This is a genomic window from Spirosoma areae (genome assembly GCF_054781775.1).
The window spans coordinates 57672-115342 of sequence record NZ_BAAGTT010000045.1 but is presented as its reverse complement, the minus strand read 5'-3'; the positions used below and the strand labels follow the sequence as shown (position 1 = coordinate 115342).

General features: G+C 51.4%; 48 protein-coding genes and 1 tRNA gene (2 of these 49 cut by a window edge). 16 read left to right on the top strand and 33 right to left on the bottom strand.

The window, feature by feature from the left end; all coding sequences use genetic code 11:
* Nucleotides 1–5053: the 3' portion of an alpha-2-macroglobulin family protein gene (locus ACYVI1_RS27740; protein ID WP_460914522.1), read on the top strand. Its footprint begins 1076 nt before the window's first position; only the last 5053 of its 6129 coding nucleotides appear in the window; the start codon falls outside the window, past its left edge; its stop codon occupies nucleotides 5051–5053.
* Between the two features lie 69 nt (nucleotides 5054–5122).
* On the opposite strand, the gene ACYVI1_RS27735 is transcribed toward ACYVI1_RS27740, so the two are convergent.
* The 20 genes from ACYVI1_RS27735 to ACYVI1_RS27640 form a co-directional block, all read right to left on the bottom strand.
* Nucleotides 5123–5497 carry a RidA family protein gene (locus ACYVI1_RS27735; protein WP_460914520.1) on the bottom strand — a complete coding sequence of 125 codons (375 nt, stop codon included), beginning with the start codon at nucleotides 5495–5497 and terminating at the stop codon, nucleotides 5123–5125.
* Between the two features lie 77 nt (nucleotides 5498–5574).
* Entirely contained in the window at nucleotides 5575–5910 is a 336-nt protein-coding gene (locus tag ACYVI1_RS27730) for a phage holin family protein (protein WP_460914518.1), read from the bottom strand.
* A gap of 122 nt (nucleotides 5911–6032) precedes the next feature.
* Complete coding sequence (gene hisIE / locus ACYVI1_RS27725; protein ID WP_460914516.1) at nucleotides 6033–6641, bottom strand: bifunctional phosphoribosyl-AMP cyclohydrolase/phosphoribosyl-ATP diphosphatase HisIE; 609 nt, start codon at nucleotides 6639–6641, stop codon at nucleotides 6033–6035.
* 17 nt (nucleotides 6642–6658) lie between these two features.
* Nucleotides 6659–7459 carry a tryptophan synthase subunit alpha gene (trpA, locus tag ACYVI1_RS27720; protein WP_460914514.1) on the bottom strand — a complete coding sequence of 267 codons (801 nt, stop codon included), beginning with the start codon at nucleotides 7457–7459 and terminating at the stop codon, nucleotides 6659–6661.
* Complete coding sequence (trpB, locus tag ACYVI1_RS27715) at nucleotides 7456–8658, bottom strand: tryptophan synthase subunit beta (RefSeq protein ID WP_460914512.1); 1203 nt, start codon at nucleotides 8656–8658, stop codon at nucleotides 7456–7458. The genes trpA and trpB overlap by 4 nt, the downstream gene beginning before the upstream one ends.
* A 43-nt stretch (nucleotides 8659–8701) precedes the next feature.
* Nucleotides 8702–8935 carry a hypothetical protein gene (locus ACYVI1_RS27710; protein WP_460914510.1) on the bottom strand — a complete coding sequence of 78 codons (234 nt, stop codon included), beginning with the start codon at nucleotides 8933–8935 and terminating at the stop codon, nucleotides 8702–8704.
* Between the two features lie 105 nt (nucleotides 8936–9040).
* Complete coding sequence (locus tag ACYVI1_RS27705; protein ID WP_460914508.1) at nucleotides 9041–9409, bottom strand: DUF6932 family protein; 369 nt, start codon at nucleotides 9407–9409, stop codon at nucleotides 9041–9043.
* Complete coding sequence (locus tag ACYVI1_RS27700) at nucleotides 9409–10053, bottom strand: phosphoribosylanthranilate isomerase (RefSeq protein ID WP_460914506.1); 645 nt, start codon at nucleotides 10051–10053, stop codon at nucleotides 9409–9411. The genes ACYVI1_RS27705 and ACYVI1_RS27700 overlap by 1 nt, the downstream gene beginning before the upstream one ends.
* 3 nt (nucleotides 10054–10056) lie before the next feature.
* Entirely contained in the window at nucleotides 10057–10872 is an 816-nt protein-coding gene (gene trpC, locus ACYVI1_RS27695; protein ID WP_460914504.1) for an indole-3-glycerol phosphate synthase TrpC, read from the bottom strand.
* Complete coding sequence (gene trpD / locus ACYVI1_RS27690; RefSeq protein WP_460914502.1) at nucleotides 10869–11855, bottom strand: anthranilate phosphoribosyltransferase; 987 nt, start codon at nucleotides 11853–11855, stop codon at nucleotides 10869–10871. The genes trpC and trpD overlap by 4 nt, the downstream gene beginning before the upstream one ends.
* A 25-nt stretch (nucleotides 11856–11880) precedes the next feature.
* A complete protein-coding gene (locus ACYVI1_RS27685) occupies nucleotides 11881–12558 on the bottom strand; it encodes an SAM-dependent methyltransferase (RefSeq protein WP_460914500.1) in 678 nt (225 codons plus the stop codon).
* Complete coding sequence (locus ACYVI1_RS27680) at nucleotides 12555–13121, bottom strand: anthranilate synthase component II (protein WP_460914498.1); 567 nt, start codon at nucleotides 13119–13121, stop codon at nucleotides 12555–12557. Before ACYVI1_RS27680 ends, ACYVI1_RS27685 begins: the two co-directional genes overlap by 4 nt.
* A 70-nt stretch (nucleotides 13122–13191) precedes the next feature.
* Nucleotides 13192–14625, bottom strand: a complete 1434-nt coding sequence (locus ACYVI1_RS27675) for an anthranilate synthase component I family protein (RefSeq protein WP_460914496.1) — start codon at nucleotides 14623–14625, stop codon at nucleotides 13192–13194.
* Between the two features lie 300 nt (nucleotides 14626–14925).
* Nucleotides 14926–14999: transfer RNA gene (locus ACYVI1_RS27670), tRNA-Pro, on the bottom strand.
* A gap of 38 nt (nucleotides 15000–15037) precedes the next feature.
* Complete coding sequence (locus ACYVI1_RS27665; RefSeq protein WP_460914494.1) at nucleotides 15038–15811, bottom strand: alpha/beta fold hydrolase; 774 nt, start codon at nucleotides 15809–15811, stop codon at nucleotides 15038–15040.
* A complete protein-coding gene (locus tag ACYVI1_RS27660) occupies nucleotides 15811–17142 on the bottom strand; it encodes a family 1 glycosylhydrolase (protein ID WP_460914492.1) in 1332 nt (443 codons plus the stop codon). Before ACYVI1_RS27660 ends, ACYVI1_RS27665 begins: the two co-directional genes overlap by 1 nt.
* A 51-nt stretch (nucleotides 17143–17193) precedes the next feature.
* Nucleotides 17194–18789 (bottom strand): GMC family oxidoreductase, encoded by a 1596-nt coding sequence (locus tag ACYVI1_RS27655; RefSeq protein ID WP_460914490.1) that lies wholly within the window; start codon nucleotides 18787–18789, stop codon nucleotides 17194–17196.
* A 97-nt stretch (nucleotides 18790–18886) separates the two neighbouring features.
* Nucleotides 18887–19486: a gluconate 2-dehydrogenase subunit 3 family protein gene (locus tag ACYVI1_RS27650; RefSeq protein WP_460914488.1), complete on the bottom strand. Its 600-nt coding sequence runs from the start codon at nucleotides 19484–19486 to the stop codon at nucleotides 18887–18889.
* A gap of 117 nt (nucleotides 19487–19603) precedes the next feature.
* Nucleotides 19604–20470, bottom strand: coding sequence for a glucose 1-dehydrogenase (locus tag ACYVI1_RS27645; RefSeq protein ID WP_460914486.1), 867 nt, complete (start codon nucleotides 20468–20470; stop codon nucleotides 19604–19606).
* Nucleotides 20471–20661: 191 nt separating this feature from the next.
* Nucleotides 20662–22617 (bottom strand): RecQ family ATP-dependent DNA helicase, encoded by a 1956-nt coding sequence (locus tag ACYVI1_RS27640; protein ID WP_460914484.1) that lies wholly within the window; start codon nucleotides 22615–22617, stop codon nucleotides 20662–20664.
* 301 nt (nucleotides 22618–22918) lie between these two features.
* Between ACYVI1_RS27640 and msrB the strand changes: the two genes are divergently transcribed.
* The 5 genes from msrB to ACYVI1_RS27615 all read left to right on the top strand — a co-directional run bounded on the left by msrB (nucleotide 22919) and on the right by ACYVI1_RS27615 (nucleotide 28497).
* Nucleotides 22919–23326, top strand: coding sequence for a peptide-methionine (R)-S-oxide reductase MsrB (gene msrB / locus ACYVI1_RS27635; RefSeq protein WP_460914482.1), 408 nt, complete (start codon nucleotides 22919–22921; stop codon nucleotides 23324–23326).
* A gap of 194 nt (nucleotides 23327–23520) precedes the next feature.
* Nucleotides 23521–26160, top strand: coding sequence for a T9SS type A sorting domain-containing protein (locus ACYVI1_RS27630; RefSeq protein ID WP_460914480.1), 2640 nt, complete (start codon nucleotides 23521–23523; stop codon nucleotides 26158–26160).
* 164 nt (nucleotides 26161–26324) lie between these two features.
* Nucleotides 26325–27602, top strand: coding sequence for a D-alanyl-D-alanine carboxypeptidase/D-alanyl-D-alanine-endopeptidase (locus ACYVI1_RS27625; RefSeq protein ID WP_460914478.1), 1278 nt, complete (start codon nucleotides 26325–26327; stop codon nucleotides 27600–27602).
* Between the two features lie 132 nt (nucleotides 27603–27734).
* Nucleotides 27735–27923, top strand: a complete 189-nt coding sequence (locus tag ACYVI1_RS27620) for a hypothetical protein (RefSeq protein WP_460914476.1) — start codon at nucleotides 27735–27737, stop codon at nucleotides 27921–27923.
* 79 nt (nucleotides 27924–28002) lie between these two features.
* Complete coding sequence (locus ACYVI1_RS27615; RefSeq protein ID WP_460914474.1) at nucleotides 28003–28497, top strand: hypothetical protein; 495 nt, start codon at nucleotides 28003–28005, stop codon at nucleotides 28495–28497.
* A gap of 98 nt (nucleotides 28498–28595) precedes the next feature.
* Here the strand turns inward: ACYVI1_RS27615 and ACYVI1_RS27610 are convergent, their stop codons facing one another.
* Together ACYVI1_RS27610 and ACYVI1_RS27605 are read right to left on the bottom strand one after the other, a co-directional pair.
* Complete coding sequence (locus ACYVI1_RS27610; protein ID WP_460914472.1) at nucleotides 28596–29018, bottom strand: hypothetical protein; 423 nt, start codon at nucleotides 29016–29018, stop codon at nucleotides 28596–28598.
* Between the two features lie 187 nt (nucleotides 29019–29205).
* Nucleotides 29206–30510: an APC family permease gene (locus tag ACYVI1_RS27605; RefSeq protein ID WP_460914470.1), complete on the bottom strand. Its 1305-nt coding sequence runs from the start codon at nucleotides 30508–30510 to the stop codon at nucleotides 29206–29208.
* 126 nt (nucleotides 30511–30636) lie between these two features.
* Between ACYVI1_RS27605 and crcB the strand changes: the two genes are divergently transcribed.
* From crcB to ACYVI1_RS27580, 5 genes are all read left to right on the top strand, one after another.
* Complete coding sequence (gene crcB / locus ACYVI1_RS27600; RefSeq protein WP_460914468.1) at nucleotides 30637–31026, top strand: fluoride efflux transporter CrcB; 390 nt, start codon at nucleotides 30637–30639, stop codon at nucleotides 31024–31026.
* 288 nt (nucleotides 31027–31314) lie between these two features.
* The gene (locus ACYVI1_RS27595; RefSeq protein ID WP_460914466.1) at nucleotides 31315–32733 is read left to right on the top strand and encodes a M14 family zinc carboxypeptidase; all 1419 of its coding nucleotides are present in this window, start codon (nucleotides 31315–31317) and stop codon (nucleotides 32731–32733) included.
* Nucleotides 32734–32954: 221 nt separating this feature from the next.
* On the top strand, nucleotides 32955–35828 hold the full coding sequence (locus ACYVI1_RS27590; protein WP_460914464.1) for a TonB-dependent receptor: 2874 nt from the start codon (nucleotides 32955–32957) through the stop codon (nucleotides 35826–35828).
* 48 nt (nucleotides 35829–35876) lie between these two features.
* The gene (locus ACYVI1_RS27585) at nucleotides 35877–37577 is read left to right on the top strand and encodes an IPT/TIG domain-containing protein (protein WP_460914462.1); all 1701 of its coding nucleotides are present in this window, start codon (nucleotides 35877–35879) and stop codon (nucleotides 37575–37577) included.
* Between the two features lie 402 nt (nucleotides 37578–37979).
* Nucleotides 37980–38474, top strand: a complete 495-nt coding sequence (locus ACYVI1_RS27580) for an RrF2 family transcriptional regulator (protein WP_460914459.1) — start codon at nucleotides 37980–37982, stop codon at nucleotides 38472–38474.
* Nucleotides 38475–38545: 71 nt separating this feature from the next.
* Here the strand turns inward: ACYVI1_RS27580 and ACYVI1_RS27575 are convergent, their stop codons facing one another.
* Complete coding sequence (locus tag ACYVI1_RS27575; protein ID WP_460914457.1) at nucleotides 38546–40072, bottom strand: DUF4301 family protein; 1527 nt, start codon at nucleotides 40070–40072, stop codon at nucleotides 38546–38548.
* A 156-nt stretch (nucleotides 40073–40228) separates the two neighbouring features.
* Here ACYVI1_RS27575 and ACYVI1_RS27570 point away from each other — a divergent pair, with 156 nt between their 5' ends.
* Nucleotides 40229–40930 carry an HAD family hydrolase gene (locus ACYVI1_RS27570; RefSeq protein ID WP_460914455.1) on the top strand — a complete coding sequence of 234 codons (702 nt, stop codon included), beginning with the start codon at nucleotides 40229–40231 and terminating at the stop codon, nucleotides 40928–40930.
* Here ACYVI1_RS27570 and ACYVI1_RS27565 read toward each other — a convergent pair.
* From ACYVI1_RS27565 to ACYVI1_RS27540, 6 genes are all read right to left on the bottom strand, one after another.
* Nucleotides 40914–41699 carry an amidohydrolase gene (locus ACYVI1_RS27565; protein WP_460914453.1) on the bottom strand — a complete coding sequence of 262 codons (786 nt, stop codon included), beginning with the start codon at nucleotides 41697–41699 and terminating at the stop codon, nucleotides 40914–40916. The genes ACYVI1_RS27570 and ACYVI1_RS27565 overlap by 17 nt on opposite strands.
* 61 nt (nucleotides 41700–41760) lie before the next feature.
* Nucleotides 41761–42333, bottom strand: a complete 573-nt coding sequence (def, locus tag ACYVI1_RS27560; RefSeq protein ID WP_460914451.1) for a peptide deformylase — start codon at nucleotides 42331–42333, stop codon at nucleotides 41761–41763.
* Nucleotides 42334–42412: 79 nt separating this feature from the next.
* Nucleotides 42413–42826, bottom strand: a complete 414-nt coding sequence (gene ruvX / locus ACYVI1_RS27555; protein WP_460914449.1) for a Holliday junction resolvase RuvX — start codon at nucleotides 42824–42826, stop codon at nucleotides 42413–42415.
* A gap of 117 nt (nucleotides 42827–42943) precedes the next feature.
* The gene (locus tag ACYVI1_RS27550; RefSeq protein WP_460914447.1) at nucleotides 42944–43543 is read right to left on the bottom strand and encodes a nucleotidyltransferase family protein; all 600 of its coding nucleotides are present in this window, start codon (nucleotides 43541–43543) and stop codon (nucleotides 42944–42946) included.
* A gap of 13 nt (nucleotides 43544–43556) precedes the next feature.
* Nucleotides 43557–45755 carry a molybdopterin cofactor-binding domain-containing protein gene (locus ACYVI1_RS27545; RefSeq protein ID WP_460914446.1) on the bottom strand — a complete coding sequence of 733 codons (2199 nt, stop codon included), beginning with the start codon at nucleotides 45753–45755 and terminating at the stop codon, nucleotides 43557–43559.
* Nucleotides 45752–46258, bottom strand: a complete 507-nt coding sequence (locus tag ACYVI1_RS27540; protein WP_460914444.1) for a (2Fe-2S)-binding protein — start codon at nucleotides 46256–46258, stop codon at nucleotides 45752–45754. Before ACYVI1_RS27540 ends, ACYVI1_RS27545 begins: the two co-directional genes overlap by 4 nt.
* 172 nt (nucleotides 46259–46430) lie before the next feature.
* Between ACYVI1_RS27540 and ACYVI1_RS27535 the strand changes: the two genes are divergently transcribed.
* The 4 genes from ACYVI1_RS27535 to ACYVI1_RS27520 all read left to right on the top strand — a co-directional run bounded on the left by ACYVI1_RS27535 (nucleotide 46431) and on the right by ACYVI1_RS27520 (nucleotide 51868).
* Nucleotides 46431–47624 (top strand): Gfo/Idh/MocA family protein, encoded by a 1194-nt coding sequence (locus tag ACYVI1_RS27535; RefSeq protein WP_460914443.1) that lies wholly within the window; start codon nucleotides 46431–46433, stop codon nucleotides 47622–47624.
* 91 nt (nucleotides 47625–47715) lie between these two features.
* On the top strand, nucleotides 47716–49716 hold the full coding sequence (locus tag ACYVI1_RS27530; RefSeq protein WP_460914442.1) for a glucosamine-6-phosphate deaminase: 2001 nt from the start codon (nucleotides 47716–47718) through the stop codon (nucleotides 49714–49716).
* Between the two features lie 150 nt (nucleotides 49717–49866).
* Nucleotides 49867–50640 (top strand): hypothetical protein, encoded by a 774-nt coding sequence (locus ACYVI1_RS27525; RefSeq protein ID WP_460914441.1) that lies wholly within the window; start codon nucleotides 49867–49869, stop codon nucleotides 50638–50640.
* A gap of 46 nt (nucleotides 50641–50686) precedes the next feature.
* Nucleotides 50687–51868 carry an acyltransferase family protein gene (locus ACYVI1_RS27520; RefSeq protein ID WP_460914440.1) on the top strand — a complete coding sequence of 394 codons (1182 nt, stop codon included), beginning with the start codon at nucleotides 50687–50689 and terminating at the stop codon, nucleotides 51866–51868.
* Nucleotides 51869–51908: 40 nt separating this feature from the next.
* Here ACYVI1_RS27520 and ACYVI1_RS27515 read toward each other — a convergent pair whose 3' ends face one another.
* From ACYVI1_RS27515 to nirD, 4 genes are all read right to left on the bottom strand, one after another.
* Nucleotides 51909–55028, bottom strand: coding sequence for a fibronectin type III domain-containing protein (locus ACYVI1_RS27515; RefSeq protein ID WP_460914438.1), 3120 nt, complete (start codon nucleotides 55026–55028; stop codon nucleotides 51909–51911).
* A 152-nt stretch (nucleotides 55029–55180) separates the two neighbouring features.
* Nucleotides 55181–55855 carry a response regulator transcription factor gene (locus ACYVI1_RS27510; protein ID WP_460914437.1) on the bottom strand — a complete coding sequence of 225 codons (675 nt, stop codon included), beginning with the start codon at nucleotides 55853–55855 and terminating at the stop codon, nucleotides 55181–55183.
* A 2-nt stretch (nucleotides 55856–55857) separates the two neighbouring features.
* Entirely contained in the window at nucleotides 55858–57342 is a 1485-nt protein-coding gene (locus ACYVI1_RS27505; protein WP_460914570.1) for an ATP-binding protein, read from the bottom strand.
* Nucleotides 57342–57671: the 3' portion of a nitrite reductase small subunit NirD gene (gene nirD / locus ACYVI1_RS27500; RefSeq protein WP_460914436.1), read on the bottom strand. 24 nt of this gene lie beyond the right edge of the window; the window shows 330 of its 354 coding nt (coding positions 25–354); its start codon lies beyond the right edge, outside the window; the stop codon is at nucleotides 57342–57344. Before nirD ends, ACYVI1_RS27505 begins: the two co-directional genes overlap by 1 nt.

The window sequence follows — 57671 nt, the reverse complement described above, 5'->3', positions numbered from 1 at the left end:
GACTCCGCCCGGCCCGTCGCGCTGGAACCGCAAACAGGCCGCCGACATTTGCCGGGATTTGATGAAACGCTTTGCGAAAACGCTGGCTGGTAAGCAGGCCAATCAGTTGTTAAACCGATTACTGTTGCCATCGTATTCGGTACAGGTTGAGCAGGTCAATGCGCCGGGGCAACCGTTTCGGGCATTGGTGAATTATCAGAATGTCAATGCGTTGCAGTACCGGCTTGTTCGGCTGAGCACATCGGAGATGCAATCCTATCGCGATGAACTCGGCAACGACGACCAGCGGAAACGGCTGTTTAGTCGATGGCTGAAGCGGGAGAAACAGGCTGAGAACAACAGCACCCTCCCCGACGATGGGGATTTGAACAATCATTCGGTCGAGATACCACTCTCAGGATTACCCGTTGGCCACTATGTTTTGCTGGCGACACGAGAAGGTAAATTTGGGGAATCAACCGAATCGGTTCAATATGCAGCTTTTACCGTATCGGCGCTGGGCTACATGGTCCTGCCTGCCAATGGTACGGAGACAACCTCAACAGTTTTGGTCGTGAATCGTCAAACAGGTGAACCACTGAAAAATGCACAGGTCGCGCTGGGGAGTACTACGTCACTATCGTGGCTTACGAGATACAAGCCGTTGAAAACTGACGGTAACGGCTGGGCTAAAATACCAGTAAGCGATATGCCTCAGCAAACCGCATTTTACTACCTGATAACTTCGGGGAATGATACACTCCTAACTGACCAGCAGTATTATTATAAGTACAACCAGAACCGTTACGAAGAGCAAACGCAAATAATGGCAAAGCTCTTCACCGACCGGGCCATCTACCGACCCGGCCAGCCAATTTACGTGAAAGGGCTTCTGTATGAGGGTAAAGCCAATCAGTTTGGCGTTGTCACCGACCGGGAAGTTGCTGTCGAACTGCTCGACCAGAACGGCGAACGCGTTGCCCAGCAAACCCTGAAAACAAATGAGTTTGGCACGTTCACCGCCAATTTTACGGCTCCCGCAGGGCGATTGACCGGCCAGATGACCCTGCAAACACCGTTTGGCAGCACCAGCATCCGAATGGAGGAATACAAACGCCCAACGTTTGAGGTCAAGACTAAACCCATAAAGCAGGCGTTCAAATTAAGCCAGACTGTTGCGCTGACTGCCGAAGCCAAAACCTTTGCCGGTGCGGTCGTCGATGGGGCCGACGTTCGGTATCGGGTCACGCGCCGACTCCGCCCCCGGTGGGATTATTGGTGGTACAGGCCGCGCAATACGAACCAGGCCGAAATCGCCAGCGGAACAACCCAAACCGATGCAAAAGGTGCTCTAAGCCTTTCATTTACCGCCGTTCCCGACCGCGAACAGGCCCGGCAGGATAATCCGATTTTTGATTTTGAGGTAACGATTGACGTAACCGACCGGGCGGGCGAAACACGCAGCGCCACGCAAACCCTTCGCATTGGCTACTCCGCGCTGCAAGCCAACCTGAGCATTCCGGCGCAGGTGCCGACCGATAAACCGGCAACGTTTCCGCTACGGATTACAAACCAGTCTGGGGAGAAAGTAGCCGCCAAAGGCCAGTTGACTATCTCCAGACTGCAGCCGCAAAAACGCCCCTTGCGGAATCGATTATGGAATCGGCCAGACCGCCAGTTCCTGAGTCGGGCCGAATTTGAAAAGCTGTTCCCGAACGATTTATATGCCAACGAAAATGACCCGCGTTCGTGGCCCAAAGGCGAACAGGTGCAGCAGCAGGCCATTAGTGGAGCCGACTCATTAATCAACGTTGACGTAACTCGTTACACCCCCGGAGAATACGTTGCTGAACTAACCGTTACCGATTCGACCGGCGTCGCGTCGCCCGGCGAAACGGCGAAAGAACGCGTGTTTTTTGCCGTTGTCAATGATAAACAGCCAACAGCCTCGGCCCGGCCCGACAACTGGATGCAGGTCCGCAAGGCATCCGCTGAACCCGGCGGGGAAGCCGTTTTCTGGGTTGGGAATAGTCTGCCTGGCTGGGTGCTGATGACGGTGGAGCAAACCCACAACATCGTTCGGCAGGAGTGGCTGAAAACCGACGGTCGTCCCCGGCGGGTGGCCTTACCCGTTTCCGAGAAACAGCGGGGCGGCTTTGCCGTGCACTTCGCGATGGTGCAAAACGGTCGGCTCTACCAGAAGTCTCAGCCGATTACGGTGCCGTTCACGAACAAGCAACTCACCATCGAAACAAAGACGTTTCGCACCAAACTCAAACCCGGCGAGCGCGAAGAATGGACGCTGACAGTCAACGGTTTAGGTAAACAACCTGCCGAACTGGTAGCTACGCTCTACGATGCATCGTTAGACGTTTTCGACAAGCTCGACTGGCCAACTGAATTTTATCAACCTTATTCACCGTCTTTTTACGGCTGGCAAACGCGCAGTTTCAGCGCCCAGTTGAGCAATTCTCTATTGTATCGGTACCGCCCCGAAGCCGCTGTGCCGATACGAAAGTATGACCAGTTAACAGGCGGCCAGAGAGGGTCAATCGTGCGGATACGTGGCAGACGCGATATGACCGGGTCAGTAGCTAAAATGAGTATGAGCCGGTCAGCGGCTGCCCCCATGCAGGATGCTGCCGGTGGAGCTGCCGTAGTTGAACTACAGGAAGCTGTTGCTTCCGAAGAACGGGTAGGCTATGGCAAAAGCGAGAAAGCCGTTGAGGCCGACAAACCGAAACCAACGCAAGCCCTATTAATCAACCCCCGCCGAAATTTTAACGAAACGGCATTTTTCCTGCCGCAACTCAAAACCGATGAGCAGGGGAGGGTGGTGCTTAACTTTACGATGCCGGAAGCCCTAACACGCTGGCGACTGCTCACCTTCGCGCACACAAAAGACCTGAAAATTGGCACGCTTGAGCGCGAAATTGTTACGCAGAAAGAATTGATGATAACGGCCAACGCGCCCCGTTTCCTGCGCGAAGGCGACACAATTCGGCTCACGGCCCGCGTTAACAACCTCACCGAAAAGTCGCTTTCGGCAACGGCCAGTCTTGCCCTGCTCGATGCCCTCACCGGCGAACCCATCAATCAGAAACTGACAACTGCCGGTTTACAATCGTCCGTAACCATCGCGCCCGGTCAGAGCCAGACTGTTGGCTGGACGCTTATTGTTCCGGCGGGTCTCGAAACCGTAACCTGCCGCCTGACCGCTCAATCCGGCAACTTTACGGATGGAGAAGAATTTACCGTTCCCGTGCTACCAAACCGGATGCTTGTCACCGACACGCGCCCATTTTGGGTTAACGGCCGCGAAACGAAAGAATTCAGGCTGAAAGAACTCACGAATCTAAACCCTGAATTGCCCGTTCAACACGAGCGGCTAACGGTTGAGGTGACGGGTAATCCGGCCTGGTATGCACTGCAATCGTTGCCGTACCTGATGGAGTACCGCTACGAATGCGCCGAGCAATTATTTAGCCGCCTGTATGCCAACAGCTTAGCCGCTCATATTGTGGGCAGCAAACCCGCGTTTAAGCAGGTAATTGCCGAATGGCAGAAAAACCCGCCCAAAAGCCCGCTTCAGACGAACGAAGAACTGAAAGCCGTTGCGTTGGAAAATTCACCCTGGTTAGCCGATGCCCGCTCCGAAAATGAGCGTCAGGCCAAATTAGGCCAATTGCTCGATGCCAACCGGATGGAATCTGAACAACTTCGGGCGTTTCAGAAATTAGAGCAGTTGCAAACAGCCAATGGCGGTTTTCGGTGGTTTGGCGGGATGGAGCCGAACTTGTCGATGACGTTGCATATTCTGAGCGGATTTGGGCATTTGCAGAAGTTAGGCGTTCATTTCCCGGCAGAGATACAAGCCAATTTGGGCGACATGCAAACCAACTCCATTCGTTATGTCGATGCCGAAATGAAGCGATGGATTGACGAAGAAAAGCAGAGGAAAACAAAAAGTGTCTGGTATTTTTCGGCGACGCAATACCTCTACGCCCGCAGTTTTTACCTTAATAAGCCAGTTGATCAAGCCGTACTGACCTATCTGAAACAGCGCGTTGCCGACGAATGGACTAAACAAAGCTTACAGGGACAGGCATTGTCGGCAATGGCACTCAGCCGGTTTGGCGATGCGAAAACAGCGAAAGGCATCGTGAATTCCATGCGCGAACGGTCGCGAAAATCCGAAGAGTTGGGTATGTACTGGCCTGATAACCAAAGTGGCTTGTACTGGTATCAAACACCCATTGAAACGCAGGCGTATCTGATTGAAGCCTTTGGTGAAATCAATCCGGTTTCGGCAGAAGTCGACGATATGAAGCGCTGGCTCCTGCGGCAGAAACAAACCCAATCCTGGTCATCGACCAAAGCCACGACCGAAGCCATTTATGCCTTGCTCCTGCGCGGCAGCGATTGGTTAAGCACGGGCGTAACGACGCAGGTGAGCTTGGGCGGTCAGTCCATCGAGAGCCGCGTGACAAAAACAGAGACCATCACGGGCTACCAGAAAGTGACCTATGCCGCTGCCGAAATCAAGCTGGAGATGGGTGTTATCCAAATCACGAAAAAGGTCGATGGACCGGCCTGGGGCGCATTATACTGGCAGCACTTCGAGCCGCTGGACCGGGTCATGCCGGGTAGTGCGGGGCTATCCGTTCAGAAATCCCTGTATGTGCAGCGCGATTCACCAAGCGGCCCTGTCATTACGCCTGTTGCCTCCCAAACGTCTCTTAAACCCGGCGACCTCATCAAAGTTCGATTGGTGCTGAAAACCGACCGGGCAATGGAGTACGTTCACCTGAAAGACAGCCGGGCATCGGGTTTCGAGCCAGTAGCGGCTTTGTCGGGCTACAAGTATCAGAACGGGCTGGGTTATTATGAATCGCCCCGCGATGCCAGTACCGATTTCTTTATGAGTTACCTGCCCGTTGGTACGCATGTGTTCGAGTATGACCTGCGCGTAGCCCAAACCGGCGATTTCTCGGCGGGCGTTGCTACCGTACAATGTTTCTACGCGCCGGAGTTTTCAGCCCACTCGGCCGGTGAGCGGGTGAAAGTGAAGTAAGATAAACGTGTGTCGGCAGCGTGGTGTCAGCTTTGAGAACCTGACACCACGCTGCCGACACACGTTTATCTAAACAACGGCAATTGCTTCTAACTCAATATTCAGCCCATAATGCAGTGTTGAGCAGGGCACAACCGACCGGGCCGGACGATGGTCGCCAAAAAACCGGGCGTACACCCGATTGACTTCGCCCCATGTACTAATGTCTGACACGAAAACCGTAACTTTCAACACATGTTCGCGGGTGCTTCCGGCGGCTTGCAGAATAGCGTCGAGATTCGCCAAAATCTGCTCGGTTTGCTCCGTAATGGTGGCATCAGTAAGCTTTTCGCCGGTGGGTGTAATCGGTAAAATGCCGGAAACAAATACCAGTTCGTTATGCACAAGCGCCTGCGAATAGTGCCCTCCCGGTGCGGGCGCATTTGTCGTGTCAATGAATGTCATGGTATTTTTATAGCTAATGTCCAAAAGCGGCAAACGCCACATCTTCGGGACATGGCGTTTGTTAGTTAAAAGCAGGTTTAAACAATGGCGTCGATAAGAGCGGTCACTATCGACACAAGAAAACTAAACAGCAGGGCGGCAATGAAGCCTGATACATGAAAACCACTAACTAAATAATCGGTAAGGTAGACCATCAACACATTGATAATCAACAGAAATAGACCAAGTGTGATGATTGTAATTGGAATCGTCAGAATTGTCAAAATCGGCTTAATAAATGCGTTTAGCAAACCCAGCACAACAGCAACGATAAGGTAAGTGGCAGGCCCGCCCGTAACGCTGATACCCGGAATAAACATACTGGCTACGTAAACGGCCACAGCACTAATAAGAATGCGAATGATGATACCCATATAGTGAAGGAGTTAAATTTTTTTGTCATTCCGAGGCACGAGGAATCTTAAAGCTGACCTAACGAATAAATAAGATAGTTTAAGATTCCTCGTGCCTCGGAATGACAAACTCAGTAGCGAAGTTATTGTTTGACGTGTCGGCTTTGCAAGACAGCCACAATAGCATCTAAATCCATATTTTTTTGCTCCAGCAATACCAGAAAGTGGAAGAGCAGGTCGGCGGCTTCGCCTTTGAAGAGGTCGTCGTTATCGTCTTTAGCTTCGATAACTAACTCAACGGCTTCTTCGCCTACCTTCTGGGCGATTTTATTGATGCCCCGGTTGAATAGCGTTGTCGTATATGACTTTTCGGACGGGTTAATCTTCCGGTCGTGAATAATAGCCTGTAAGTAGTTGAGAAACTGGGCGCGGCCCTGATTGACTTCATCAAAACATGTATCGGCTCCGGTATGGCAAACCGGCCCGGCGGGGTTCGCTTTAATGAGCAGCGTGTCGCCATCGCAGTCCACTGAGATTTCCTGGACGTGGAGGAAGTTGTTTGAGGTTTCGCCTTTTGTCCACAGCCGCTGTTTGCTCCGGCTAAAAAACGTGACGATGTTCTCGGAAACGGTTTTTTCGTAAGCCTCGCGGTTCATGTAGCCGAGCATCAGGACTTTACCCGTTTCGGCATCCTGAATTACAGCCGGAAGGAGACCATCAGGCGATTTGTCGAAATTTAGTTCGGAATTCATGCTGCAAAGGTAAGCCGCTACGCCCGAATCGTCTGCACAAAGGCCCGAATGCCTTCGGGCGAGGTGCCCTTTTCAGCCAGATGCCGGATGAACGCGCTACCCACGAGGGCGCCATTAGCATATTGACTGGCGGTATCGAAGGTCTCGTGGTCCTTGATACCGAACCCAATCAGGCGGGGGTTGCGAAGACGCATGGCTTCAATACGCTCAAAATAAGCCTGCATCGTGTCGCTAATGCCCGTTACCGAGCCGGTAATGCTCGCCGACGAAACCATATAAATAAAACCATCTGATTCCGCGTCGATGTGCCGAATACGGCCTTCCGCCGTTTGGGGCGTAATCATGTTGACATTTACAAGGCCATATTCGCGGAAGACAGGCGCGTAATCGGTTAAGAATAAATCCAGCGGCAGGTCAGGCAGGATAACCCCATCGACGCCTACTTCCTGGCACTTGCGGCAGAAATTTTCCACTCCGAATTGCAATACCGGATTAATATAGCCCATCAGCAGAATGGGAAAGGTAACCGGAGTGCCAGCCGTATCGTTCCGGCAGTTGGCTAATTGGGCAAACAGCGTTTTCAGCGACATGCCATTATCCAGCGCCTTGCCATTACTCTGCTGAATGGTTTCGCCATCGGCAACCGGGTCGGAGTAGGGCATTCCGATTTCAACAAAATCAACGCCAGCCGCCTGCAAGCCTCGTAATATGGGCACGGTGTCATTAAGATTGGGAAATCCGGCTGTAAAATAGACACTCAGCAACCGTTCGCGTTGGCGGGTGAAGAGGTCGGTGATGCGGTTTTGGGTAAGTGTCATTGAAGGTGCTTTGAATACGTACTTAAATCTTTATCACCCCGTCCCGACAGGCAAACCACGACGACATCTTTGGGCTGAAGGTTCATTTTGGGTAGTGCCGCCAGCGCGTGAGCGGTTTCGAGAGCGGGAATGATGCCTTCGAGTTTGCTCAACTCAAAACCGGCTTGCAACGCTTCGTCGTCGGTGATGGCGTAGAAATCGCCCCGGCCCGACTCGAACAGGTGTGCGTGGAGCGGACCGATGCCGGGATAATCCAGACCCGCCGAAATCGAGTACGGTTCAGTTACCTGACCGTCTTCGGTTTGCATCAGGATGGTGCGGCTTCCGTGCAACACACCCGGCTTACCCAGGGCCGTTGTTGCCGCCGAATGCCCCGATGTGATTCCCTGTCCGGCCGCTTCAGCCGCGACTAAGCGAACCGATGGCTCGTTGAGGTAATGATAGAACGCTCCGGCGGCATTGCTTCCACCACCCACACAAGCTACCACATAATCTGGGTTTTCGTGGCCGGTTTTGGTGAAAAGCTGCTTTTTGATTTCTTCGGAAATAACCGACTGAAACCGCGCAACCATATCCGGGTAGGGGTGAGGGCCAACGACCGAGCCAATGATGTAATGCGTATCGACCGGGTTGCTAATCCAGTGGCGCATGGCTTCGTTCGTGGCATCTTTGAGCGTTTTGCTACCCGACGTTGCCGGAATAACCGTTGCACCAAGCATGTGCATCCGGGCTACGTTTGGCTGCTGACGTTCCATGTCGATACTGCCCATGTACACGATGCACTCCAACCCCATCAGGGCGCAGACCGTTGCCGTTGCCACGCCATGCTGACCCGCTCCGGTTTCGGCCACGATTCGTTTTTTGCCGAGCCGCTGCGCCACCAGAATCTGCCCAATGGTGTTGTTGACTTTATGCGCTCCGGTATGGCACAAATCCTCGCGCTTGAGATACACCGTTGCGCCGACCTGCGCCGATAATCGTTTCGCCAGAAACAAGGGCGTCGGCCGCCCAACGTAATCTTCGAGCAACTGCCAGAACTCAGCCTGAAACGCCGGGTCAGCTATAATCTGAAGGTAATTTTGGCGTAATTCTTCGACGTTTGGATAGAGCATTTCGGGGATGAACGCTCCACCAAAATGGCCGTAAAATCCTTTATCGGAGACCTCAAAAGAGGTTTGTGGTTCGAGGGTGGTTTGCATAATAATCAGTGGTACTGGCAATCAGTAGCTATTAGACAGCCAATCAAGCCGCCTGCTGTTGGTCTGTCGGTAGTTGAACAATCACCCCAACGTCTTTTAGTAATTCGGCTAATTCTTTAATATATTGATTGCGCCGGTCTGAAAATTCACGGATTTCAACCAAGTCCTTTTTAGGGAAAGACTGATGATAGGCAAGCGTTTCATTAATATGCCGAATTCGGTCGACCAAGCCCGCAATTCGGTCGTCTTGTTCTTCAGAAGTCAGGCTTTCTTTCATCGCTCAGATAGTCAATTCAATGAATCCTTTAGGGTATTTTTTACGTCCTATACTGGTGCCAAAATCATAAAGCCACTGAATCCGGCTGTATTTGTACCGAATTCGCTAGGAATGTGCCTCAGGATAAACAATTAACAAATACCCGTGAATCCCTTTTGTGTGGTCGTAGCGTGAACGACTAATTTCGTCAAACTCCTTCTCAAATTGTTCATGAATCTGATTGGGTATGAATGTTAACACATCGAAATCATTCGGATCAACTTTTCGAGTAACAAAACTGCCATCAATCCACTGCTTAAATCCTGCTGGTAGTAGCTCAGTTAAACGAGCATTATAGGCCAAATAAGTATCAAATAAACGCCGACGAGTCGTAGATGGTGAGAAGTTTTGTACAAATTCTTCTTCAAATAGATTGATGCTCAGCGGAATAGGGTCATATGGTTTAAGGTAACCATTTAAATCATACTCCAGCATCACACCGCTTCTTCCTCCCCAACAGGCCGCAACCGGGCAATTAACTCTTTCACTTTCGCGATATCTTTCACGCCGGGTGCGGTCTCGACCTGGCTATTCACGTCCACGCCGTAGAGTTTCATGCCTTTCAGCGCTTCCAACTGGTTGAGGTTATCCAAACCAATGCCGCCACTGATGAAAAACGGTTTCTCATTGTCGTAGCGATTCAGGATACTCCAGTCGAAGGTAACGCCGTTGCCGCCGGGCTGATCGCCTTTGGCATCGAACAGGAAAAAGTCGCACTGGGCTTTAAAGTTGTTCAGCATCGAGAAGTTAAATGACTCATCGACCCGAAACGCCTTGATGATGTTAATACCCCGGTTTCGCAAACTCCGGCAATACTCCGGTGTTTCGTTCCCGTGTAGCTGCACATACTGAAAATCGTATTTTTTGACACTCCGCAGAATCAAATCCGGGCTGGCGTTCACAAACACACCCACCTTCCGAATCGGCCGGGGTAAGGATTTTACGGCAGCTTCGTCTAAGTCTTCACCCACAAAGCGGGGCGACTGGTCGTAGAAAATAAACCCAACAAAATCGGGATTCAGGGCGGCAATCTCTTTCAGATTTTCGGCGTCGCGTAGACCGCACACTTTGATTTTCATGAGTCAGGCAAGTTTAAAGGTGGGCATTCTTGATTGAAAGTCGGTTACTAATGTTTGTAAAGCCGCAGCCGGGTCGTCGGTTTTCATGAAGGCTTCGCCAATCAGAAACCCATCGAAACCGGCCCGGAATAAGGTTACCATCGTATCGGCATCGTGCAGACCGCTTTCGGTAATCTTAGCGAAACTGTCGGGAATACGCTCCACCAACCGCAGCGACGTGTCAATGGATGTCGTGAAGGTTTTCAGATTTCGGTTGTTAACACCCACTAAATCAACGCTGTGCGTCAGGCTTTGGTCTAACTCGTCTTCGTCGTGGACTTCGAGCAGCACCTGCAAACTCAGATCATGAGCCTGTACGCTCAGTTCGGCGACTTCGGCGGGGGTCAGGCAGGCGGCAATGAGCAGCACAACATCGGCCCCCCAGGCTTTGGCTTCGAGGAGTTGATACCGGTCGATGATAAAATCTTTACGCAGAATGGGCGTTTCGGGGTTCGCCAGCCTCGCAGCCAGCAAATCGGCGGGCGTTCCGCCAAAAAACGGCTCGTCGGTCAGCACCGACAGCACAGCCGCGCCCGCCCGCACGTAGCCCTGGGTGGTTTCGGACACATCGGCCCGGTCGTTAATAATACCTTTGGAGGGCGACTTGCGTTTGAACTCCGCGATTATACCCGTCGAACGAAAATCCTGAACCGCGTCGCGGGCTGACAGGCACTGGCGCCTGAAGTCGGGCATTTGTTCCAGCACCGATACCGGGGTGGCCTCTCTTCTCCGGGCTACTTCAAGTCGCTTTTGGGCAATAATTTCGTCAAGAATTGTCATGCTATCAACTTCTTAAAACACGCCAGCGCCCGGCCGCTTTCTAACGATTCACGAGCCAGGGCAACAGCCTCTTCACGTGTTTGAGCCTTCTCAGCAGCCAAAAGGGCCATGGCGGAATTGGCTAAAACAGCCTGTTTCTGGGCAGGGGTTGCTTCGTCGTTCAGCACATCCATGAATATCTGTGCAGACTCGTCCAAGTTATGTCCACCTGCCAGCGATTCAGGAGTTAGCCTACTCATTCCCAACTGTTCCGGCTCCAGAACCTGCTCCGTCTGATTCGTGATGACTTTAAACGGACCCGTTAGCGAAATCTCGTCGTACCCATCCAGCGCGTGCAGAATCATAAACTGCTTATCGGTTTGCTGATAAAGGTACGCATATAATCGGGCCAATTCAAGACTGAACACGCCAACAAGCTGTTTAGCGGGCTTTGCTGGGTTAATCATTGGACCGAGCACGTTGAAAAAGGTTTTCACGCCGAGGTCTTTTCGGATGGGCGCAACGTTCTTCATGGCAGGGTGAAACAGGGGTGCGTGCAGAAAACAAATTCCCGCCGTTTCCATCTTTCGCTGCAACTCGCCTACGTCGCTGGTGAACTGATAACCAAGTCGTTCCATCACCGTCGATGACCCCACCAGCGACGAAACGCCATGATTGCCGTGCTTGGCCACGCATTGCCCCGCTCCGGCCACCACAAACGACGACAGCGTTGAGATGTTGAAGGTGTCTTTGCCGTCGCCCCCGGTGCCGCAAAGGTCCATTGGGTCGTAGGCAGCGAGGTCAACGGGCAGGCAGAGTTCGAGCATCGCATCGCGGAAGCCTTCCAGTTCTTCGAGCCGAAGACTCCGCATCATGTAAACTGTTAAGAACGAGGCAATTTGGGCGGGGTTATACTCGCCCCGACCAATACCCAGCAGCACTTCACGCGCCTGCTCTTTGGTGAGGTATTTGTATTCAAAAAGATGATTTAAGATTGCTTTCATCCTGAAATGTGAAAAAACGCATGGTTTATAATTGACGAAGGCGCATCATTTGGTTGGCCCCTTTTTGAAAATGATAATCGACATTAAGTACCTCTACCCGAATCCCCTCTGTCTCACAAACATGCCTGACAGTTTGCAGGTAAGGCGATGGCTGGCCGTTTAGCGAGAGCAGCGGGAAAATACGAACTTCCTTGGCTACCCGGCTTAGCTCCCGAATGGATGCCAGATGAAACGATTCCGACAATTGCTCAGAATACAGAAAAAGCAGATGTGAACAGAGTGCCAGGTCAAACGACTGGTTGGCGTAAGGCAATTTGGGCAATGCATACGCCTGATAACGACCTTGTTGCTGACCAGTTTCGTAATCGTCCAGAAACCGATTCATAGCCTTCATACGTTCCTGTCCCAGTTGGTCGGGGTTCTGAAAGGTTGTCCAGTTATAGCGGTCTTTATTGTTGTGTACTTGTGCAATTACCGTTTGGTAGGTATCGTTAATGCATTTTGTCAACGACTGCCTTGAAAATTGATAAATAGGGTCAACAGACACAACAGAATGACCAGACGCTATCATTTCGGCGTTAAAGCTGGCCGGACCATCCCCTACGCCCAGTATCTGTTTCGTCATATCAGCGTCAGTGAGGACGAACATGTGCCCATATTCGTCCAGCGTCCGGCCCCAGGGAACCACTTCGTTTAACATCATAACGACAACCAGTTTTGAATCATCTTCACGCCATTTTCGGTCAATACCGACTCAGGGTGGAATTGCAGACCCCGCACGTCATGGCGCGTGTGCGACAGTCCCATTATGCGCCCATGATCGTCTACTGCCGTAATGCGGAGGTCGGCGGGGATTGAGTCAGGAATGACCGTCCAGGAATGGTAGCGGCCAACGGTCAGTTCGTCGGGAATGTCGGTGAAGAGCTGTTCGGAGCGGTCGATGATGGTGGCCCGGTGCGCCACGCCATGCAGCACATCGCCGAGGTTTTCGAGAGTGGCTCCGTATACTTCGCCAATGCCCTGATGACCGAGGCAGATGCCCAAAATACTTTTCGTGGGGCCGTACTCGCGCACTACCTCCTGCATAATACCCGCTTCGGATGGGATGCCCGGCCCCGGCGACAGCATGATTTTGTCATACTGCCCAACAGCGTCGAGCGCAATTTTGTCGTTCCGAATGACATCCGGTTTCTGTCCCAGCTCCCGCAGTATATAGACGAGGTTGTAGGTGAACGAGTCGTAGTTATCTAAGACTAAGAGTTTCATAATAAATGCAGAATGGATAATGGTTCGCAATGCCTGGATGAATTATAGATTGAGCATTATACATTATTCATTAAATTTCTTTTGCCTGTTCAATCGCCATCCGAAGGGCGGCTAATTTGTTGTGAACTTCCTGCACTTCGCTTTCTACCACCGATTTGGCAACCACCCCGGCCCCGGCCTGATAGTAGAGCGTGTTGTCTTTGCTCATAAACGTCCGAATCATAATGGCATGGTTAAACTCGCCATCGAAGCCCATATAGCCAATGCTGCCCGAATAAAAGCTGCGGCTTAGGTTCTCATAGCGGTCGATGAGCTGCATGGCCATGTGCTTGGGCGCACCCGAAAGTGTACCCGCCGGGAACGTTTCGGCTACGATTTGCAGCGGGTCGGCGGTTTCGGTCAGGTCGCCAACGACTTTCGAGACGAGGTGAATCACGTGGGAGTAATATTGTACTTCCTTAAAGGTCTCGACGTTCACGACGTTGCAGTTGCGGCTGAGGTCGTTGCGGGCGAGGTCGACCAGCATCACGTGCTCCGCTGATTCTTTGGGGTCGTCGTAGAGTTTCTGGGCCAGTTCGGCATCGTGGATATCGTCGCCGGTACGCCGGAACGTGCCCGCAATCGGGTAAATCGTGGCTTTGCGGTCTTTCACGACAATCTGCGATTCGGGCGAGGAACCGAAGAGTTTATAATTACCGTAATCGAAATAGAACAGATAGGGGGAAGGGTTCAGCGACCGTAATGCCCGGTAAACATTGAATTCATCACCCACGAATGGAGTTGAAAACCGGCGCGACAGCACAATCTGAAACACGTCGCCCCGGTGGCAGTGGTCTATGCCCTTTTGAATAACCGCACTGAAGGCATCATCTGTGAAGTTCGATTGTTCCGGCCCCGCTGTGCTGAACGTATACGTAGGATAGTTCCGGCTGGTAATCAGGTCGCTAATATAGTCGAGGCTGCTTTCCGGTTCGGCGTCGCCATTGCGGAGGTAGTTGTGCTCGAATAAGTGCAGTTCATCTTTGAAGTGGTTGATGGCCAGCACGTAGCGATACACCGTGAAAACGGCCGCCGGTATCTGGTTTTCGGTTGGCACCGGGGCGTGGAGGGTAATATCCTCGAAACTCTGGACGGCGGGGTAGGCAAAATAGCCGAATAACCCATTGGTAATAAACGGAAACAGGGCTTTCTCGTGCTGAAAACTGTCTTTGAACTGTTGTAAAGCACCCTGCATGTCGTGGACGGGCAGTTGGCTGGTTTGCTCATCGCCCCCCGGCATCTTTATCGTCAATTGCCCATTTGCATACGAGAACCGCGAAACGGGGTCGAAGGCGATGTAGGAAAAACTGTTGTCGTTGCCGTGATAATCGGAACTTTCGAGCAGAATGCTGTTCAGAAAACGGTCGCGGATACGCAGGTAAATGCTCACCGGCGTGATGATGTCGGCCAGCATTCGTTTGTGGCGGCTGACGACGCGGTAGGTGGTTGGTGTAAGGGTTGGCATAGTATTTTTGTCCTGCTGACGAAGGAAGCATCTTCGGTAGTGGCTAACTAACTAATGCCGTGCGAGAAGATGCTTCCTTCGTCAGCAGGACAAAAACAAAAAAATAAGGCTCACCGGGATGACGGTGAGCCTTTTATCGTGTTGGTATAAACACAAAGCGGCAACCTCATCCCTGTTGGGAGAAGTGCCACCACCAAATGTTGTTTGTTACTGTATTATTCATCGTTTCAGAAATTCTTGTAGCGGGGAGCGGGATCAAATTTCAAACGTAGACCACTACCACACTGATAATTCTTGTTGTCGGGGTGGCGGGATTCGAACCCACGACCTCTACGTCCCGAACGTAGCACGCTACCAGGCTGCGCTACACCCCGAATCAGGGCACAAAGATAAACTGTTTGTTTTAGTTTGGTCAACCTCCCCCTACTTTTTTCTGAATGAAATCGGTGAGCGCATCCGGCACTTCCCACGGTAACAGATGGCCGGCTCCTTCAATAACGTCAAGTGTCGAGTTTTTTAGGTAGGGCAGGACCAGGCGGGTTTGTACATTGGGGGGCAATGCACGGTCCCCGGAGCCAGCGACAATCGCGATTGGAACGTTAATCGTTGCCAGTCGCGCTGAAATGTCTTCTCTGCTGCCTGAGAGTAACCAGGCATCCCAGGCTGATTTTGAAGTCCGTACATCATCGGTAATAATTTGCTCTTTTATCTCCGCAGAGACGGGTTTCACCACAATTTTTTCAAAGGTCTGTTCGGCGGCCGACCACTGCCCAAACCCTTGCAGCAACTTCTGTCGCTCATCGTCCGGAATGGGTTCGGGAACGGGGGGAGAGGGTGATACCAGTAGTAACGATTGGAGACCAACCGGTTGGCGGGATGCCAGTGCCAAAGCAACTTTGCCGCTCATCGAATGGCCAATTAGTACAAAGGCCTGAATGGGTAGGACACGAATCAGGTCCGCGATGTCATCGGCCATGTCGTCCACAGAATAGCCTGTTTCCGGTGCACCCGAATCGCCATGCCCGCGTAAATCGACGGCGATGCAATGATATTGACTGGCGAGTTGACCCATAACCCCTTGCCACTCTAAGGCTGAACCGCCAAAATAATGCAGAAACACCAGTGTCAGCGGGCCGCTGCCTTGTTCCAGTATATTCAGGTTGATGCCGTTTGCGGTGTATTTCATCAAACCTGAACTTTTAGCTGGGCCGGGCGGTCGGTTAGTTCGAGCATTTCACCGTGTGGGACGATGGTTATCTGCCCAAATTCCTTCAAAATATTCTTGTAAGCTTCGGCTACGAGTCGGGGTTTACGGTCGAGGTCGTACAAACCACAGGCATTAACGTTGTTGTTTAGCTCACCTAATTGCGAATCCCAGTCAATCTGGTCAATCAGGCTGTACCACGTAAAGCCCAGGACCGGCACTCCATCCCGGCGCATTTTCATAACCCCAACCCACTGTTTATAAAGCCAGATGGGCGCCTGGTCAGCCTCAAATACGTTGGTTTCTGTGTGCATGACCGGCACCCGGTAACGTTCGTAATACTCTTTAGTGATTTCGTACCAGCCCAGCACGTCCATCGAGGTCTGAAGGGAGCCATCGGCCAGCTTGATGCGTTCATTGCGACCGTAATAATCATTGCCCATGATCTGGTAGCCGGGGGGCTTGCCCTTCATAAACCAGCCGTATTCTTCACGGCTCATGCCATTGTCTAACAAGTACATGCCAACCGTTGCCGACGGGGGATTGGCATATAACAAGTCCAGCGACAAAAACCGCAGTTCATTTTCTAAAGCCACTTGTGGCGAGGGCGTAGCATAAAGTTCATGCGTAAACTCGGCACTCTCACTTTGCACAATCACGCAGTCGTTCCGGTATTTGGCAATTTGCTGCGTACCCATAATACTGGCTGCCACGCAGTGTTTCAGGGCCGTTACAAACCCTTTGTCGGTTTTTAGCTGCTCGTTCCAGACGCCATCTTTGGCGCTGATTCGGGCGGTTACGTAGATCTCATTGACGGGCGTGTAGAACCGAACCCAGGGGTATCGTTTGGCGACAGCTTCGGCATAGTCGGCAAAGTGAATTGGTAGTTCAGGGTTCTGAAAGTTCTCAATCCAGTCGGGCACGCCGAAGTGCATCAGGTCCAGAATGGGCGTGATGCCCAGCCGCTTGATTTCGGCCATGGCTTCGTCGGCGAAACTCCAGTCGAATTTACCTGGTGCCTTATGAATACTGTAATAGGGCAGTCCATACCGCAATACATTCAGACCCAATTCTTTTACAAGCCCGAGGTCTTCTTTATATCGGTCATAATGATTGCACTCACGCAGCAAATCCCGCCGAACTTTACCTTTCTGAATGGTTGGATACGAGCATTCGATGCCCGTTGCAAACATGAAGTTGCCCGGATTTTTCTCGGGTAGACCGCTGCCGTCGTGGCCACCCGCTCCGCCGAACTGGTCGCCTTCGTAGTTACCATCGCCGAACTTTTTTTTGATGAGATTGAGGAAGTTCATAGGTCTTAAAGAGTGAAAGAGCGAAAGAGTGAAAGAGTGAAATGAGGCATGTCAACCGGAATGCCGGACCACACTCTTTCGCTCTTTCACTCTTTCGCTCTTTAGAAATTGGTCGGCGGTGCGGAGCGAGAGGGCCATAATAGTTAAGGCCGGATTAACGCTTAGCGCACTCGGAAACGTTGAATTATCACTGATGTATAAATTCGGAATGTCGAATGACTGCCCATCGGGGTTCACAACGGCGGTGCTGGCATTGGTTCCCATTCGGCAGGTGCCAATAACGTGAGCATTACGCGGAAAGGCCCAGACGTTTTTGGCACCGGCTGCAACCCAGATGTCGCGCATGAGTGTGTCGGCATGAGCCGTCATTCGGTTTTCATTATAACCGTTTGAGAAATAAATACGGGGTTTAGGCAGGCCCCGGTTGTCTTTTTCGTCCGACAATTCCAGGTAATTATGGCTGTAAGGCAGGCAGTCGCCCAGAATGTTTATACCGGCAACATGATTGTAAGCTAAAGCCGCCTGTTTCAACGCCTGCCCCCACAGTCCCCGTCCCCGCGCCATCTGACTCAGGTACGTTACGGGCATGACTCCAATGGACTGAAGCAAATAGCCACCGGCAAAATCAGCCTGTCGGATGGCCGCGCCCGTGCCGGGCCGGTGTGTGTCTTCCGAAATCAGAGCGCCGGGAATGCCTTTGTAGGGCCGAACGTCTTCATCAAATTCACCCCAGATTTGCAGGGCAGTATGCGCCATTAAATTTTGCCCAACCTGACCGCTACTATTGGCTAAGTCATTCAGCAGCAATAAGCGGGCTGTTTCAATGGTTCCGGCACAGAGAAATACATACCGACACCGTTGCCGCTCTTCCTGCCCATTTCGGATGTAAACAACCTCGCTGATTTTCCCCGAAGCGTTTTTGACCAACTGGGTAACGAAACTTTCCGGGCGAACTTCGGCTCCGTAGCGCATTGCCAGCGGAATATAGGTAACGTCCATACTGGCTTTGGCGCCAGTGCTGCAACCCGCCTGGCAAAATCCCCGATTGGTACAGGCTAACCGGTGCCCAACGCCCTCCTGATAATAGTTTGCCGACAGAGCCGCGTTAGCCGCCGGAGATGTTTTTATACCCAATTCTCTACAGCCTCGTTCCATCAATTGCCCCGCCCCATTGATAGGAAGTGGCCCCAGCGCATACGCCTGTTTACGGGATGGTCCCCACGGGTAAAACGCCGGGCCGGAAACACCCAAAAACTGCTCAACTTCATCGTAATACGGCTCAATCTGCTCAAAACCAAATGGCCAGTCTTCACCGACGCCGAATTCGGTTCGGATGCGAAGGTCGTCGGGCTGTGCGCGGGGAGTATAGGCTGTATAATGCAGGGTTGAGCCGCCAACGCCTATCCCGGAATTGTTGTTGCCAAAAGGTAGTGGGTCCTTACCCGCGCTCAGACGTTCATCGTTCCAGAAAAGTTTGTCCTGCGCTTTCTCATCGGTCGCAAAATCACGAATCGGATTCCAGTGCTTACCCGCTTCGAGGGCGACTACACGCAGCCCCGCCCGCGCCAGCCGTGCCAGCAACGGCGCACCACCCGCACCCGTGCCGATTATAACAGCGTCAACGATTTCTGTAGTTGAGTAGGGCATTTTATTAATGAATAATGAATAATGTAGAATGGGTAATAAGAGGGGAGTGGGTACGGGTTAGTATAGCGCATTCATTGCATTGTTCATTATCCATTATTCATTCCGTATCGCTCTTTGGTTCGCGGTCTTCTACTTGATTTAAACCTATTCGTTGCCAGCCGGGGGCGTCGGCCATACCGACGTAGCCGATTTCTTCCTGCGCCAACGGATGGCTGTAGTAATTTTCAACGGCTTCGGCCAGCAATTCGCCAAAAAAGCGGTCGGCGGGAAGTTTCAGCCACGTCTGACCCGGTGCCTTCTGTTGTTGAATGGCTGCTAAAACCATATCCTGCTGTTCGCTAATAAGGTTTTGAAAGGGTTGTTGACACATCAATTGAGCGCTTTCATTGATGCCCTGCAGTCCCAGTTTATAGGCTTCTCCGTCGGCGGGCATGGTATCGTACCGCCAGCCGTTTGTCTTGTTTTGGGAAAGCCGTTCGTCAATGCCTCCCGCAATATCAATTCGTTGCGGGCGGTTGTCCTGCGGAATCAGGCGGTCGCAAATGGCTTGTAACAACATAAATTCATCTGCCGAGAGAAATGTCGGTTGGCGGGCTGACGAGTTTAATCGTTCGTTCAGGACCTGCCGGGTGACTTCGGTAACCTGGTCCGTATTGAGTAAGGCACGGACGGTGTTGGGGGGATACTTTTTGTGCATACGTTTTTTTGTCATGCTGACGAAGGAAGCATCTTAAAGTAGCCCGACTGACTCGTAAGGACGCCTAAAGATGCTTCCTTCGTCAGCATGACAAAAACTATATTATAAATCAAAAATCTACCCCAATTTTCCACCCGTCACTTCCACGATGCTGCCGGTCATAAAGCTGCCTTCGTTTGAAGCCAGCAGCACATAAGCGGGGGCGAGTTCTTCGGGTTGGCCGGGTCGGGCGAGGGCCACTTCATGCCCAAAGTTTTTGACTTCTTCTTCGGGCATAGTGGCTGGAATATTGGGTGTCCAGACGGGGCCGGGGGCTACGCAATTGACGCGGATGTTGCGTTTGCCCAACTGAATCGCCAGTGATTTCGTGAAGGAATGAATGGCTCCTTTCGTGGCGGTGTAGTCTACCAAAATCGGGTTGCCGACAATGCCGACGATGCTCCCTGTATTGACAATGGCATCCCCTTCGTGCAGATGCGGCAGGGCGGCCTGGGCCATGAAAAAATAAGCCAGAATATTGGTGTCGAAAGTTCGCCGGAGTTGTTCTTCGGTAATGTCTTCCAGGTTTTCCTGCGCCATCTGGTAGGCCGCATTGTTAACCAGAATATTCAGCTTGCCGTACTTCGCCACTGTTTGCTGAACAGCCTCCTGACAAGCCGCTGAACTTCGCACATCGGCCTGAATAACTAAGCACGACCGGCCTTTCGATTCCACCATTCGCTTTGTGTATTTGGCGTCGTCGGTGTTTTCGTTGTACACAATGGCCACGTCGGCTCCTTCCATCGCGAAAGCAATAGCAACGGCCCGGCCAATGCCCGAATCTGCGCCCGTAATGATGGCCACTTTGTCGGTGAGTTTACCCGCCGGTTTGTAGTTCGACAGGTCGCTGTCGGGGGCGGGGTCCATGTCGGACTGACGGGCGGGGTAGGGGAGTTTCTGGCCGGGGATTTCCCCGGATGTTGGTCTAAATTCAGTTTGACTCATAACGCTGATGATTGAAAAACAGCAGATTAGCTAAGAAGGTAAACCGTCTGTTTTCACTTTTGTTACGTCATAACCCTGAGAGGCATAATACCTTTTGAGTTGGAGGACGCATTGACAAAAACTGACTCATCACTCGAAAAGTTATCACAAAAGTCTAACCATTCTAAGGGGCTTATCCCGGTAGAAGAGGCTTATTGGTTCAGCGTCAGGTTGCCGCTTTTGGTGTAGCGAATCTCTTCTTCGGCCAGCATTTGCTTTAGGGTCTGGGCAAGGGCGTCGGCATCGGTTTGGGCGAAATAATGAGCAAGTTGCTTTGGCGATACGCCCGGCCCGTTAGCCAGCGCCACATAATCGCGCACCTGTTCCCGTACCGCTAACGACGCTTCCTGTGATTTTCTCTTCTTTTTCAGGCAGTTGTCACAAATGCCGCAGGCGTCGCCCGGTTTTTCGCCGAAATAAGCCTGCAGAAGCCGGGTGCGGCACTGGGTTGGGTGTTCGGTATAGATAGAAGCCGCCTGCACTTTCCGCATGGCCAACTCTTTCCGCCGATTCAGTTCCTGAGTATTGACCGGCAGCGAAGGGGCGTCATAGCGCGGGGTTAGAAACGTGAGTTGGGGTTTATCTTTCTGCTTTTCGTAGATGACCACATTGCGCTGGTGGAGTTGCTCCAGAAGGTTCACAATCTCCCCCTGGTTCAGCGAAAACGCTCGCGCCAGGGTTGATTCTGAAATAGTAAGGAAGTCCGTAAACAATTCACCACCGTATAGCCGCAGCAGCAATTTTAGAAATGAATCGAAACGCGGGTTTAGTACCTGAAATTCATATAACTGCCGGTTGTCCAGGGCAATGGCCAGCCGAGACGGGTGAAAATAGTTCTCGTTGAGTTGAATAAGTCCCTCTAACTGAAGCTGCTTAAGAGCGTAATGCGTTTCCTGCGAAGGCAGGCTGAAGGTAGCCGTAAACGCGCCGAGGTCGAAATCGTAACTGCTGAACTCGCCCCCGCCCACCGGCACCGCCGTATAATTGGCCAGCGCCTGATACACCCGGCGCAGCATCTCGACGGGCTGGTAGAGCTGCTCCGTCCGATACCGCAGGCTGTCGAGGTCGCCGGGCGTATACAGCATGACAGCATACGCTTTCTGACCGTCGCGTCCCGCCCGGCCTGCTTCCTGATAATAGGCTTCGAGCGAGTCGGGTACGTCTAAATGTACCACCACACGCACGTCGGGCTTGTCGATACCCATGCCAAAAGCATTTGTAGCGACCATTACCCGTGTCTGGTCCTGAATCCAGGCATCCTGCTTCTCGGCTCGTTGCTGGTTGGTCAGGCCAGCGTGGTAGAAATCGGCTGAAATGCCCTCTTTGGTGAGCCACTGCGCCACCTGTTGCGTTTGTTTTCGGCTGCGGACATACACGATGGCGGTGCCCGGCACATTTTGCAGCGCCCGCAACAGCCGCGACTGTTTATCTTCTTCCAGCACCGCCGAGTAGGACAGATTTGGGCGGGCGAAGGTTTGCCGGAATATAATAACCGACTCCTCTGGCTGGCTCACATCGACAGCCAGTTTGCCAGTAGGGCCACGCATCGCCAGTTTATCAACAATATCTTTTTGAACGTCGGGCGTGGCCGAAGCCGTTAGGGCAATGACGGGCGTTTCGGGGATGAGTTGCCGGAACTCAGCAATTTGCAGATACGGTGGCCGGAAATCATACCCCCAGGCCGAAATGCAGTGCGCTTCATCGACTGCCAGCAGGCAAACGGTCATTTGTTTGACACGCTCGATAACAATTTCGGTGCGGAGCCGTTCGGGGGAGACGTACAAAAATTTCAGGTTGCCGTAAATGCAATTGTCGAGCGTGGTGTCAATCTCGCGGTAGTGCATCCCTGAATAGATGGCCGCTGCCGGAATACCCCGCCGACGCAGTTGCTCAACCTGGTCTTTCATGAGCGCAATCAGGGGCGTTACCACAATGCAAACGCCTTTCATGGCCAGCGTGGGCACCTGAAAGCAGATGGACTTACCCCCGCCCGTCGGCATCAACACAAGGGCATCCTGCCGGGCCAGCACAGTATTGACCACATCCTCCTGCATGGGCCGGAAGCTATCGTATCCCCAAAACTGCTGTAGAATCTGCCGGACGGTCATTGACTAATTAGTATAATACCTGGTGTTGTTTAGGATTATAATAATTGGCTCCCTGGTGTTCGGCATGATGCGCCATCTCTTAAAACCAATCCAAAATTGAAAACCTAAACAACTTAACTAACAAGGTTTGTGCTGGGTCTGGTCAGGGTTGACGCTCGTTGACACTTTGACAAAGTTCTAAACTTTGTCAAAGTGTCAACGAGCGTCAACCCTGACCAGACAAATTTACGGCCTCGGAAAGACAAATCGGTGCAACAGGCGTTTTACGTTTATACATTCTCAACCAGTAACAGCAATAGCAATGATTCAGAAAGTTATTAAATCCGACCAGGAGTGGCGGGCGCAGCTCACACCCGAACAATACCGGGTTGCCCGGAGCAAAGGTACCGAACGGGCTTTTTCGGGCGAATATTGCGAAGCCCACGACCCCGGCACATATGCCTGCGTGTGCTGTGACACAGAATTATTCGAGTCGAAAACCAAATTTGAGTCGGGAACAGGCTGGCCGAGTTTCACCGAACCCATTGACGAAGAGCGCATTCGGTTAGAAAAAGACAACAGTTACGGCATGTCGCGGGTCGAGGTGCTGTGCAACATCTGCGACGCTCACCTCGGACACGTTTTTAACGATGGCCCTCCGCCAAACGGAATGCGCTATTGCCTCAATTCAGTATCGCTGGTGTTAAAGCGAGTCGCCGATGCGGAGTGAATTGCCCTCACCCCAACCCCTCTCCCGGAGGGCGAGGGGCTAAAAAGGTGCGTGGTAAAGCCCCTCGCCCTCCGGGAGAGGGGTTGGGGTGAGGGAATATTTTACTGTTATTCGGCTGATAATCGCATGTGGATAACGTAATTTGCCTTAATTATATCTGGGCAACTTGCTGAGCTGAACCGCTACCCGTGTGTATGAATTATTGGAATCTGACCAAACTGCTTTGTACAGTTGGGCTACTAAGTGCAAATCCGGGAGCCGCTCAGAAGGCCACAGTAGGTACACAGCCTTCGCCAGTCGATTACCCACGAACTTTTTCGGCACCTGCGTCTAAAATCAACTACTACAAAGCTGATTATAATGCACTTACGTCGGTGCCACCACCCGCCGGTTTTTTGAAAAAAAGAAGCCCGAACGGTCGCTTAGCTGCGCCAACTGCTCAGTTTATAGTTAGTTATAAAAATTTTACACCCGAAGCACAGCGGGCGTTTCAGTACGCGGTCGATATCTGGTCGACCCTGCTTGTGTCGTCGGTGCCAATCCGCATTCAGGCCAACTGGATTTCCCAGAAACCAAACCTGCTGGGTTCGGCGGGTCCGGCTTCGTATCAGTATGGCTTCGATGGGGCGCAGAAAGCCTATGCCTTTTACCCAATTGCCTTAGCCGAAAAAATTGCCCGGCGGCAACTAAACAACCCCGCCGACGCCGACATTGTCGCTGATTTTAACCGCAACACCGATTGGTACTATGGCACCGACGGGAAACCACCTAAAGGTCAGACTGACCTCGTGACGTCGGTATTGCACGAACTGGCTCACGGACTTGGGTTTATTGGTTTCTTTAGCGTTGAGGATGGCAAGGGCGACCAGGGCAATGGGCAATATCTGGCATCGCTGCCGTCAATTTATGACCATTTCATTGAAAACGGCCAGCGGCAACGGCTGGTGACGTCGCAAAAGGATTTTCCGAACAACTCCATTCCGCTAAACCGGCAACTCACGGGTGGTGATTTGTACCTGACTGGACCGGTTTTAAAACAAACAACGGGTCAGAAACTCAAAATTCACGCGAAAGCGCAATTCGACAAATCGACCAGTATCTACCATTTGAATGAAGATACCTATCCACCCGGCGATATCAATTCGCTCATGACGGCGCAGTTAGGGCTGGCCGAAGCCATTCACACGCCAGGACCGCTGGTGCTGCAATTTCTCTCCGACTTAGAATGGAAAACAACGTCGGTGCTGCACAACCCGCCGGTAAATACTGAAGAGGCAAAAGATTTTGTGTTTAGCGTTCGAGTCATTAGTGATACAACCCTGACAGCTAATTCGGTTCGGTTATTTTATCGGAAAAAATTACCGACGGCTACCGATTCGACAGCTACGGCGATTAACCTTGCACGCGTGGGTAGCACGGACGAATACCAGTTCACGCTACCCCTGGCACAGGCCCAGGGCGACATCTGGTATTATTTTCAGGCCCAGGATGCCTCGGGGCGACAGTTCACAAATCCGGGCAAACTGGCAACTGGGGCGCAAACCTGGCGCCATGTGCAGGTTGGACCGGATAATAGCCCGCCTGCTATTCTGTATAGCCCCGCCAAACGGACCATTTTCTCGACAACCGCAGCCGACAGTTTACCTATTTATGCCCGCATTGCCGACGACCGAAGCGGCATTGCCTCGGCCCGTGTTGAGTACCAGATTAATGGCATGACCCAGCCAGCCCTGACCTTGCAGTACAGTCGTTTAACGGTCAATAACACGACGTATGACAGTGTGTACGTGAATCGGATAAACTTTCCGGCCAACTCGCTTAAGGCCGGCGATAAGATTAGCTACCGAATTGTTGCACGAGACTCATCACGCGCTAAAAACCAGACCGTTAGTCCGGCAACGGGTTTTTATGAACTCACAGTTGTGCAACCTCAGGCCGTTCGTAATTATTATGAAAACACATTCAGTAGTGCCACTACCGCCAGCGATTTTGTGGGTAATGGGTTCAGTTTCACGACCACAACGGGCTTTTCTGACCTGGCCATTCACTCGGAGCATCCGTACCGCAACGGCAGCGACTTTCTGTTTCAGAGCAACTACGAGTATGTCTTGTTGGCGCCAATTCGGATTAACGCCAATCCCGACAGTGCGGTGATGCGCTTCGATGAAATTGTGCTGGTTGAGCCGGGCGATGCCGGAAGCCGGTTGGGCGATGCTACGTTCTATGACTACGTGATTGTTGAAGGGTCTGGCGATAATGGACGTACCTGGAAACCATTGCTCGATGCCTACACCGCCAATGATAAGCCGGAGTGGTCGACGGCCTATAGCAGCGATTTGGTGGCGGGCCAGTTTAACGAACGAAATTCAAAAGCCAACGGCTACCCGGCCATGTATCGGCGAAAGGAAATCAGGTTTCTAAAGCCCGGAAGCCCCTTTCGGGCGGGCGATCAGATTTTGATTCGGTTCCGATTGTTTGCCGACCAATTGGCCTACGGCTGGGGTTGGGCTATCGACAATTTGCAAATTCAACTCCCACCGCCAGCGCCCGTGCTGGGGACAGAACCAGTTGGTATTGGCACATTCGTTGTTTATCCGAATCCGGTTAACACTGGTTTGGTGCGTATGAAAGCTGAATTGACGAAGCCTCTATCAACCGTTTATCTGACGGTTGCCGGGGCAACAGGGCAGGTATTGCGGCAACTAACGCTGAAAAATACCGGTATGAAGGTGGACGAGCAATTGGATTTAAGTCAATTGCCAGCGGGATTATATTTCCTGCGCCTAAACGCCGACGATTCGGTGCAAACGCAAAAGGTTATCATTACGAAGTAAGAAATCAGGCAAAATTGGTTTGCATCGTATTGTTTGACCCCGCTGGGGTCAGATGTTTATAGTTATACCAGGGCTATACACATCTGACCCCAGCGGGGTCAAACAATACGATAAATAATAGTTTATCTCCATTCTGCATGACTACTTAATTTCAGCGCGTTCACATGAAGATCTCCTTTCTCTTCACATTTTGGTTGCTTGTCATTGGCTGCTCACCGGCCCGGCGCATCAGCCATGCCCTGCGAACGAAACCCATTTATACCGACCATTTCACCGGGGTTGCGCTCTATGATCCTGTCCGGCAAAAAGCACTGATTCAACACAACGCCGATAAACCGTTTACCCCCGCATCAAATACGAAACTGTTTAGCTTCTACGCGGGTCTGTTAACCCTGCCCGACTCGCTGCCTGTGCTTCGGTACGTTGTCCGAAAGGACTCACTGATTTTCTGGGGAACCGGAAACCCGCTCTTGCTGCATCCCGATTTGCCCGACACCACCGCACTGGCTTTTCTGCGCCAGCGACCCGAAAAACTGTTTTTTTCGGCGGCCAACTACGATGGTCCCCGTTTTGGACCGGGCTGGGCCTGGGACGATTACAACGACGATTACTCGCCTGAACTGGCTCCAATGCCTATCTACGGAAATGTGGTCCGTTTTCGTAACGGGCAGCAGGCTAATGCGGTTAGTCCGCGCCGATTCGTGGATAGCGTTCACGTAGCCACCAACGACAAGGCAGTGGGAGGGGTTCGCCGACGTGAATTCAGCAATCAGTTTGTGTGCCCGGCCACTGGGAAAACAGGGCGGCAGGATGTGCCCTTTCGGTGGTCGGCAGCCTTAGTGGCTCAGTTGCTGGCCGATACGCTGCACCGCGACGTGGGCGTTGTAACCTTGCCCGTTGCCCTCAATGCCCGCTTGCTGCGTGGTTCCTCCACCGACTCGCTCTACAAACGAATGCTTCAGGTAAGCGACAATCAATTTGCCGAACAGATTCTGTTTATGGCCTCGGCGGAGCGTAGCCCTGACCAACTTAACCCAATGGCAGAACGGCAACGAATGGCCGATTCGGTGTTGCACTATCCGGCGGCTTCGGCGAAGTGGGCCGATGGGTCGGGCTTGTCGCGGTATAACCTGTTTACGCCTACTGCGCTGATTGATTTACTGGGTCGAATTTGGGCGAAAGTGCCTCAGCAACGGCTGTTTGCGCTGTTGCCTGCCGCCGGGCAGTCGGGAACGCTGCGGAGCTTGGCCATAGACGGTGCACCGTATGTATTTGCTAAATCCGGCTCGCTGACCGGCGTTTATAACCTAAGTGGCTATGTGCTGACAAAACGCCGTAAAGTACTTTATTTCAGCATCATGCACAACAACTTCACCCAGCCCGTCAGCGAAATGCGCCGACGAACGGCGGAGTTGCTAAAGGAGATTCATGAGTGGTTTTAGTCAGGCCCTACCGGGTTGAAATCCGGTGAGACATAGTATCAGTTAAGATTTAATGGAAAAAAAATAGCCTTGTGTGCATAAGCGTGACTAATAAGTAATTTCTTTGAAAGAAATTACTTATTAGTCACGCTTATGCACACATCTTTTAAATCCTGTCTGGTGGGGTTAGCCCTGTCGCTGAGTTTGTTTTCCTGCATCGACCACCGCCTGGTGGCCCGCAATCACCCGCTCGCTTGCGGCTCAAGAAAGTGGGGGGCACTGAGTACACCTACGACAGTCAAAACCGATTGGCGACTATTACAAGACCCAATGGGAGTTTAGGGGTTCTTTCGTATGATGACCCCAAAAGAAACACATCATTTACAGCGAGTATCCAAATGCCGCCGACCGCACTACAGGCTTGGCTACTTTTTTTCCCTACAACCTGGATGGTACTTCGTTCATAGCCGAACAACGATTTATAGTTAACTCAGCTATTTTCCCAGACCCACGCGTAATCATTGCAATTTTCAGTTACCAATTTGATAGCGATAAGCACCTGAGAGGTTATTATAAAGCGGATGCGGCTAATAATGCAACTGCCCGAAATGGGGCCAGTTACACGTACACAGGTGAAAACATTACAAAAGCAAATAGTTTCTCGGGGCGTGACAGAGGACCAGACGGTTTTTATGAATATGATGACAAAATCAACCCTTTCTTTGGTCTACTGGATGACCCAAACGTTGATCCGCAACTGCGTTGTAATCGCAATAATATCATTAAGAGTTACGCACCAGGCTTTCCAAACAGCGATAGGAGTTACCAATACGAATACAACCCGCAGGGCTTGCCCACCAAGCGCACCACCGTGGGCACCAATGAGGTCGTGACCTACACCTACAAGTCGTATTGATTCGAGGTGGTTTGATTGTTAAAAAGCGGATGACCAGAATCCTGTTTTCTGGTCATCCGCTTTTTTAAGGCTCTGCGCTATCTGAAGTTATAAAATGGCTATGGTTTGTAAGGCATGTTTTTAAGCAGTTTTAGATTATTCAATTCCTGAATCACAACTACATTCTGGCGGGGCACAATCTCGCGGTCAATCCAGTTTTGCACCCGCGAGGGCTTGAAGTCATACAACCGGCAGTAGTCGGCAATAGTGACCCAGTCCCCAAACACATACTCCTTGCCTTCATAGGTAACTTTGCCTTTCTGGCTAAGAATCAATTCCGCTTTTTCGACCAGTGCATCCATTTCTTTCAGGTTCTGCTCGATTGAAGGTTGCAGATGGGCCTTCATGAACTGACGAGCTTGCTTGCTGTCCTCGTCACTTAGGGTTTCCAGAAATGCCTGGTAGTGCTCTATAACTTCAGCACGCTCCTCCTGTGTTTTTGCTTTCTGAAATTGCTCCAGATAATTCTTTGCCTGCTCCATATAGTAACGCAGTGGTTTCCCACTCCGGTTTAGAGTTCCTTTAATCGGTGATCAATCGTGTCAAGTATGTCCCGGAAGTTAGCGGCCTTTTTCAATAAGAACGCGAACTCGTCATCATCATCGTCCGGTTTTTATGATGTAAAGATAGGCTTGTGAAGGAAGTACACAACGATGATTTTTTGCTTAGTTATCGTTTGATAAGCCGATACACTGGATAACTCACCGCAATAAACCCAATGGCATATTGACTGCTCGAAAAGTCGCTGAAAACCACGCCCACCAGAAACGCCAGTGAGGCAATCAGCAACCCCCAGGTTGAGAACGGGTAACCCCACGCCCGCACGGGTCGGGAAAGGTCGGGTTCGGTTCGTCGCAGCCAGATTAAGGCGGCAAAGCCCGATGCATTGCAGAGTACGAAAAAGAACGTGGCAATGTCGGACAGCTTGCTGTAGGTATTGGTCAGAATGAGCACGATAGACGTCAGGGCCGTTAGCAACACTGCCAGGGCCGGTGTACCGCCTGCATTGACGTAGGTGACCTGCCGGAAAAACAGGCCATCGCGGGCCATCGAGAAAATAACGCGCGGGTTAAACATCAGTTGGGCGTTGATGATACCCATAATTGAAATCATGAGCAGGAATGTAACAATCTGTGCACTACCGGGGCCGAAAATGAACTGAACCGCATCAGCCGCAGCTAATTTGGACCCGGCCAGTGTTTCCATCGGTAATACGTAGAGCAGGGCCAGATTAACCAGCACATAGATACCAATAATCAACAGGACACCGCCCATCATCGAACGGGGCAGGTTGCGGCTGGAGTTAACGTCTTCCTCGGTGAAGTAAGCGGCCGTATGCCAGCCGTCATACGTGTAAAAAACTGATTGCAGCGCGGCCAGAATACCCAGCCAAACCCCTTTCTCCGCCAACGGTCGGGCAGGGGCCGTAGCGATGGGCACCGACGAATCGGGCGTTATACCAAAACAAACGATAACGAAGGCCAGCAATCCAATAGCTTTAAGCAGACTCATAACCTCCTGCCCCCGGCTCGCTGAGCGAACACCAAGCCAGTGAAACGCAACAAAGGCCAGCAAAATGCCAATGGCGAGCGACTTCTGCCAGTTGACCACGGCTGGTACTAATAAGCCGATGTATTCGCTCATGACGGCGGCTCCAAAAGCCATTGCCGACACACTGCCAAACCAGGCACTAATGCCAATGACGAAGCCTACATATTCGCCAAACGCCCGATGTGCATAGACGTACCAACCCCCGGCTTTGGGCAGCATCGTGCCTAATTCCATGACCGATAACGACCCAATGAGCGCATACACGCCAACAGCCAGCCAGACGGCAATAATGAGGGTTGGGTTGCCAACGGCCTGAGCAATGTCGCCGGGTTTGCGGAGAATGCCGGTGCCGATGGTGCCGCCGACAGTGACGGCCACGCCGAAGCCGACGCCTAACAATTTTTTGAGTTGATTCTGGGCCATAGTCAGGCGGGTAGGAGCGAGATGCTGAAGTGGGTTTCCTGCAATGATAGCGAAAAATCGCGCTTGCTTTGGGCGTTAAGCCATCGCAAGCCCGTTCGATTCCCGTTTTTTCGTAAGTTTGCCCGCATGAGCGCCATTCTAATGCACCCTTATGTACTGGTTTTCATAGGGGGCGGGGCGGGTAGTCTGCTACGCTACTTCGCCGGGCGGCTGATGCCAGCTACATTGATGGGTTCCTCTTTTCCAACGGCTATTCTGGTCGTTAATGTGCTGGCCAGTTTTGTGTTGGGGGCGGTTATTGGCTGGGTCGTCAATCGGTCGGCGGGAGAAGAAGCACGACTGCTGATTGGCGTAGGCTTTTGTGGCGGGTTGAGCACGTTTTCGAGTTTTAGTTACGATACCGTCCTCTTGCTACAACAGGGTCGCATTGGAGCGGCATTGCTCAATATTGGTTTGAACATAGTGCTGTGTTTGCTGGCATCCGTTGGCGGATTGGCGATTGCTGGAAAATTATAGCGTTGCTGTAAGGCGGGTGGACATCCGCAATTTTCAAGCAATGATTGCTGGTTCCTATCCGCCTTATATCGAAACTGTTTGGTAGTTACTTTTTCTGGTCGGCTTAACCCCTAAATCCCCTGAAGGGGACTTTGTCTAAGCATAAACCACGTCCCCTGAAGGGGATTTAGGGGTTAAGCCGACTCGTCAACACATGCGTTTATGCGCTTGATCCTAAACAGCTTCATCAACTTTCGTAACCCAATGGCAAGCCTATACAGATTAGTTGCATTTCTGTTTTTATTGCTCATGATAATAACCCGTTCAGAAGGTCAGGACATGGCCCGTCGGCTGCACGACGCCCACGAGACGTACAAGGAGAAAACGTTTACACATCGTCGGTTCAGGCATAAAGACATTGTGCCGCTTCTAAATGTTCTACCTAACCCCTTGTCGGTCAGTCGGGTAGGCGAATCTCTGGAGAAGCGTGCTATTTACCAGGTAAAAGTCGGAACGGGGTCAGCGAACGTTTTGCTTTGGAGTCAGATGCACGGCGACGAAGCCACCGCTACCATGGCGCTGTTCGATATTTTCAACTTCCTGAAAGCCACAAATGACGGCTTCGATGATTTCCGAAAAGCCATTCTGACCAATACAACGCTCCATTTCGTGCCGATGCTCAACCCCGATGGCGCCGAACGTTTCCAGCGCCGAACCGCTACCGACATCGACATGAACCGCGATGCCCTGCGGCTGCAAACGCCCGAAGGAGCGTTGCTAAAGAACTTGCAACAAACGCTTCAGCCGGTGGTTGGCTTTAATCTCCACGACCAAAACCCGCGTTATAGCGTCGGTAAAACCGGGAAGCAGGCCGTTGTATCGTTTCTGGCCACGGCTTATGATGAGGATCGGAATGTGAACGACGTGCGGCAGCGGTCGATGCAACTGATTGTGGGTATGAACCGGGTTTTGCAGCAGTTTGTGCCGGGGCAGGTAGCCCGGTACGACGACGAATTTGAACCCCGCGCGTTCGGCGATAATATTCAGAAGTGGGGAACCACACTGATTCTGATCGAGTCGGGTGGATACAAGGACGACCCCGAAAAAATGACCATCCGGCGGTTGAATTTTGTCGCCATTCTCTCGGCCCTGAAGGCCATTGCCGATGGGTCCTATAAACAGGAGGCTATAACTGACTATCAGGCGATTCCTGAAAATGGCCGGGCTTTGTTCGACGTGCTGATTCGCAACGCGACGGTCGTGCGGGAAGGTCGCTCCGTAACGATAGATATTGGCATCAATCACACCGAAGTTAACGACGAATTAGAACGAACATTTCATTACAAAAGCAGTGTTGACGACATCGGCGATCTATCGACTTTTTATGGCATTGAGGAAATTGACGCAAGCGGGTTAACAGTTGCGCCAGCTCACACCCATCCTGATACGCTCAACACCGTAAGCGATTTAGCGACTCTTGACCTGCCAGCTCTACGACGGGATGGGGTAACCGTTTTTACGGTTAGGAAGGCACAAAAAGATCGTTTTCCGGTTGAGCCAATCCATATTCTTCACGAAGGAACACTACCAGCCTACCCCCTCGAATTAGAGCATATTCCAACGTTTTTGCTGAAAAAAGGCCAGGCTATTCAGTATAACTTCGTTAATGGCTTCTGGCAGAGTGAACAAACGAACATGAATAAATTAAAGAATGGGATTATTGACTGAGCAGAACAATTAACTGCCGTTTGTAGTATATTCCCTATTTTCTTTGGGTTTTTCTGATCATTTTAGAATGTATACTACTGAATTGTCAGATTTATATAATTATCTGATTTTCAATAATTTACATCTTTTCTAAATATAATTCAAGGGTAATATTGGGGTAACGTTGGCGTAATATTAGGCAGGTAGCTTTGCAGTGTTAATGCGACACCCAAACTACCAATATGAACCATAATTTTTTATCTCTTCTGCTTACCCTTATTTCGACCGCCGTATGGGCGCAGACCGGTACCGTCCGGGGAATCGTTAAAGACGGTAAAACAAAAGAAGCCCTTATTGGCTGTACCGTCCGAATCGACGGAACCCAACTTGGAGGCACCACCGACATCGAAGGCGCTTTTACCATCGCCAACGTTCCATCGGGCACGCAAAAGGTTATTATCTCCTACGTTTCGTACCAAACCAAAGAAATCCCCGCTGTTCGGGTTGAGTCGGGCAACACGACAGTTATTGACACGGAATTAGACGAAGAAGGCAAATCCTTGCAGGAAGTGGTCGTTCGGGCCAGCCGGGCCACCAATACAGAGGTCGCCGTTATTACCGAAATCAAGCAGATGAAGGCGCTGGCCGTTGGTATTTCGGCGCAGCAAATTCAGAAATCGCAGGACCGCGATGCCGCAGCGGCCATTCGCCGGGTGCCGGGCGTAAGTATCGTTGACAATCGCTTCGTGCTGATTCGGGGTTTGGGCACCCGCTACAACAACGTCCTTATCAACGACGTTATCGCCCCGTCGACCGAAGTAGAATCCCGCTCGTTTTCGTTCGACATTGTGCCCAGCAATATTCTCGACCGGATGATTGTGTTCAAATCCGGGTCGGCCGAACTGCCCGGCGACTTTGCCGGTGGAGTTATCAAAATCTATACGAAGCGTCGGCCCGACCAGAATTTCACTGATGTTGGCCTTACCGTTGGTTATCGGGCGAACACCACCTTCCAGAATGTACAATCTCACTCGCGGGATGGTTTAAACTTCCTGGGTTTATGGGACGCTAAGCAGCAACTTCCCAGTAGTTTTCCAACCAAAGCGAGCGAGTTTAATGGCTTGAGTTCAGTGCGCCGGGCCTCTTATGCCCGCCTGTTGCCCAATAACTGGGCGTTGAATGATGTGGCTGTTTCGCCCGATGTCCGGCTTGCCATCAATACGGGTCGGCGGTTTGACCTTGGTAATGTTCGGGTGAGCAACCTGACCAGCATCAACTATGCACTGACCAATCAATTCGCAAACGTTAATGTGAGATTATATGAGAATACCACCGCCAATGACGTACAGCAGGAATATTCTGACGCCAGTTATGCGCGTGGTACCCGCCTGGGTATTTTACACAACTGGACGTTTCGTTTCTCGCCCAATTTTACGCTCGAATGGAAAACGCTGTTTAATCAATTGGGATCAACAGAAACGGTTGTCAGAAAGGGCAGTTTCGTAATCGATGGTGTCGATGTGCAGAGTTATTCTGAACGGTTTGAAAATCGGAGTATTCTAAGCACACAGGTTTCGGGCGAGCATACGCTCAGCGAACTTAATAAGATTAACTGGATTGCCAGTTATGGTTATTCGGGTCGTTGGGAACCGGACTGGAAGCGTGCTCAGTATACTCGAACACAAGGTGCTGTTGGCTCAGACGGCCAACCCGAACCATTCCGGCTTAACATTCCCGTTCAGCCCAGCCCGCTCAATCTGGGCCGCTTCTATTCTATGCTGAACGAGCAGGTAGGTACATTAATTGGGAATTATGAACATGCCTTTGGCAACCCAACCGACCGTGAGCCGAACCGCATTCGGGCTGGGCTGTACGGAGAGAGCCGCAACCGTGACTTTGCCGCCCGTTTTTATGGCTACGAACGAGTTGGCTTAATCAACAACATTAGCGGTTTAGCTATTGGCCAGGCCCTGGCACCTGAAAACGTTACTGGTCGCGAGGGGAGTTTTAGTCTTCAGGATGGAACCGTTGCCAACGACTCTTACAATGGCAAGACAACCTACGCGGCTGGCTATGTATCCGGTGATGTCAATTTCGGTGCTCGGGCGAACCTGACCCTGGGCTTCCGGGGTGAGTTTTACAATCAAACTCTGCGATTGGCACAAGCAGCTAATTCATTAGTAGACAACAACATATTTAGTCCACTACCTTCGGTCAACTTCACATATAAACTGACCGAACGGCATAATATACGTTTTGCTTACTCATCGACCGTGAATCGCCCTGAACTACGAGAGTTAGCTCCTTTCCGGTATTATGACTTTGCCCGGCAGATTGAAGTGGTAGGAAATCCAAACCTGAGGACGGCTACTATTCAAAATTTTGATGCGAAGTACGAATTCTACCCTACACCCAATGAATTGATTTCGGTCACCGGCTTTTATAAAAGCTTTAAAGACCCCATCGAATCATTCCTGATTCCAATCCCTGGAAATTTCATTTTTACCTTCACGAACGCCCTGTCAGCGCGAAATTATGGGGTAGAAGTTGAATTCAGAAAAGGTTTTGCCAAGTCAGGCAGTGTGTTTCTTCAAAATCTTCAACTCGTCGGGAATGCCTCCTATATAAATAGCCAGGTAACAACGGGTGATTTTATTGAAGCGCCAGGACCGGGTGGAACCGTCGAACGTTTCGGTAACAGTACAGACCGGAAACGGGCGCTGGCAAATCAGTCGCCTTACTTAATAAACCTGGGGTTGTATTACGCAAATCCAACATCTGGTTGGCAGTACAACCTGCTTTATAATGTAGCCGGGCCGCGTATTTTTCTGGTGGGCAACCTCGAAGACCCAACTACCTATGAAATGCCCCGTCATGTAGTTGACATGAACATCAGCAAGACGATTAAGCAACAATTTGAAGTACGGCTGGGCATACAGGATATTTTTAACGCGCCTTTCCGTTTCGCCCAGGACTACAACGGGGATCGTAAGATTGGCAGCGACGTCACATCGCGTAACGCCAACGCTGACCAGGATTATATAAAATACCGGCGCGGCCAATATGTGACCCTAACCGGCGTGTACACCTTTGGTCGCCGGACAATTGTTCCTTAAATGCTGAGTACTCAACGAAAACAATAAATAATCAAACCAAACCTGTTTATGCAATTCATCAAACGTTTTCAGTACCTTCTGCTGGTCGGCATGGGTTTTACGGTAGCCCTGTCGGCTTGTAAGAACGACGACACACCCGCACCCGATCCGCTTTCAATTACCAGCATTAGTCCAACACAAGCTCCGCTGGGGGCCACCATTATTATCACCGGAACGAGTTTTAATGCAACCCCCGCCAGTAATACAGTCGTATTCGGCGGCAACGCGGTAGCACAGGTTACGGGTGCCAGCACTACGTCACTCACTGTAGTTGTACCGGCAGGCGCTCAAAACGGTGCCATTTCGGTTACGTCAGGTGGCGTAACGGTCCAAACCCCAGCCAGTGCAAATTTCACCGTCTCGAACCGACCCGTAACAACGTTGCCAAACTCAATTACGGCGAACATGACCTTGTCGGCCAATACGATTTATAACCTAAAAGGCTACGTGTATGTCCGAAACAATGCGGTTCTGACGATTGACCCCGGCACAATTATTCGGGGCTTCAACGCAAGTCAAGACCCGGAAAACCAGAATCACCCTGGCACGTTGATCATCACCCGAGGAGCACGCGTAGAAGCTAAAGGTACGGCGGCTACTCCCATTGTGTTTACGTCCAGCCAGGCGGTTGGCGCCCGGAAATATGGTGACTGGGGTGGCATTGTTCTGATTGGTCGTGCGCCCGTTAACCGGGGAAGCGCCGTTGCGTTCGAGGGCGGTATTGACGGAAAGTTTGATTCAGATTTAAATATGGCGACCGATAACTCCGGTACGTTACAATACGTTCGTATCGAATTTCCAGGTGTTGCCCTGTCCACTACGGCTAACAGTGAAATCAACGGGTTGACTCTGTATCAGGTTGGTTCGGGCACAACGTTAGACCACATACAGGTTTCTTATAGTGGCGACGATGCGTTCGAGTGGTTTGGAGGAACGTCAAATGCGAAATACCTTGTTGCGCTTCGCACCTGGGATGATGACTTCGATACAGATTATGGCTACACGGGTAAAGCGCAGTTTGGCGTAGCGTTGCGGGACCCGAACGTAGCCGACCAGTCAGGCTCTGAAGCGTTCGAGTCAGACAATTTTGATCCAGGGGTTCCGCTTACTGCCGGGCTGCCACAAACTGCCCCCATCTTTGCTAACTTCAGTGCTTTTGCCTTTAATCCTGGTCTGCCTAATGTGGCGAATACTGCTGGTGGTTCAGGCGCGTATCGGGCTGCCATGCACATCCGCCGGAATACGAAAATCAGTATCTATAATTCGGTATTTACCGGTTTCCCGGAAGGCCTGCGTCTCGAAGGAACAACAGCCGGTACGCTGGCTAATATTAACGACGGTAGCATAGAACTACAGGGTATTGTACTGGGCAATTCGGAAAATCCAGGCTCTACAACTGTTGTTCGGGGTGTTAGCGATATCACGACGGCGGCTGCACAGGCGTACTTTAACGCACCTGCCCGCAAAAATCAGATCATCGGGACGGATATTACTGCCTTGTTGCTAAACGCTCAGAATTTCAGTTTGACGGCTCCTAATTTTCTGCCACAAGCCACTTCCCCCTTGTTAGTAGCGGCCAATGCCGCAACAGGTGGCAAACTGGCCGATTCATTCTTCACAGCCGCTCCCTATCGGGGTGCGTTCAATACGGAGAACTGGCTGGCGGGCTGGACCAACTTCGATCCGCAGAACACGAATTACGACAGATAATCAAGAAATGAATTAATTTTCATATTGGTGTCGCACGAAAGGGCCGGGGCTTTGCTTCGGCTTTTTTCTTGTTCAGCGAAAATAAACCATGTGGGATGTGTTTGCTCCAATGTATTGAACAACTTAGCACTTTCAGGCGGTGAATGACAGCTTTCCTGATTACTATTTTTATAGTTAAGGGGTAAGTATGTTACTTACCTCGTCGACATACGTCTAATACTCGACTAAATCCATGAACTTTTAGGGAGTTCATAAATGTTCGGAAATAAATTTGCGCCCGAGGGGGTAAGTTTTTGGCTGAATGTTAAGTAGTTACTAATTTGGCCGTTCCGAATGGCCCCGTTCTGAATAAGTCATTGACTTTCTGTAGTAATCTTTTACCCTTATCAGGCACCGTAACCGATGATTTCAAAAAAAGCGAAGTATGCTATTAAAGCCCTCAAGGTGTTGACCGAAGAGTACGGCAAAGGCCCCGTACTGATTTCCTATATTTCTGCAAAAGAGCATATTCCCAAGAAATTCCTGGAGGCTATTCTGCTGGAACTTCGTAATCACGGGATTTTGCAAAGCCAGAAAGGGAAAGGCGGAGGCTATCTGTTACGTGTCGATCCGGGTCGGGTCAATCTGGCTCAGGTACTGCGCGTCATCGACGGCCCCATTGCGCCTACGCCCTGCGTATCGTTCAATTTCTACGTTAAATGTGACGATTGCGACGACGAAGTAACCTGTGCCTTGCGCCCCATTATGGAGCGGGTGCGGGATGCGAATCTCGGCGTATATGAAAATACGACATTACTCACGTTTCAGAACCCGGAATTACTGGCCACGAAGGAGATTGCTATCGGCGCCAAAGCCACTGTAGTGACGGACACCTCTACCAACCGCATGACAGCGTAAAAAAAAGTTATGGCGTTGTAACGTTGGTTCTGAACGCATCAGCCAACGTTGCAACGCCATAACGCTTTAACTCATTCTGGTTGGTGCTCTTTTCGCAGTAAATCGTTTACGGTCTTAACCGGGTTGAACGTGATTAATGGCACTTCTACGAAAATCGTATTCCAGTCGGCCATCGCGCCGTTCCAAAGGCCGGGCAACTCCTGCGCTTTCAGGTCTTTGCCATCCTTCGATTTTGCCGTAATGAAGCCTGTTTGAGGGTCGCGATACGCAGGCAGGTCATATTTTCGCCCATGATGGTCTCTCAGGCCACAAACCAGATCGACAGGGTTAAAGTGTGTCGCTTCATCAAAAATAGACTTCTGCGCCGGATTTGTTAAGTCAATCTGCGCTGACTCAACCACCTGCAACGAGACCGAACCATCCTGATTTCTGGCCCAGAATGGCCCGCCACCCGGTTCGCCAACGTTTTTTACCATGCCGCACGCCCGAACCGGCCGATCCAACTTCCGGCGAAAATAAGCCAGTTTCTCCGCTTTCGGCAGCTTATCGAAGCCTTCGGGCGCAAGTGTGAAAAGTGTACGCTGAAAGAGTTCGTCGGCTTCAGCTAAGTAGCCATCGCTTACGTTGTCTTTCTCCAAAAGACCCTGCAGGCGGGCAATCTGCTGCTGTGCATCGAGTAGTACAGCCGCCAGCACTTTTTTGTACGTTACAGTCGTCTCCTTAATTTCGTCGGGAACAACGTTATCGATGTTTTTGATAAAGACAATATCCGCGTCGATGTCGTTGAGGTTTTCAATAAGCGCACCATGACCTGCCGGGCGAAATAACAGCGATCCTGGTGAGCCATCGCGGTCGGCATTGCGGAAGGGCGTATTATCCATGTTTACCGAAATGGTATCGGTGGACTTTTTCTGTTCCGAAAAGCTGATGTCGAACGTTACTCCAAGCCACGCTTCGTAGTCAGCTTTTTGTTCGCGAATGAGTTGCTCAAACCGACTGCGGTGCTCGGGTGATACTGTAAAGTGAATTTTCACTAAACCATCCGAGTTAGCATAAGCGGCTCCTTCCACCAAATGTTCTTCTACCGGTGTACGGGGGCCATCGGCATAGCGGTGAAACTTCAGTAAGCCCTTGGGCAGATTTCCGTAGTCAAGCCCTTCATCGGTTAGCAGGAATCGCAGCACCAGTTGCCGATCGTTCTCCGCAAGAGCTTTGTCTAAATCCTGCCCTTTAGCGGCCATTGCGGCTTTGAGGTCATCATAGAACGCAAAGTCGGTTAGGCGGGCAAACACCTCGTCGGTCGATTTGTCGAGCTTTCCATCCAGAGCGGCAAACAGCGATTTGAACATCCGGGTTGCCGCCCCCGAAGCGGGTACAAACTTAACCAGGTCACGCTGATGGGCGGCTTCGTCGAAACGATGGATGTAGGCCGGTAACTGAGCGTCGTCGATGCGAACGATGCCATCGCCAATGGTAGCCGCTTTGATAACGTTCAGATATGGGAATCCATGAATGAAATGGTTTATCTGCTGATCAATTTGGTCGAGCGATATGCCCTGTACCCGAATCTGGTCCTGATCCTGCTCAGTAAAGTCCATATTTATAGAAAAGAAAATAGCGTAAGGAACGGGCGGCAAATTGGGTATTTCGACAATATGACGCAAATCAAATTTTTGTAAAAATCAGCCGATTGCCAGGAATCTGTCCGGCTTACTACCTTTGCTTTATTGCTGAACAGTAACCTTAGCACACTTATGAAACTAATTGCGTTTGATGCAGACGATACCCTTTGGGTCAACGAGCCAAACTTTGTTGACGTAAAGCAGAAATTGTGCGAACTACTCGCGCATTATATTGACGAAGAAACGCTGTCGCAGCGGTTTTACGACGCCCAGATTCGCAACCTGCATTTGTTTGGCTACGGCGCAAAGAGTTTCATCCTGTCCATGATTGAGACGGCCATCGAACTCACTAACGGAGCCATAACGGGCGCCGAAATTCAACAAATTATTGATGTGAGCCGCAAACTGCTGGACTTCCCCATCGACGTGCTCGACGGGATTCCCGAAGTACTGGAAACCTTATCGAAACATTTTGAGTTGATGGTGCTGACAAAAGGCGACCTCTTCGATCAGGAAAGCAAAATAGCCCGGTCGGGTTTAGGTCATTATTTCAAACACGTCGAAATTGTCAGTGAAAAAAATGAGCAGGCCTATCAGCGTGTTTTACAAAAATATGGCGTACAACCGGCTGATTTTCTGATGATTGGCAACTCGTTGAAGTCGGATGTTCTGCCGGTTATTCAGATCGGTGCGCGGGCCATCCATATTCCCTACGAAATTACCTGGGTGCATGAGCGGGTAGATGACGAGCAACTGACCGGCAAATCGTTCACTACGCTGAGCAGTGCGCGGGAATTGCTGAATGTATTCGCAAAGGTCACAGAGACAGTGTAAAGGAATCGGCATCCAGATTGGCCGGAAACGCCGACCGAAACGCCCGTAATTCATCCAGCGACAGCATTTGCTGATGCACGAGGTCGGCATCGGTTTGACGGAACAGCACCTCGCCTTTAAAGTCAATCACGGCGGAGTCGCCAGTGTACAGGTGATGCTTGCCATCTTCGCCAACACGGTTCACACCGACAACATAACTCAGATTTTCGATAGCGCGGGCCTGTAGCAACACATTCCAGGCGTTGCGCCGGGCGGCTGGCCAGTTGGCAACGTAGAGTAGTAAATCATAATCAAAATTCTGAGATTCACCAGCTTGATTCCGGCTCCAGACTGGAAAGCGAAGGTCGTAGCAGATGAGCGGGCAGATGCGCCAGCCTTTCCATTCTTTCACAATCCGGCGCGTTCCGGCCGTATAGACAGCATCTTCGCCCGCCATCCTGAACAGGTGACGTTTATCATACGTATCAAATTGTCCGTCGGGCTGCATCCAGACGAGCCGGTTAAAGAAACGGCCATTTTCCTGCACGACATAACTACCTGTCACTACGGCGCGGGTCTGCGCGGCCATTTGTTTCAGCCACCTGAATGTTGTTAGGTTCATGGGTTCGGCAACAGGGCGGGCATCCATCGTGAAGCCCGTTGTAAACATTTCGGGCAACACAATCAGGTCGGTCGGTTCGGGCAGAGTAAAAATACGCTCCTCCAGCATGGCCCGGTTCGCCACGGGGTCGTGCCAGTAAAGATCAGGTTGGAGGAGGGTGACATGCATAGAGCGGGGGGCAGGGGGCAAAGGGCAGGGCTATTACACCGCGCACCATGCCCCCTGCCCTTTATTTCGGGAACTTCATCTTATACTCCGCGTCGGTCTTGCCTTTAGTGATATCGGCTAATTTTTTCTTAATAAGCGTCCGCCGGAGCGTGGGCAGGTAATCTGTGAAGAGTTTACCATCGAGGTGGTCGTATTCGTGCTGAATAATGCGGGCAGCCATACCTTCGTATTCTTCCTCATGCTCGTTCCAGTCGGTATCGAAGTAATGAATCACAATGATTTCAGGCCGAAAAACCTCTCCCCGAATGCCCGGAATACTCAGGCATCCTTCTTCAAAGCCCCAGTCGTCGCCCGCTTCTTCAATAATTTCGGGATTGATAAACACTTTTTTGAAGCCAATCAGGGTTTTGTCAATGTCTTCTTCTGGTTCATCCTCATTAAGCGGTTCCCCATCGACCACAAACATCCGAATACTCTGCCCAATTTGCGGGGCCGCCAACCCCACGCCCGATGCGGCATACATCGTCTCAAACATGCTTTCACTCAACGCTTTCACATCGAGGCTGCCGGGTTCAATAGTTTTAGCCCGTTTCCGCAGAACCGGGTCGCCATAGGCAATTATTGGGAGAATCATATCTTTAATGAATAATGGAGAATGAATAATGGAGAATGGACGCCTTATGCACTATTCATTCTCCATTATTCATTCTGCATTACTTTTTGCTTTCCATATACGACTGAAGAATGATAGCCGCGCTCACTTTGTCGATATTACCTTTCTGTCGGCGGTCTTTTTTAGTGCTTCCACCCGCAATCATAGCCTGTAGCGCCATGACGGACGTAAACCGTTCATCATGCCAGTAAACCGGGATGTCGGGCAAAGCGTTCTGCAAATGGGTTACAAATTTCCTGACGCGGGGTGTATTATCGGTATCCGCGCCATCCAAACCTTTAGGCAGACCAACCACAAACGCTTCGACCGGTTCGCGCGCGACATACGCTTTGAGGTACTTCAGCATTTCGTGCGAAGGCACGGTTTCCAGCGCCGATGCAATCAGTTGCAGGGGGTCTGTAACGGCAATACCGGTGCGCTTCGCGCCGTAGTCAATCGCTAAAAGTCTGGCCATTTCAGCAACAAAGGTACGAAGGGGATAAGCAGGGGGCAAGGAGCGCAGCACAGGGAAGAAAAAAACTCACCAGCATTTTCTCATCCCTTAACTTAAAGGACGTGATTATACTCCTCGCTACGTGCTTCCGGCACCTTGCCACTTCTTCACATCCTGCGGGGTATCCAGGTCAATGGCCGCTAAGGGGAATAAAACGGCTGCACAGTCAGTTGAGTGCTGCTGAATCAGTTTTCGGGCACCTACATCGCCCGATAAGGCTAAAAAATCTGTTTTATACCGACGGTCGAACAGGGCCGGAACACCCAGATGCCCTGACTCCCCGTATCGGCAGGCCACAATACCCCGACCCGTTTGCTGGCGGGTTGCAATGAGTTGCCCGAGCAGGTCAGCGGTGATGTGTGGCTGGTCGGTGAGCAGAATCAGGAAGGCTTCGACCAAGTCATCAGTAAGTAAACTCAGTCCTGCCCGCAGCGACGACGCTAATCCTTCCTGCCAATCGGGATTTACCACAACGTGCACCGGAAGAGCAGCAAGTTCAGGCTGAATACGCTCCCGATTGGCGCCCACTACGACAATAACCGGTCCAGCTTTAAGCGATAAAGCCAGGTTTGTTGTGTGCCGGATTAACGTTGTTCCCTGTTGGGTGAGCAATTGCTTGGGTTCACCGCCCAATCGGCTCGACGAACCGGCGGCTAAAAGTAGGGTAGCAATGCTCATTGCCTGCGTTCGTTTATGCCTTTTCCAGATCGAACGGAAGCCGACGGATTCGTTTGCCCGTTGCGGCAAAAACTGCATTGGCTAATGCTGGGGCTAAGGGCGGCAAACCTGGTTCGCCGACACCTTTAATGGTTGGGCCGCCTTCGGCCAGAATATGCACCTCAACGTCCGGCATTTCGTTAATACGAAGCATCCGGTTTTTGTCGAAATTTGCCTGAACCGCCCGCCCATGCTCGAACGTGATCCCATCTTTATTGGCGGCAGTGAGCGCCATGGCAATAGCGCCTTCAACCTGCGCTTTCACAGTGTCGGGGTTGACGACCGTTCCTAAATCAATTACGCAATACACCTTATCGACGGTTAGGCCCCCGGCTTTGTTTTTGGAAACTTCCACAACCTGCCCGGCCAGTCCGGCAAAAAACTCCCATTGCGCCACGCCCCGGCCTTTCCCCGCCGGAAGAGGTTTATCCCATCCCGATATTTCTCTGAGTTTCGTCAGGACCCGTTTGGCATCGGAGTCTTTCGTGAGCATCGCCAGCCGGAACGCCAGCGGGTCCTGCCCGGCTTTATGAGCCATTTCGTCAAGGAAACACTCGTGGGCGAAGGCCAGCGTCGAACTCGTCACCGACCGCCAGTAGGTAAGCGGAATATGGATGTCGGCGTGAACGTAGCGTGTACTGAGGTTCGGAATTTCGTATTTCTGCTCGTTGGTACCTTCGAGCATGGTGCCATCGGGCTTGGTTTTGTCATACGTTTCGCCCATTGTCGCGTCGATGGACGGCGAAATGACTTTGTGCTGCAGGGCAACGGCTTTACCATCGGCTGACAAAGCCCCACGCATGGCTGAGAACGTCATCGGGCGAAATGGCCCAAGATGCGTATCATCTTCGCGGGTCCAGACAACCTTAACCGGTTTGCCGATAGCTTTGGAGAGCAGGGCCGCTTCGGTGGCGAAATCCTGCGTGAGCCGCCGGCCAAAGCCCCCGCCGTTGAACAGCACATGCACCGTCACGTTAGCTGCCGGAACCTTCAGCACGTTAGCTACCGCATCTTTGGTCAAATCGCCCCCCTGCGACGATACCCAGAGTTCGACCTTATCGCCGGACGAATTCACGCCGGGCTTGTAGTGGGCCAGGGCGTTCATCGGCTCCATTGTTGAATGGCTAACAACAGGGGTTTCATAGAAAGCTTCGAGTTGGGTTGGCGAGTCAGCAAAGGCTTTGTCGAAATCACCCGCATTGTGGCCCACGACGCCATCCGTTTTGGCTAAATTCCGGAGTTGCTTCTCGAAATCGGTAGAGCTAAAGGTGTCGTACCCCCGATGATCCCAGTTGATTTTCAACGCTTTGCGACCCTGCTGGGCCGCCCAGTAGGTATCGGCAATGACGGCCACACCCGCATACCGATTTTTGCCGACAACCCGATCGACCTTCACGGCCTGCCGGACCCCTTTGATTTTCAGCGTTTGAGTGGCATCGAAGCTAACTAACTTACTGCCCAATACCGGGCAGCGTTCGATGGAGGCATAGACCATGCCTGCTACGGTTGCATCTATGCCAAATGTAGCCTGTCCGGTCACTTTTAGCGGGACATCGGGCCGGGGCATCGACTTGCCCAGCATCGTAAACTGCGTCGGATCTTTCAGCTTCGGATCTTTCGGGACGGGGAGTTTAGCGGCTGTTTCGGCTAACTGCCCGTAAGAAAGTTTTTTGCCGGTGGGTTTATGGACAATCGTTGCGTTTTCGGCCACGCATTCAGTAAGTGGCACATTCCACTGTTGGCTGGCGGCCTGGCAAAGCATCTCACGAGCCGACGCGCCTACCTTTCGCATCTGCGTATAGCCGCCCCGGATGGAGCCACTGCCGCCCACTGCCTGCGACCACAACCCACCAAACTTACTTTCGCCCCCGGTTTGCCGGATAACTACTTTGTCCAGCGATACTTCCAGTTCTTCGGCGATCAGAGCCGGAACCGACTGGAAGGTTCCCTGACCGATTTCGGGCCGGGGATTCATGAGGGTAATTCGCCCCGATTTCTCAATGAGAATATAAGGCGTAAGTTCGACGGATTCAGGTAAGGCGCTTAGGTTCAGAACCGGGCTGGCAAACGCTTCGCTTGTGGGAAACCCAAGCGCAAAAGCCGCTCCGGTTAAACCGGCTGCTTTCAGGAAATCCCGGCGGGAGGTGCCGGACTGAGTTGGGTTTGTGCTCATCGCCGACCGATTTTAGGGGTGGATTTAGGTACTTTGGGCGCTACGGCCATGTCTGCCGACGCCGTATGAATGGCCTGTCGGATGCGGCCATACGTACCACAACGGCAAATATTTCCCTGCATGGCTGCGTCGATGTCGGCGTCGGTTGGCTTAGGCGTTTGTTTCAACAATGCCACGGCCGACATGATTTGCCCCGACTGGCAGTAACCGCATTGCGGCACCTGATGCTCAATCCACGCCTTTTGCACGGGGTGGTCGGCATGTTTAGAGAGGCCTTCAATGGTAGTGACTTGATGCCCCGCAGCCGCCGATACCGGAAAACTGCACGAGCGAATGGGGCTGCCATCCAGATGCACGGTGCAGGCCCCGCACTGGGCAATGCCACAGCCGAATTTGGTACCGGTCAGGCCCACCACATCCCGGATGGCCCAAAGTAATGGCATTTCCGGGTCTACATCGATCGTATAAGGCTGATTATTGATGGTTAATTTTAGGGATGCCATAATCAGGAGAACAGATAGATCAACAAGATACGGGTTTGTGGTAATCGGGCCAAATGAGATGTGATGAAAGGAACCGCTTGTGGGCAACGTGCAGCAGACTTTCTCATTAAGTGGGTTTCTTTCAACATAATCTGTTCCGGGCTGTTGTTTCTTTGACTACAACACACAAATTATGGAAACAAAGGCGACGCAAACCCGCGAAATTGGCCTTGGCGTTATCGGTATGGGCGGCTTTGGGCTGTTTGCCGTTCAGCAGTTTTTGCAGTCCGGACCGCCGGACCGCCCCCACACGAAGTTGGTGGCCATTGCCGGGTCGAAGCGGGAGGAGGCCATCAAAACGGCCAAACGATTTGGGGCCGAACAATTGGGAAGTATCGAAGAACTGGTCAATCACCCCGATGTCGATCTCGTTTACATTGCCACACCCCCTTTTCTACATTTTGAGCAGGCAATGCTGGCCCTGAATGCGGGTAAGCACGTTATCTGTGAAAAACCGCTGGCCCTGAATCCTGAAGAAGGGGCGCAAATGCTGGCCCTGGCTAAGGAGAAAGGATTGCTGATGATTACCAACCTGATGCAGCGATATAACCCCATGTTTGCCCGCATCAAACACCTGATTGATAAGAAATTATTGGGTGAATTTCTGCACGGATATTTTGAAAATTATGCGGGCGATGAAGGACTGTCGCCCGAACACTGGTTTTGGGATCGTAGCAAAAGCGGTGGGATTTTTATTGAACATGGTGTTCACTTCTTCGACATGTTTGCGGGCTGGCTGGGTGAAGGAACGGTACAGGCCGCGCAGGTTGTGAAGCGTCCGGGTAGTCAGGATATTGAGGATCAGGTGCAGGCTATAGTCGAGTATGGTAACGACGAAACGGGAAAGAAACTCGTGAATTTTTATCATGGTTTCACCCAGACCGGGCGTATGGACCGGCAGGAAATGCGGCTGCTGTTTGAACGGGGCGACGTTACGCTGTTTGAGTGGGTACCCACCCGGATGATCCTGCGCTGTGTGGCCGACGAAGAAACGAGCCGTGCCCTGATGGACCTATTTCCGGGCGCGCAACTGAACGTAACAGCTAACATCAGCGGTAAAGATCGACCGTTGCGCGGGCGGCACAAAGAGTTTGATGCCTACCAGCAAATCGAAATGCGGTTTGGATTTGGTGACGAAAAACAGCATCTCTATAGCCAGCTTCTCCGGCTCATGTTTCGTGATCAGGTCAATGCTATCCATTATCCGGAAACCCACAGGCTTATTACGGAAGAAAACGGCCTGAACTCCCTGACAATCGCCACTGACGCCGACAAGATGGCGCGAGCTGACCACCCCAACCCCGCATCAGTTAATAAAAAAATTTAGTAACATTGATTTCATAACGTGTAATCTCTACCATATAGCTGATTTTTTTTCGACCTTTGTGCGGTCTCATCTCTTCTCCGCACAGAACCTTATGATTACGGAGTCTCCTCAACTCGACAACCCAGACGGACAATTGTTCGTAACATCGCCTACTGGTGGCCCTATTCAATCCGCCATCACCTACGAAAAAATTCCGACCCACATCTACGCTGACGCAAAAGCTGCATCGCGGGCTGTGGCGCAGGAGATCGCCAGCCTCATTCGTCAGAAACAAAGCGAAGGGAAGCCCTGCATTTTGGGCCTGGCAACCGGCTCATCCCCCAAAACGGTTTATGCCGAACTGATTCGGATGCACCGCCAGGAAGGGCTGAGTTTTCATAATGTCGTTTCGTTCAATCTGGACGAATATTACCCGATGGAGCCAGACTCACTCCAGAGTTACTGGCGGTTTATGCGGGAGCAATTGTTCGACCATGTCGACATTCCGCAGGGGAACTACCACGTTCCCGACGGGACACTTCCGCCCGAAAAGGTAAGTGAATTTACAAAGCACTACGAATCCGGGATTGAAGCGGCTGGCGGGCTTGATTTTCAGTTGCTGGGTATTGGCGGAAACGGCCATATTGGTTTTAACGAACCGGGGTCGCTCATTAATTCGCACACCCGGCTGATGATGCTCGACAACTCGACACGGGCGGCTGCATCCGTTGATTTTGGTGGCTTGCCCCGAACACCCCGTAAAGCGATCACGATGGGCGTTTCAAGTATCCTGGGGGCACGGCGGGTGGTGTTGCTGGCCTGGGGTGAACGTAAAGCGCCTGTTATTCGCGGGGCTGTTGAAGGCCTGGTAACGGAACTGAACCCGGCATCTTATCTGCAAACGCACCCGAACGCCTTGTTCGTGATCGACGAAGCGGCTGCGTCGGAGTTGACCCGCATGAAAACGCCCTGGTTGGTGGACTCGGTCGTGTGGGACAACCGGATGAAGAAAAAAGCTGTTACGCATCTCTCGCTGACGCTTAATAAGCCAATTCTTAAACTGACCGACCGCGATTACAACGACAATGGCATGAGCGACCTGCTGGCGCAGTACGGTCAGGCCTATGATATTAACATCGACGTTTTTAACCAGCTTCAGCATACCATTACGGGCTGGCCTGGCGGCAAACCCAATGCCGACGATACCAACCGGCCCGAACGCGCCCTGCCCGCCCGAAAACGCTGCCTGATTTTCAGCCCCCATCCCGACGATGACATTATTTCGATGGGTGGCACCTTCCAGCGCCTGCGCGACCAGGGCCATGAGGTGCATATTGGTTATCAGACTTCCGGCAACATCGCCGTGGCCGACGACGAAGCCCTGCGGTTTGCCGATTATGTAGTGGACTTCAACACAAAATTTGGCATCGAAAGCCCCGAAGCCACCCGGATTTTCCAGGATGCGGCTGCATCACTGCGGGAGAAGAATGACAGCGAAATGGACACCGCCGAGGTGCGCTATGTGAAAGGGTTGATTCGCATGGGCGAAGCTAAATCAACGTGCCGGTTCGTGGGTATTCCGGTCGAGAACGCTCACTTCATGAACATGCCCTTCTACGAAACGGGAACTGTAGCGAAAAAACCCCTTAGCGAAGACGATATTAAGATTACGATGGCCTTGATCGAAGAGGTAAAACCGCACCAAATCTACGCAGCCGGTGACCTCGCCGACCCGCACGGTACTCACAAAGTATGCCTGGATGCTGTATTGGAGGCCGTTCGTCGCCTGAAGCAGTCGACCGCGTCGGTGGGGGGGCAGCCTGAACATTTTATGAACGATTGCTGGGTATGGCTCTACCGGGGTGCCTGGGCCGAATGGGATATTCACGAGATTGAAATGGCTGTGCCCATGTCGCCCGACCAGGTGATGAAAAAGCGGCTGGGTATTTTCAAGCATCAGTCCCAAAAAGACGGTGTCGTGTATCAGGGAACCGATTCGCGGGAGTTCTGGCAACGGGCCGAAGAGCGCAACCGTGCCACGGCTGCCTTGTATAATCGGCTTGGCCTGGCCGAGTACGAAGCCATGGAAGCGTTTGTCCGCTGGCGATTTTAGGTACCACTTTTCGGTTGACGAAAGCCACTTCCGGGCAGGGGGTGGCTTTTTCATGTCGTTAAAATTTCATGTAATCATTCATTATAATACAAAAATTGAATATACTTGCAGCAATATATAATAGTTGTATTATATAGCCCTTGTAGGAATATGACCAGGCAAAACAAACAGAGAACACTCCGGCTCTTCGCGCTGCACGAATTCATTCAGGATTATTTTACGAAATCGGACTGGATTAAAGTGGCGTATCTCACGGATAGCCTTGAGTTGATAGAAGATCATCCCCGGCTGATGCGTAGTCTGGATTTTAAAGACGATGATTATGAGGGCAATAGCTTACAGGTATTATCAAAATTAATCAGTGAAAATACCAGTAACTTATACGAAATAGAGCGATTTATTGAATCAAAAAAAGCGATTATAAATCGCCCCCTTCGGGAAGTGCCGGATTTCATTTCGACCGTTCAAACCAGCACGCCCGAGCGGGTGATCACATTCGCGCCCGATGTTTTTCGCATCCCGAACAAGCCCGTCGAAACAAACGTCCTGTCGGTCATGATGCCTTTTGACAGTAAATTCTCGGGGACGTATTCCGCCATTCGGAATAGTTGCGCCAAACTCGGCATTGACTGCCGCCGGGCCGATGATATTTGGGATAACAGCATTCTGATTCAGGATGTGTTTGATTTGATTTTTACCTCCAAAGCCGTCATTACCGATTTCACCGACCGAAACCCTAATGTGTTTTACGAAACAGGTGTGGCCCATACACTGGGCAAACTCGTGATTCCCATCACGCAGTCGGTCAGCGACATTCCATTCGACCTGAGGCACCACCGGGCCTTAACATATTTGCCCAATGCCGAAGGGTTATTGAAATTGGAAAAGGATTTGGAGAGAAAACTGGTGAAGGTGTTTAGTTGATTCATTCGCCTTACATGTTTACCTTCGGGAAACCTTCCCGGCTCTTATGCAATCTTCTGTTTCGACACGTTCCGCCAGTTCTCAACGTTCCGAAGTTGGTTCCGGTCGATTGCTCTCGCTCGATTTTTTTCGCGGGCTAACCGTTGCGGCCATGATTCTGGTCAATAACCCCGGCGACTGGGGGCATATTTATGCCCCGCTCGAACACGCTCCCTGGAACGGCTGGACACCTACCGACCTGATTTTCCCGTTTTTCCTGTACATCGTTGGGGTATCGATTACGTTTGCACTGGGCAGGTCGGCGGGGGGCAGGGAGCACGGAGCCGGGAGTAATAAGCAGGGCCTTGTCGGTAAAATTGTGAAGCGGAGCCTGACCCTTTTCTTGCTGGGATTGTTTCTGAATTTCTTTCCCCGGTTCGACATTACAACCGTGCGGATTCCGGGTGTATTGCAGCGAATCGCGCTGGTTTATTTAGCCTGTTCACTTATTTTCCTGAAAACAACGCCCCGCCAGCAGGTTTACCTACTCGGCATAGTATTAATTGGTTACTGGTTACTGTTAACGGTAATTCCCGTGCCGGGCGTGGGCTATGCGAACCTCGAACCCGAAAGCAACCTGTCGGCCTGGTTCGACCGGGTCATTCTAACGCCGGCACACGTCTATAAACCGGCCAAAGTATGGGATCCTGAAGGGTTGTTAAGTACGCTTCCTGCCATTGGCACCGGACTGTTAGGACTCCTGACCGGAACATGGCTGAGAAGTGGGCGTCCGTCGGCTGAGAAGGTCGCCTGGCTTTTTGCCGCTGGCTGCCTGACAACGCTTGGTGGGCTGATCTGGAATGGATTTTTCCCAATCAATAAAGCGCTCTGGACCAGTTCGTATGTGTTGCTGGCGGGTGGTCTGGCAATGCTTGGACTGGCCTTGTGTTACTGGCTGATTGATGTGCGGCACTATAAAAAAGGCGTGTTGCCGTTTGTGGCCTTTGGTGTGAATGCCATTACGGTATTTTTTCTATCCGGGCTGATTCCGCGTATAATGACCCTGATCCTTGTCACGAAATCGGATGGAACCCAGGTGGGTCTGCGGGATTATCTTTACCGAACGTTTATTGCTCCGCCTTTTGCCGACCCCAAAAATGCGTCGCTGGCGGGTGCACTTACATTTGTGCTTATCTGGTTCGGAATTTTGTGGTGGATGTACCGAAAAAACGTCATTATCAAAGTATAAACTTTGTTGGTTATCAGCCTCGATGGAGCCTGTAGTCACATCAAAACCCTACTTTCAACTGGGCGCTGGCCCCATAACTCAGAGTTTGTCCGGCATCGAAGCCCACGCGCTTTGCCATGGCCAGATAACCGGGGGGGATCGTTACCAGATGCTTCACCTGGACCACATCGCTGCTGACGGGTAGACGGCCACATGACCAAACCGTCGGGTCATTCCACGAACCAGCTTTCACAGTGAACATAGTGGGGCAGGTTGCAGGCGTCTGGAAGGTAACAGAAGTACTAAAGTCAGAACTTTCTGTGCCTGAGCATAGGGTGCGAATCTGCCACTCATACATAGTGCCGCTACTCAGCCCCGTCAGCACCGCAGAACCGGCCCCATTTGTACTCACTAAATCATTGACAACACTCCAGTTCGCTGTGCCTACTACCCGGTAGCGAACCTGCTGGCGTGTTCCGGGGCTGGCATTGTAAAAACTCCAGTTTACCTGAGCGGATGCAACCGTGAGGTTCGTAGTTAGTAAGCTAAAGGGTAAAGTGCAGGGCAATGTGAAAAAAGTACGCACCGAGGAGAAGCCGGAGTAGCTGCCATCGCTGCATCGGGTTCGGACCTGATAATCGTAGCCAAAATTGGTATTTAGGCCGGTGATGGTCACTGAATTGGTGGTCAAACTACTAATCGTCGTTGTCCAGTCGGTCGTACCGGCCACCCGATACTGAACGTCATAAGTAACATCAGCGCCCATCTGGCTCCAGATTATAAACACCGATGTTACCAGAGGGGTGGGGTATAAATTAATCGGAACCGGGCACACTGCCAGGGTCGTGAAGTTAGGCCCCGGCGTATAGGTTGAACTCTGGGTCGGCGAACACACGGTTCTAACCTGCCACTCATAGGTCGTATTGCTGGTTAGCCCCGATAATGTATAGGCCACCGTAGACGTAGTACTGCTGGTAGTGCTGACCGTGAGCCAGTTGGCTGAGCCTACCGGCCGATAGCGAATGTCGTACTGGGTGCCAACATCATTAATTACGTTCCATCTCAATTGGATCGACGTTGGCGTTGCCAACTGAGGAAAGAACGCGTTCGTTGCAACAGTTCTGCAAACGGTTGTGAAACTTTTTAGGGTAGAGTAATCCGAATAAGAACTGGCTGAACAGGCCGTGCGAACCCGCCATTCGTATGGCGTATTATTGGTCAATCCCGCCAGCGTGTACGAACGACTGCTACTATTACCGACGGTATTCCACGCCGTACTGCCAACCGGACGGTATTGCACCTCATAGGCCGTGCCCGGATCGGGAGCGCTGCTAATACTCCAACCCAACGTTGCGCCGGTAGCCGTGGGCGTGTCGGTAAGTCCGGCTGGCATTCGGCAGTTGATGGTGAAGGTAGCGACCGGCGTGTAGTCTGAAAACTCGGTAGCCGTACATCGGCTCCTGAGCTGCCATTCGTAAGTTGTGTTATTGGTCAGACCAGTTAACGTGTAGGTTGAATTAGAGGAAGAACCCATCAGATTACCAATGGTTATCCAGCCAGGGGTGCCCACCACCCGATAGCGAAGTTCAGTTGTTCGGTCCGGATCGTTGAACGTGGCATACCAGTAAAACTGGGCGGATGCCCCTCCAACATTGCTCGTACCGGCGAACTGTGGAACCTGACAGGCAAGCGTTGTGAACGTCTGTGGGTTAGTAAAAGTTGAGCTAACGGTAGGTGAGCAAACGCCCTGCACCTGCCATTCATAAGCTGTCTGAGAAGACAGTCCGGTTAGCGAATACGACGTGCTGGTTATGTTGTTGACAACGTTCACCGGAGTAGTGCCAACCACCCGCCAGCGCAGAGAATAGGTTTGACCACTGAAACCGCTCCAGGATAGCGACGCCGAGGTGCGGGAAATGGAGGTGCTATTGGGAGAGGATGGCGTTGGGCAGACATAAACGGGAAGGACTAAACTTAGGTTGCCTGTCGTCGTATTAGAGGGGCGGATACGATAATAATACTGGCTGCCCAGTGCAACCCGTGTATCTGTAAAAGTGGTTACATTAGGAGCCACCCCACCAACCGCTACATACCCTTCATTGGGCGAGGTAGAGCGTTCAATGAAGTAGCCCATTTCGTTGTTAGCATTGTCCTGCCAGGTCAGCACGACGGAAAGGCCATTCAGGCTGTTCGCCAGATTGGTAGGGGGCGTTACATTGGTAGCCGGGGCATCGAGTGTATATGTTGTATGGCTTTGGCGTAATGCTAAACCTTGCTGTATTCGGTCGTACTGACCTGGTGTAAAGTCGCTTGGGCAACCAGGATATACATAGTACGACATAATATTTGTTGTTGATGGATTGAAGGGTTCCCCGTTGGCATCGCGTGGGGTGCTGGTAGGGTCATATTGTGGGCAACCTTGATTGATAAAATTAATACCCGGAACGTTATAGGGATCAGCAGGCGTATCACAAACAAAGTCTCCGGCTGAGTTGCAGTTAGCACCTGCTCCGCGCGTGACTAATTCGTCGGTTAGCATCGTGCCAATTCCGTAGCCCCAGGTATGGAGAAGCCCCCAGGTATGGCCTAATTCATGCGGAATCGTATAAGAGCCGAGGAATTGTTTGACATGATTGGCATTATCTACCACGATGATTGACCGGGTTGAATTTGGATTATCCGCCGGGAAGTCTGCTAGTCCTGAAAAACCCTCTACTATCGTATGGACATAATATTGATTTAATGCATTAGTAACATTATAGCCGTTTATGGGCGAGTTTTCACTGAAATTTTCGTAAAGTCCGTCGTTATCTATATAATTAGGGATGATACCAGCAAAGTAATATTGAATTCCCGATCCATTCAGTAAAAAGTAACGGTTCGTAGCTGCCATTACTTCATTTAAGCTGGATAATTCAAACCCCCCCGTACCATCGCTCCGGCGAATGATGTGTGGGCGAATAGGTACATAGGTAATGTCTGTGAAAGCCCTTCTGGCAGCCATTTTGCGTTTGAGAGCCAGAACAATCTGTTTACGAAGGTCTTCGGCCTGGGCCGGTGTCAGGTCTTGTGTACCGCAAACAGGTTGATCAGGCCGGGAAGGCGTCTGAGCATATAATGGCCGGTAGAGTGCCAGCAGCAAAAGCCAACCTATCAGTAAATGCCTATATGATAGTTGCATCTTTCCTATAAATAGTAAGACAAATCAACTATTTATCCAGCAAAATTCTATCCATATAGGCAAATACCACTACAGAAATCGTGGGCAAGCCAATAGATTTTATTATTCGGTAGGGTCTGCCTACTATTTACGCCTGTAAAAAGACAGATTGTTTATAACCTACTTCGTTCTTCTAAGGCGATTCGGGTCAAATCAACCGTGTTTTTGACGCCCGCTTTTCGCAGAATACTCGCCCGTTGGTTGGCTACGGTGTTGGGGCTGATGCCGAAGCGATCAGCTATTTCGGGGCTGCTCATGCCTTCCATCAGGCAGGTCAGGATTTGGGCTTCGCGGGAGGTGATTTTATTCCAGATAGAGGGTTTTTGTGAAACGGCCGTTTTTAGGTCTTTCCGCTGGGTATTGTTTGGTAAAACTAAGTGCTGGATAATCACCGAAGACGCATTGGGCGGATAGTATAATTCGCCATCGACCACCGTGCGAACGGCCCGTAATATTTCTTCCTGATTGGTATCCTTCAGCAAATACCCGGCGGCTCCGTTCTGAACGGCTTTCAAAATATAATCCGGGTTGTTGTGCATACTGAACATCAGCGTTCTGACCTTCGGATACTGCTGTGAGATAACCTTCAGCGCGTCAATACCCGACATGCGGGGCATCGTGATATCTAATAATAAAACGTCCGTCTGAATGCCCGAAAGCAGGGCAATGGCTTCGTCGCCATCGGCGGCCTCGCCCACGATTTGCATATCGGATTCGTCTTCCAGTAACGTCCGAATCCCTTTTCTAACCACAGAATGGTCGTCGGCAATAAGAATTCGTATCGACATAGCTATTGAGCGTTATCTGGCAACTGAACACACACCCGAACGGCTGTGCCTTTTTTAGGTTTGGAGGTAATCGTTAAGTCGCCGTTGAGCAACCGCGCACGGGTTCGCATATTTTCAAGGCCATTCACAACCGATACCGGGTTCTGGTTCTGCCGATTCGTTTTCAGCGTAAATCCTCGCCCATCGTCTTCAACCGATAGTGAAAGTGTATGATTCTCCTGGGTCAACTCAATGCGTATGGCCTGAGCCTCAGCGTATTTCACCGCGTTGTTCAGGGCTTCCTGCGCGATGCGGTATAAGCCAATTTCCATTGCCGGGCTGACCCGGGCAGAGTCGCGGTTGCCCTCAAACACAATAGTTATACCCGACGAGCGGCTTGTTTGTTCGGCCAGCAATTGCAACGTGGCCCCCAACCCGAAATCGCTTAGCGTCGACGGCATCAGATTGTAGGATACCTGCCGGGTTGTCTGAATAATATCAGCAATCAACTCGCAGAGTTCGGCAAATCGCTGCCGTTGTTTCTCGTCGGCCAATGACATGGATTTCAGCTTTTCGGCATGAAGTTTCAGGCCGGTCAGCATTTGCCCGATGCCGTCGTGCAGTTCGCGGGCAAAGCGTCGTCGTTCTTCTTCCTGACCTTCCAGCAAAGCCGCCGAACGGACCAGGTCTTCGGCGAGTTTTAGCTGGTATTTTTCTTCCGTTGTGCGAACAAGTTCCTGCTGCGTATCAAGGAGTTTACGATTGGCGAAGGCCAGGCTTTCATTGGTGGCTTCTAAGGCCCGGTTTGTGATTTCCAGCCGATTATTTACCTGCTGCAATGAATTTTCTGATTTGGCTAATCGGCGAATGATGGTTTTTGTGTGCGCGACAACGGGCCGAAAAATAAATAAACCTTCAACCAGCAGGGTTAATACAGTAGCAACGGTTAATAGCCATTCTATTCGCTCAAGGTGTTCTACCTGTTCAAAGCTTTCGGTGTCGAACTGAAAAACGATGTCGTTCATCTGCTGCAAAAAGGAAACCTCATCCCGCAGGATAACCCCAAGTGCATCTTTTTTTTCAGCCAGCAGCGTATTGGCGCTATTGATGTGTGTAAACCCCTGATAGATAGACTGAAACACCGGTTCAATGTGCGTAAACATGCTATCTAACCGAGGACTTTTCCGCACGGTATACGGCTTCTCCATTTGAAGTCTGCCAGTCCGCAACTGAATGTGGCTCTCGCTCCAGGTGTGCAGCAACGAGTCGAACGAAACGGTATCAGCCGCCGATAGTCCCTCCATTCGCAACAAGGCAAGTTTCGTTAGCCGCTGACTCAGCATTCGCTGGCGTCCCGCCACATTCACCACCCGGCTATCGTCGTAGTGATTCTGGAGAGTACGTTTGATGAACAGAAGTCCACTTAACGACAACACGGCAACGACCGTGAGGGCTATCACGTAAAACCGGGTTAATCGGCGGGCTACCTGCTGATCGAGTTGCTTCATCATACTCCAATATACACCATTCCGTCGGTTACTTTAACTGGGAAAGTAGTAATCTGATAACCATCATCGTTGAGGCATTGACCTGTTTTAAGGGAGAAAGTTTTTTTGTGGAACGGACAGGCCACCTTAGGCTCGTCGCCCTGGCTGCCAATCATGCCCCGCGCGAGGGCCATCTGCTGGCGGTGTGGGCACTCGTTGTCGGTTGCGTACCACTCGCCCCGGCGAGCAAAGTTAAAAATGGCAATCTGCCGACCGCCAAGCAGTACACAGGCTCCCCCGTCTTCGGGAATATGGTCGGTCCGGCAGGCTGCGTGCCAGGTAATTTCGTC

Coding starts and splice junctions, on each gene's coding strand:
- ACYVI1_RS27735 (WP_460914520.1), bottom strand. CDS start 5,497: ATGACATTCATTGACACGACAAATGCGCCCGCACCGGGAGGGCACTAT.
- ACYVI1_RS27730 (WP_460914518.1), bottom strand. CDS start 5,910: ATGGGTATCATCATTCGCATTCTTATTAGTGCTGTGGCCGTTTACGTA.
- hisIE (WP_460914516.1), bottom strand. CDS start 6,641: ATGAATTCCGAACTAAATTTCGACAAATCGCCTGATGGTCTCCTTCCG.
- trpA (WP_460914514.1), bottom strand. CDS start 7,459: ATGACACTTACCCAAAACCGCATCACCGACCTCTTCACCCGCCAACGC.
- trpB (WP_460914512.1), bottom strand. CDS start 8,658: ATGCAAACCACCCTCGAACCACAAACCTCTTTTGAGGTCTCCGATAAA.
- ACYVI1_RS27710 (WP_460914510.1), bottom strand. CDS start 8,935: ATGAAAGAAAGCCTGACTTCTGAAGAACAAGACGACCGAATTGCGGGC.
- ACYVI1_RS27705 (WP_460914508.1), bottom strand. CDS start 9,409: ATGCTGGAGTATGATTTAAATGGTTACCTTAAACCATATGACCCTATT.
- ACYVI1_RS27700 (WP_460914506.1), bottom strand. CDS start 10,053: ATGAAAATCAAAGTGTGCGGTCTACGCGACGCCGAAAATCTGAAAGAG.
- trpC (WP_460914504.1), bottom strand. CDS start 10,872: ATGACAATTCTTGACGAAATTATTGCCCAAAAGCGACTTGAAGTAGCC.
- trpD (WP_460914502.1), bottom strand. CDS start 11,855: ATGAAAGCAATCTTAAATCATCTTTTTGAATACAAATACCTCACCAAA.
- ACYVI1_RS27685 (WP_460914500.1), bottom strand. CDS start 12,558: ATGATGTTAAACGAAGTGGTTCCCTGGGGCCGGACGCTGGACGAATAT.
- ACYVI1_RS27680 (WP_460914498.1), bottom strand. CDS start 13,121: ATGAAACTCTTAGTCTTAGATAACTACGACTCGTTCACCTACAACCTC.
- ACYVI1_RS27675 (WP_460914496.1), bottom strand. CDS start 14,625: ATGCCAACCCTTACACCAACCACCTACCGCGTCGTCAGCCGCCACAAA.
- ACYVI1_RS27665 (WP_460914494.1), bottom strand. CDS start 15,811: ATGAAATACACCGCAAACGGCATCAACCTGAATATACTGGAACAAGGC.
- ACYVI1_RS27660 (WP_460914492.1), bottom strand. CDS start 17,142: ATGAACTTCCTCAATCTCATCAAAAAAAAGTTCGGCGATGGTAACTAC.
- ACYVI1_RS27655 (WP_460914490.1), bottom strand. CDS start 18,789: ATGCCCTACTCAACTACAGAAATCGTTGACGCTGTTATAATCGGCACG.
- ACYVI1_RS27650 (WP_460914488.1), bottom strand. CDS start 19,486: ATGCACAAAAAGTATCCCCCCAACACCGTCCGTGCCTTACTCAATACG.
- ACYVI1_RS27645 (WP_460914486.1), bottom strand. CDS start 20,470: ATGAGTCAAACTGAATTTAGACCAACATCCGGGGAAATCCCCGGCCAG.
- ACYVI1_RS27640 (WP_460914484.1), bottom strand. CDS start 22,617: ATGACCGTCCGGCAGATTCTACAGCAGTTTTGGGGATACGATAGCTTC.
- msrB (WP_460914482.1), top strand. CDS start 22,919: ATGATTCAGAAAGTTATTAAATCCGACCAGGAGTGGCGGGCGCAGCTC.
- ACYVI1_RS27630 (WP_460914480.1), top strand. CDS start 23,521: ATGAATTATTGGAATCTGACCAAACTGCTTTGTACAGTTGGGCTACTA.
- ACYVI1_RS27625 (WP_460914478.1), top strand. CDS start 26,325: ATGAAGATCTCCTTTCTCTTCACATTTTGGTTGCTTGTCATTGGCTGC.
- ACYVI1_RS27620 (WP_460914476.1), top strand. CDS start 27,735: ATGCACACATCTTTTAAATCCTGTCTGGTGGGGTTAGCCCTGTCGCTG.
- ACYVI1_RS27610 (WP_460914472.1), bottom strand. CDS start 29,018: ATGGAGCAGGCAAAGAATTATCTGGAGCAATTTCAGAAAGCAAAAACA.
- ACYVI1_RS27605 (WP_460914470.1), bottom strand. CDS start 30,510: ATGGCCCAGAATCAACTCAAAAAATTGTTAGGCGTCGGCTTCGGCGTG.
- crcB (WP_460914468.1), top strand. CDS start 30,637: ATGAGCGCCATTCTAATGCACCCTTATGTACTGGTTTTCATAGGGGGC.
- ACYVI1_RS27595 (WP_460914466.1), top strand. CDS start 31,315: ATGATAATAACCCGTTCAGAAGGTCAGGACATGGCCCGTCGGCTGCAC.
- ACYVI1_RS27590 (WP_460914464.1), top strand. CDS start 32,955: ATGAACCATAATTTTTTATCTCTTCTGCTTACCCTTATTTCGACCGCC.
- ACYVI1_RS27585 (WP_460914462.1), top strand. CDS start 35,877: ATGCAATTCATCAAACGTTTTCAGTACCTTCTGCTGGTCGGCATGGGT.
- ACYVI1_RS27580 (WP_460914459.1), top strand. CDS start 37,980: ATGATTTCAAAAAAAGCGAAGTATGCTATTAAAGCCCTCAAGGTGTTG.
- ACYVI1_RS27575 (WP_460914457.1), bottom strand. CDS start 40,072: ATGGACTTTACTGAGCAGGATCAGGACCAGATTCGGGTACAGGGCATA.
- ACYVI1_RS27570 (WP_460914455.1), top strand. CDS start 40,229: ATGAAACTAATTGCGTTTGATGCAGACGATACCCTTTGGGTCAACGAG.
- ACYVI1_RS27565 (WP_460914453.1), bottom strand. CDS start 41,699: ATGCATGTCACCCTCCTCCAACCTGATCTTTACTGGCACGACCCCGTG.
- def (WP_460914451.1), bottom strand. CDS start 42,333: ATGATTCTCCCAATAATTGCCTATGGCGACCCGGTTCTGCGGAAACGG.
- ruvX (WP_460914449.1), bottom strand. CDS start 42,826: ATGGCCAGACTTTTAGCGATTGACTACGGCGCGAAGCGCACCGGTATT.
- ACYVI1_RS27550 (WP_460914447.1), bottom strand. CDS start 43,543: ATGAGCATTGCTACCCTACTTTTAGCCGCCGGTTCGTCGAGCCGATTG.
- ACYVI1_RS27545 (WP_460914446.1), bottom strand. CDS start 45,755: ATGAGCACAAACCCAACTCAGTCCGGCACCTCCCGCCGGGATTTCCTG.
- ACYVI1_RS27540 (WP_460914444.1), bottom strand. CDS start 46,258: ATGGCATCCCTAAAATTAACCATCAATAATCAGCCTTATACGATCGAT.
- ACYVI1_RS27535 (WP_460914443.1), top strand. CDS start 46,431: ATGGAAACAAAGGCGACGCAAACCCGCGAAATTGGCCTTGGCGTTATC.
- ACYVI1_RS27530 (WP_460914442.1), top strand. CDS start 47,716: ATGATTACGGAGTCTCCTCAACTCGACAACCCAGACGGACAATTGTTC.
- ACYVI1_RS27525 (WP_460914441.1), top strand. CDS start 49,867: ATGACCAGGCAAAACAAACAGAGAACACTCCGGCTCTTCGCGCTGCAC.
- ACYVI1_RS27520 (WP_460914440.1), top strand. CDS start 50,687: ATGCAATCTTCTGTTTCGACACGTTCCGCCAGTTCTCAACGTTCCGAA.
- ACYVI1_RS27515 (WP_460914438.1), bottom strand. CDS start 55,028: ATGCAACTATCATATAGGCATTTACTGATAGGTTGGCTTTTGCTGCTG.
- ACYVI1_RS27510 (WP_460914437.1), bottom strand. CDS start 55,855: ATGTCGATACGAATTCTTATTGCCGACGACCATTCTGTGGTTAGAAAA.
- ACYVI1_RS27505 (WP_460914570.1), bottom strand. CDS start 57,342: ATGAAGCAACTCGATCAGCAGGTAGCCCGCCGATTAACCCGGTTTTAC.